General features: G+C 61.1%; 40 protein-coding genes, 1 tRNA gene, 1 pseudogene and 1 CRISPR repeat array. Of the genes and pseudogenes, 26 read left to right on the top strand and 16 right to left on the bottom strand.

Annotated features, from left to right (window positions below; all coding sequences use genetic code 11):
• On the bottom strand, positions 1 to 517 hold a 517-nt coding region (locus tag BTIS_RS09840), incomplete at its 3' end, for an IS1 family transposase (RefSeq protein WP_143248935.1).
• A 134-nt stretch (positions 518 to 651) separates the two neighbouring features.
• Positions 652 to 3,426: a CRISPR direct-repeat array (repeat unit 29 nt; unit sequence CGGATCATCCCCGCGTGTGCGGGGCAAAC).
• Between the two features lie 494 nt (positions 3,427 to 3,920).
• Here BTIS_RS09840 and BTIS_RS09835 point away from each other — a divergent pair.
• From BTIS_RS09835 to cas2e, 8 genes are all read left to right on the top strand, one after another.
• On the top strand, positions 3,921 to 7,115 hold the full coding sequence (locus tag BTIS_RS09835) for a CRISPR-associated helicase/endonuclease Cas3 (protein ID WP_094665004.1): 3,195 nt from the start codon (positions 3,921 to 3,923) through the stop codon (positions 7,113 to 7,115).
• Between the two features lie 37 nt (positions 7,116 to 7,152).
• Positions 7,153 to 8,847 carry a type I-E CRISPR-associated protein Cse1/CasA gene (casA, locus tag BTIS_RS09830; RefSeq protein ID WP_094665012.1) on the top strand — a complete coding sequence of 565 codons (1,695 nt, stop codon included), beginning with the start codon at positions 7,153 to 7,155 and terminating at the stop codon, positions 8,845 to 8,847.
• Between the two features lie 3 nt (positions 8,848 to 8,850).
• Entirely contained in the window at positions 8,851 to 9,549 is a 699-nt protein-coding gene (gene casB / locus BTIS_RS09825; protein WP_094665002.1) for a type I-E CRISPR-associated protein Cse2/CasB, read from the top strand.
• Positions 9,550 to 9,652: 103 nt separating this feature from the next.
• Complete coding sequence (gene cas7e / locus BTIS_RS09820) at positions 9,653 to 10,831, top strand: type I-E CRISPR-associated protein Cas7/Cse4/CasC (RefSeq protein WP_094665000.1); 1,179 nt, start codon at positions 9,653 to 9,655, stop codon at positions 10,829 to 10,831.
• A gap of 3 nt (positions 10,832 to 10,834) precedes the next feature.
• On the top strand, positions 10,835 to 11,665 hold the full coding sequence (cas5e, locus tag BTIS_RS09815) for a type I-E CRISPR-associated protein Cas5/CasD (RefSeq protein ID WP_094664998.1): 831 nt from the start codon (positions 10,835 to 10,837) through the stop codon (positions 11,663 to 11,665).
• Positions 11,662 to 12,330: a type I-E CRISPR-associated protein Cas6/Cse3/CasE gene (gene cas6e / locus BTIS_RS09810; protein WP_094664996.1), complete on the top strand. Its 669-nt coding sequence runs from the start codon at positions 11,662 to 11,664 to the stop codon at positions 12,328 to 12,330. Before cas5e ends, cas6e begins: the two co-directional genes overlap by 4 nt.
• A gap of 65 nt (positions 12,331 to 12,395) precedes the next feature.
• Positions 12,396 to 13,517, top strand: a complete 1,122-nt coding sequence (gene cas1e / locus BTIS_RS09805) for a type I-E CRISPR-associated endonuclease Cas1e (RefSeq protein WP_094664994.1) — start codon at positions 12,396 to 12,398, stop codon at positions 13,515 to 13,517.
• Positions 13,514 to 13,882 carry a type I-E CRISPR-associated endoribonuclease Cas2e gene (gene cas2e / locus BTIS_RS09800; RefSeq protein ID WP_094664992.1) on the top strand — a complete coding sequence of 123 codons (369 nt, stop codon included), beginning with the start codon at positions 13,514 to 13,516 and terminating at the stop codon, positions 13,880 to 13,882. Before cas1e ends, cas2e begins: the two co-directional genes overlap by 4 nt.
• A gap of 400 nt (positions 13,883 to 14,282) precedes the next feature.
• On the opposite strand, the gene BTIS_RS09795 is transcribed toward cas2e, so the two are convergent.
• Positions 14,283 to 14,648, bottom strand: a complete 366-nt coding sequence (locus BTIS_RS09795) for a hypothetical protein (RefSeq protein ID WP_143248934.1) — start codon at positions 14,646 to 14,648, stop codon at positions 14,283 to 14,285.
• A 292-nt stretch (positions 14,649 to 14,940) separates the two neighbouring features.
• Complete coding sequence (locus BTIS_RS09790; protein ID WP_094664988.1) at positions 14,941 to 15,780, bottom strand: IclR family transcriptional regulator; 840 nt, start codon at positions 15,778 to 15,780, stop codon at positions 14,941 to 14,943.
• A gap of 272 nt (positions 15,781 to 16,052) precedes the next feature.
• Between BTIS_RS09790 and BTIS_RS09785 the strand changes: the two genes are divergently transcribed.
• The 3 genes from BTIS_RS09785 to BTIS_RS09775 all read left to right on the top strand — a co-directional run bounded on the left by BTIS_RS09785 (position 16,053) and on the right by BTIS_RS09775 (position 21,688).
• Positions 16,053 to 17,366, top strand: coding sequence for an MFS transporter (locus tag BTIS_RS09785; RefSeq protein WP_094664986.1), 1,314 nt, complete (start codon positions 16,053 to 16,055; stop codon positions 17,364 to 17,366).
• Between the two features lie 141 nt (positions 17,367 to 17,507).
• Entirely contained in the window at positions 17,508 to 20,312 is a 2,805-nt protein-coding gene (locus BTIS_RS09780) for an alpha-L-rhamnosidase (protein ID WP_094664984.1), read from the top strand.
• Between the two features lie 119 nt (positions 20,313 to 20,431).
• On the top strand, positions 20,432 to 21,688 hold the full coding sequence (locus BTIS_RS09775; RefSeq protein WP_094664982.1) for a glycoside hydrolase family 1 protein: 1,257 nt from the start codon (positions 20,432 to 20,434) through the stop codon (positions 21,686 to 21,688).
• Positions 21,689 to 22,025: 337 nt separating this feature from the next.
• Here BTIS_RS09775 and BTIS_RS09770 read toward each other — a convergent pair whose 3' ends face one another.
• From BTIS_RS09770 to BTIS_RS09760, 3 genes are all read right to left on the bottom strand, one after another.
• The gene (locus tag BTIS_RS09770) at positions 22,026 to 22,880 is read right to left on the bottom strand and encodes a Fic family protein (RefSeq protein WP_094664980.1); all 855 of its coding nucleotides are present in this window, start codon (positions 22,878 to 22,880) and stop codon (positions 22,026 to 22,028) included.
• Between the two features lie 180 nt (positions 22,881 to 23,060).
• Positions 23,061 to 23,849 carry a VOC family protein gene (locus tag BTIS_RS09765; RefSeq protein WP_094664978.1) on the bottom strand — a complete coding sequence of 263 codons (789 nt, stop codon included), beginning with the start codon at positions 23,847 to 23,849 and terminating at the stop codon, positions 23,061 to 23,063.
• 69 nt (positions 23,850 to 23,918) lie between these two features.
• Positions 23,919 to 24,722 carry a pyrroline-5-carboxylate reductase family protein gene (locus tag BTIS_RS09760; protein ID WP_094664976.1) on the bottom strand — a complete coding sequence of 268 codons (804 nt, stop codon included), beginning with the start codon at positions 24,720 to 24,722 and terminating at the stop codon, positions 23,919 to 23,921.
• Positions 24,723 to 25,120: 398 nt separating this feature from the next.
• Here BTIS_RS09760 and BTIS_RS09755 point away from each other — a divergent pair, with 398 nt between their 5' ends.
• The 4 genes from BTIS_RS09755 to BTIS_RS09740 all read left to right on the top strand — a co-directional run bounded on the left by BTIS_RS09755 (position 25,121) and on the right by BTIS_RS09740 (position 31,316).
• Positions 25,121 to 26,164: a uroporphyrinogen decarboxylase family protein gene (locus BTIS_RS09755; protein WP_094664974.1), complete on the top strand. Its 1,044-nt coding sequence runs from the start codon at positions 25,121 to 25,123 to the stop codon at positions 26,162 to 26,164.
• Positions 26,165 to 26,283: 119 nt separating this feature from the next.
• The gene (locus BTIS_RS09750; RefSeq protein WP_094664972.1) at positions 26,284 to 27,462 is read left to right on the top strand and encodes an ABC transporter substrate-binding protein; all 1,179 of its coding nucleotides are present in this window, start codon (positions 26,284 to 26,286) and stop codon (positions 27,460 to 27,462) included.
• A 222-nt stretch (positions 27,463 to 27,684) separates the two neighbouring features.
• Positions 27,685 to 29,496, top strand: coding sequence for an ABC transporter permease (locus tag BTIS_RS09745; RefSeq protein WP_094664970.1), 1,812 nt, complete (start codon positions 27,685 to 27,687; stop codon positions 29,494 to 29,496).
• A gap of 86 nt (positions 29,497 to 29,582) precedes the next feature.
• On the top strand, positions 29,583 to 31,316 hold the full coding sequence (locus tag BTIS_RS09740) for an ATP-binding cassette domain-containing protein (RefSeq protein WP_211279452.1): 1,734 nt from the start codon (positions 29,583 to 29,585) through the stop codon (positions 31,314 to 31,316).
• Positions 31,317 to 31,534: 218 nt separating this feature from the next.
• Here BTIS_RS09740 and BTIS_RS09735 read toward each other — a convergent pair whose 3' ends face one another.
• Entirely contained in the window at positions 31,535 to 32,116 is a 582-nt protein-coding gene (locus tag BTIS_RS09735; protein WP_245819407.1) for a GNAT family N-acetyltransferase, read from the bottom strand.
• Between the two features lie 340 nt (positions 32,117 to 32,456).
• Between BTIS_RS09735 and BTIS_RS09730 the strand changes: the two are divergent.
• Positions 32,457 to 33,626: pseudogene (locus tag BTIS_RS09730) on the top strand (trans-sulfuration enzyme family protein); the annotation flags it as partial.
• Positions 33,627 to 33,927: 301 nt separating this feature from the next.
• Here BTIS_RS09730 and BTIS_RS09725 read toward each other — a convergent pair.
• The 3 genes from BTIS_RS09725 to murI form a co-directional block, all read right to left on the bottom strand.
• On the bottom strand, positions 33,928 to 35,307 hold the full coding sequence (locus tag BTIS_RS09725; protein WP_094664964.1) for an FAD-dependent oxidoreductase: 1,380 nt from the start codon (positions 35,305 to 35,307) through the stop codon (positions 33,928 to 33,930).
• Between the two features lie 115 nt (positions 35,308 to 35,422).
• Positions 35,423 to 36,265: a patatin-like phospholipase family protein gene (locus BTIS_RS09720; protein ID WP_094664962.1), complete on the bottom strand. Its 843-nt coding sequence runs from the start codon at positions 36,263 to 36,265 to the stop codon at positions 35,423 to 35,425.
• 137 nt (positions 36,266 to 36,402) lie between these two features.
• Entirely contained in the window at positions 36,403 to 37,179 is a 777-nt protein-coding gene (gene murI, locus BTIS_RS09715; RefSeq protein ID WP_094664960.1) for a glutamate racemase, read from the bottom strand.
• A 148-nt stretch (positions 37,180 to 37,327) separates the two neighbouring features.
• On the opposite strand from murI, the gene dapF reads away from it, so the two are divergent.
• A complete protein-coding gene (dapF, locus tag BTIS_RS09710) occupies positions 37,328 to 38,248 on the top strand; it encodes a diaminopimelate epimerase (RefSeq protein WP_094664958.1) in 921 nt (306 codons plus the stop codon).
• A 45-nt stretch (positions 38,249 to 38,293) separates the two neighbouring features.
• On the opposite strand, the gene BTIS_RS09705 is transcribed toward dapF, so the two are convergent.
• Positions 38,294 to 39,166 (bottom strand): PHP domain-containing protein, encoded by an 873-nt coding sequence (locus BTIS_RS09705; protein ID WP_094664956.1) that lies wholly within the window; start codon positions 39,164 to 39,166, stop codon positions 38,294 to 38,296.
• A gap of 101 nt (positions 39,167 to 39,267) precedes the next feature.
• Here BTIS_RS09705 and BTIS_RS09700 point away from each other — a divergent pair, with 101 nt between their 5' ends.
• On the top strand, positions 39,268 to 39,918 hold the full coding sequence (locus BTIS_RS09700) for a vitamin K epoxide reductase family protein (protein WP_094664954.1): 651 nt from the start codon (positions 39,268 to 39,270) through the stop codon (positions 39,916 to 39,918).
• Positions 39,919 to 40,035: 117 nt separating this feature from the next.
• On the opposite strand, the gene BTIS_RS09695 is transcribed toward BTIS_RS09700, so the two are convergent.
• Both BTIS_RS09695 and BTIS_RS09690 read right to left on the bottom strand, forming a co-directional pair.
• On the bottom strand, positions 40,036 to 40,263 hold the full coding sequence (locus tag BTIS_RS09695) for a DUF3107 domain-containing protein (RefSeq protein ID WP_094664952.1): 228 nt from the start codon (positions 40,261 to 40,263) through the stop codon (positions 40,036 to 40,038).
• A 52-nt stretch (positions 40,264 to 40,315) separates the two neighbouring features.
• Positions 40,316 to 41,872, bottom strand: a complete 1,557-nt coding sequence (locus BTIS_RS09690) for a phosphotransferase (protein WP_245819406.1) — start codon at positions 41,870 to 41,872, stop codon at positions 40,316 to 40,318.
• 53 nt (positions 41,873 to 41,925) lie between these two features.
• Between BTIS_RS09690 and BTIS_RS09685 the strand changes: the two genes are divergently transcribed.
• Complete coding sequence (locus tag BTIS_RS09685; RefSeq protein ID WP_094664948.1) at positions 41,926 to 43,431, top strand: ATP-dependent helicase; 1,506 nt, start codon at positions 41,926 to 41,928, stop codon at positions 43,429 to 43,431.
• 166 nt (positions 43,432 to 43,597) lie between these two features.
• Here the strand turns inward: BTIS_RS09685 and BTIS_RS09680 are convergent, their stop codons facing one another.
• Positions 43,598 to 45,106 (bottom strand): zinc-dependent metalloprotease, encoded by a 1,509-nt coding sequence (locus BTIS_RS09680; RefSeq protein WP_094664946.1) that lies wholly within the window; start codon positions 45,104 to 45,106, stop codon positions 43,598 to 43,600.
• 110 nt (positions 45,107 to 45,216) lie between these two features.
• On the opposite strand from BTIS_RS09680, the gene BTIS_RS09675 reads away from it, so the two are divergent.
• The 7 genes from BTIS_RS09675 to BTIS_RS09645 all read left to right on the top strand — a co-directional run bounded on the left by BTIS_RS09675 (position 45,217) and on the right by BTIS_RS09645 (position 51,577).
• A complete protein-coding gene (locus BTIS_RS09675; RefSeq protein WP_375137747.1) occupies positions 45,217 to 46,095 on the top strand; it encodes a YlbL family protein in 879 nt (292 codons plus the stop codon).
• 75 nt (positions 46,096 to 46,170) lie between these two features.
• Positions 46,171 to 46,590, top strand: a complete 420-nt coding sequence (locus BTIS_RS09670) for a DUF3052 domain-containing protein (protein WP_094664944.1) — start codon at positions 46,171 to 46,173, stop codon at positions 46,588 to 46,590.
• Between the two features lie 128 nt (positions 46,591 to 46,718).
• Positions 46,719 to 46,792, top strand: a tRNA-Val gene (locus BTIS_RS09665).
• Positions 46,793 to 46,944: 152 nt separating this feature from the next.
• Positions 46,945 to 48,654: a DivIVA domain-containing protein gene (locus BTIS_RS09660; RefSeq protein ID WP_094664942.1), complete on the top strand. Its 1,710-nt coding sequence runs from the start codon at positions 46,945 to 46,947 to the stop codon at positions 48,652 to 48,654.
• A gap of 27 nt (positions 48,655 to 48,681) precedes the next feature.
• A complete protein-coding gene (gene dxr, locus BTIS_RS09655) occupies positions 48,682 to 49,920 on the top strand; it encodes a 1-deoxy-D-xylulose-5-phosphate reductoisomerase (RefSeq protein ID WP_094664940.1) in 1,239 nt (412 codons plus the stop codon).
• 28 nt (positions 49,921 to 49,948) lie between these two features.
• On the top strand, positions 49,949 to 51,187 hold the full coding sequence (ispG, locus tag BTIS_RS09650) for a flavodoxin-dependent (E)-4-hydroxy-3-methylbut-2-enyl-diphosphate synthase (protein ID WP_169713086.1): 1,239 nt from the start codon (positions 49,949 to 49,951) through the stop codon (positions 51,185 to 51,187).
• A 159-nt stretch (positions 51,188 to 51,346) separates the two neighbouring features.
• Positions 51,347 to 51,577 (top strand): hypothetical protein, encoded by a 231-nt coding sequence (locus tag BTIS_RS09645; protein ID WP_094664938.1) that lies wholly within the window; start codon positions 51,347 to 51,349, stop codon positions 51,575 to 51,577.
• A gap of 13 nt (positions 51,578 to 51,590) precedes the next feature.
• Here BTIS_RS09645 and BTIS_RS09640 read toward each other — a convergent pair whose 3' ends face one another.
• Together BTIS_RS09640 and BTIS_RS09635 are read right to left on the bottom strand one after the other, a co-directional pair.
• Positions 51,591 to 51,977 carry a Panacea domain-containing protein gene (locus BTIS_RS09640; protein ID WP_143248933.1) on the bottom strand — a complete coding sequence of 129 codons (387 nt, stop codon included), beginning with the start codon at positions 51,975 to 51,977 and terminating at the stop codon, positions 51,591 to 51,593.
• Between the two features lie 67 nt (positions 51,978 to 52,044).
• A partial coding sequence (locus BTIS_RS09635) for an IS3 family transposase (protein WP_143248932.1) occupies positions 52,045 to 52,532 on the bottom strand: 488 nt, incomplete at its 5' end.

Raw genomic sequence — 52,532 nt, 5'->3', positions numbered from 1 at the left:
GCGTGCCGGGCCAGGTCTCACGGCAGGCGGTCTCCGCGCCGCGCAGCCCGTCGGTGACGAGCACGTCCGGCGCGGGCATGCGCGAGAACAGCGCCGTGTAGGCCGCCTTGGACTCATGCCCGCACCATTGGAAGTCAAGCGTCTCGCCGGTCTCGCCGTCGATGGCGATGATCAGGCACCAGCCGTGGTCCATGTACGTGCCGTCCGCCATCACCGTATGATGCCTGGCCGTCACGGACGGTATGCGCGGATGGATGTTCCAGCACCAGGCGGTGCGCTTGCGCAGGGCGCGCGAGTCACCGGACGGGTCGATCGCACACTGCGGCTGCCTGCCCAGCAGCCAGGTCAGGAATTCGTCCAGCATGCGCGCCCGCGCGGCCCGTTCCTGCGGCATCGTCGAGCTCAACGAACAGTCGGGACACTTCCACCGTTGGGTGCCCTTCGCGGTCCTGCCGTTCTTCTTCATCGCCCGACCGCAGATCGGGCACTTCTTCGCCTTGCTGGATTTCGTTCTCACGACATCCAGCCCACCACCCGACCCATGGCACAAGCCGGCTATTTTCCCGCCGTCGAAAATAACCAGCCGACACGCCTACTGCCACAAGGCCAGATGCCAGTTATAAGCACCACAAAAGTTCCTATAACCCTGAACGGATCATCCCCGCGTGTGCGGGGCAAACCAATGCGCCGCCGCCCAGCCCGCCGCCGTGGACGGATCATCCCCGCGTGTGCGGGGCAAACAGGAAAGCGAGGAAACCCGTATGGATGCGGAACGGATCATCCCCGCGTGTGCGGGGCAAACCACTTGTTGTCCGTTCTGGTGCTGCGGAATAGCGGATCATCCCCGCGTGTGCGGGGCAAACCTTTTGTACTCACCAAACTCCCCTTTTGTACTCGGATCATCCCCGCGTGTGCGGGGCAAACGTTGTTTTCACGGAAGACGAGGCCGTTGTCGCCGGATCATCCCCGCGTGTGCGGGGCAAACTCTACCGCATGCCGCTCAATCCCAGCCAGGACCGGATCATCCCCGCGTGTGCGGGGCAAACGGCTGACCGTCACGGTCAACGATGACGGCAGTCGGATCATCCCCGCGTGTGCGGGGCAAACCTGCACCCATGCGCGCGTACTCATAACCGCACCGGATCATCCCCGCGTGTGCGGGGCAAACTCGATGGCGATGGCCTTAATGAGTGTGCACATCGGATCATCCCCGCGTGTGCGGGGCAAACTCACCACGCGGCCGTACCTTGGCGCGGGCGACCGGATCATCCCCGCGTGTGCGGGGCAAACGCCAACGGCCACGGGGGCCTCGCCGCGTCCTACGGATCATCCCCGCGTGTGCGGGGCAAACGTCGGTCCGGGGTTCAAGCCCCCGCGGCCCCACGGATCATCCCCGCGTGTGCGGGGCAAACTCGGCCGCCGTCGTGATCTCATAACGCATGTTCGGATCATCCCCGCGTGTGCGGGGCAAACGACGGAAGGCGGCGAGATCGCGGCCGTATCCTCGGATCATCCCCGCGTGTGCGGGGCAAACTGGATTCATGCTCATTTGACGCCCGCCCACGCCGGATCATCCCCGCGTGTGCGGGGCAAACCCGGACAGGTCGAAGAATCGGCTACCGGTGTCCGGATCATCCCCGCGTGTGCGGGGCAAACGCACCGGCGGCACCATCACGCCCACACGAGGCGGGATCATCCCCGCGTGTGCGGGGCAAACCCCAGCCTTTATCAATATTTGTCATATGATGACGGATCATCCCCGCGTGTGCGGGGCAAACGTTTTTCAATGGTTGTTTTTCAATGGTTGTTTCGGATCATCCCCGCGTGTGCGGGGCAAACGGAGCCTCCCGAGCGGTAGCACCCCGCCGTCTCGGATCATCCCCGCGTGTGCGGGGCAAACCAACTCGCACAAGATGGTGCCCTCACGAACTCCGGATCATCCCCGCGTGTGCGGGGCAAACGTGAGTTCACGGGGCGTATAGTCCTGCTTGAGCGGATCATCCCCGCGTGTGCGGGGCAAACTAGGCCCTTGATGCCGTCCACGATGCCGCTGACGGATCATCCCCGCGTGTGCGGGGCAAACTTGAGTAGTTCGCGTGTGGTTTCGGCGACCATCGGATCATCCCCGCGTGTGCGGGGCAAACGTTTCCCCCGTCGAGCCCGGTGCCGCGGACCGCGGATCATCCCCGCGTGTGCGGGGCAAACATCCAACCCCTTTAGCGAGGCCAACCATTCAGCGGATCATCCCCGCGTGTGCGGGGCAAACAGGAGGCTGACCAGCGTGCCTTTGATTACGTCCGGATCATCCCCGCGTGTGCGGGGCAAACAGGCTTCTTGCTGACCCGCGTCTGGTGGCGCACGGATCATCCCCGCGTGTGCGGGGCAAACGGACGGCACGATCACGTACCTATCCGGGGGGAGGGATCATCCCCGCGTGTGCGGGGCAAACAGGTCGCCTGTGAGAACGCAGACAAATTCCATTAGGATCATCCCCGCGTGTGCGGGGCAAACGCGCTGAAGGACACCACGGGGTCGCCCGGCGCCGGATCATCCCCGCGTGTGCGGGGCAAACCTGCGGTGTCAGGTTCAACGTGTTGAGGTAGGCGGATCATCCCCGCGTGTGCGGGGCAAACTACTGTGCTAAATGGGTGACCCTTGACCGGGCCGGATCATCCCCGCGTGTGCGGGGCAAACACATGTTGAGATGCCATTGAGTAATGTAACTGCGGATCATCCCCGCGTGTGCGGGGCAAACTCCGCGTGGACGGTGGACGTCAACGGCGAATCCGGATCATCCCCGCGTGTGCGGGGCAAACCCGCGCCCGCGCTGGCCCGGCCTACGCTCGTACGGATCATCCCCGCGTGTGCGGGGCAAACGCACCGGGATCACCCTTGTCACCCTTCGGCCCCGGATCATCCCCGCGTGTGCGGGGCAAACTCGCCCTGCGGCCCCTGCTCACCCTGCGGGCCCGGATCATCCCCGCGTGTGCGGGGCAAACGTGCAATCCTCCACACCCACACGCCCCAATTCCGGATCATCCCCGCGTGTGCGGGGCAAACCAGTCCGTACCCATTTCACTGGGGCCTATGGTCGGATCATCCCCGCGTGTGCGGGGCAAACCTGGATCCGGTACTGTTGGCTTGGCCCGTGCGCGGATCATCCCCGCGTGTGCGGGGCAAACCCGGATCATCACCCCCGACAGCGGACAGGACTAGGATCATCCCCGCGTGTGCGGGGCAAACCGATATTCATCCTTTGCGCAGGTCGCGGGAATCGGATCATCCCCGCGTGTGCGGGGCAAACTCTGGTTATTGGGAGGAGGGTCAGAAGCCGATCGGATCATCCCCGCGTGTGCGGGGCAAACGTCGAGCGTCCACCCGTGGGCGATGAGATCGGCGGATCATCCCCGCGTGTGCGGGGCAAACAGTCTGATTTTACTAAGAAACGAAGACGAGCAGCATGCCAAAAAAATCGATTGGTGCACTTGACGTATTTGTTACGTCTGCCGTGATGGCTGATGTGTTTGCGTTCGTAGAAGTCGGGCTTTTGCGTTTAGGCACCGGAAACCAGTGCAGTTGTTTTTGTCGCGAGCGCGATTCGAATGGCCGCGTTTGGTACGAGATGTTGTTGCTGTGCAATGAAGGCCTCTTCCATTCTTTGCCATTCTGCTAGTCGATTGTTTGCCAATCTATCACGGAACCTGTGCGCCTGGACCTTGGCTGAGAGACGCCACAAGATGCGGTCGCATAAGTCGGGAGACTGCGAGGGCGTATAGGATGAATATGCCAAGCCTGTGATTCCCCGTGCACGGGGGTGTTCCGAGACATAGGTTTAATATGTCGTTTGCCCTGCAATTGCGGGGATGGTTGCAGACGCTTCTGGATGATGGTACTCTCCATAGTAATAGACATAGGTTAAAATGTCGCTCCAAAGGAGGAACGTTCACGTGTCCCAAGTGCATGCCTCCGAGAGCTTTCCTGAATCGTCCTTTTCACAGTCAGCCCCTTTGCGGTCTTTCCATTTCCCGTCTGGCATCCCCGCGCCGCTATCTGAACGAGCTCTCTCATTTTGGGCGAAAACCGTTTTCCGTGACACTACCGATGAGCGTTATCTGCAACTATGGCAGCACATGGAAGATACCGGCGAGATCGCACTGAAGGTCTGGGACGAGTTCGTCGCCGACGATGTCCGGCGATTGATTGCCATGGACGTCGGTGACGATCAATCAGCAAAACGTCTGTATCAGTTCGTTGCGGCAATCCATGATATCGGCAAGGCGTCTCCTGCGTTCGTAGTGAAATCAGACCGTGACTACTACGTGAAAATGGCGGGTTTCTCCATCAGACCTAACCTCAGTAAGGATAAGGACCGTCGTAAATACCGTCATGAACTGGTTGGCTATCAGGCCGTATTGAAATGGCTGGGATCTCAGGATTTCCCAATCGCTTCGGGAACGTTTGCCCATGGTCTTGCCGATATCGTCGCCGGTCATCATGGCACGTCATTGACAAAAGACAAGCAACGGTGGTTGAACTCTTGGAATGCCAAAGGTTTCGTCGGCGATAAATCTTGGTCAGACGTGCGTTCTGAATTCCTTGACTGGATTGCGGATACGCTCGACATTCGCTCTCTTCTACATTCCCTGAAAGATCATCCATTGCGTCGGCGGACGCTGATTCTGCTGACTGCGCTGGTGATCATCGCGGATTGGATCGCCAGCGATACGCGACTGTGCCCGCTGAACGAATCGGAGTCGGATCTGGAATTGTTTGATCCTCGTCGTCGTGCCGATCGCGCATGGCGCAGATTACAGCTGCCGGAACCATGGAAGGTGACCGGAATCGATCAGTCCGCAGATGGTCTGTTCGCCGAACAATTCGATATTCCGGGTGCGAAACTCCGTCCCGTGCAATATGAAGCAATACGTATGGCGCAGACCATGCCCGATCCCGGACTGATGATCGTTGAAGCAAACATGGGGGAGGGCAAGACGGAAGCCGCGCTGCTGGCCGCGGAGATTCTTGCTTCGCGATTTCACTGTGGTGGTGTCTACTACGCGTTGCCCACACAGGCGACGGTCAATGCCATGTTCACACGTATTCTTGATTGGATCGGTCATCTGCCTGCCGAAGACAGACGCATGATGGCTTCGCTGTTTCTGGCGCATGGTAAGCGTGAACTCAACGACGACTATGAGACGTTGCGTGAACAGTGGTTCGATGACGGGCATGGCCTTGACAAGGGTTTTGCCGATCGGCCATTCGACGGCATTGTATACGGTGAAGACGATTCTGGGCGCAACGACGAAGATGATCGCATGACATTGCAGGCCGTGGTGAACTCCTGGTTCACCGGCCCCAAACGTGGCAATCTATCGACGTTCGTGACAGGTACCATCGATCAGGTGCTCATGGCCGGATTGCAATGCAAACATGTCGTGTTACGGCATGCGGCGCTCGCCGGCAAGGTGGTGATTCTTGACGAGGTCCATTCAAACACGGCGTATATGAACGTATATATGGAGACCGTGCTGTCATGGTTGGGGGCGTATGGCACGCCGGTCATCATGCTCAGTGCGACGTTGCCGCAAACCAAACGTAGGGCGTTTCTGAAGGCGTATAGATCAGGGGCCGTTGCCGTGGACATGGTGGAGCCTAATCCAGAACGGCAATTGTCACATGATTCCTGCGAGAAGAACCCCGGTTGTCGGAATGATAATGGCGACAATACTGGCGAGAGCAATAACGCTGCCGACAACCCTGTGCTGTCCTCGTTGGATCTGCGGTATCCATTGATTTCAGTGGCCACAAAGAGCGCTATCGTTGATTCCTCTCCTGCTGCGTCGGGGCGTTCCACTGATATTTGCGTATCAATGCTGGACGATGACAATGACGTTCTGGCTACTCTGTTGCGTGAACGGCTACGAGATGGTGGATGTGCCGTCGTGATCCGTAATACGGTTTCCCGTGCCCAGGAGACCTATGACGTGTTGCGGGGAAAACTAGACATGGACGTGACATTGGCTCATTCCCGTTTTTTGGCGTTTGACCGCGCTCGTATCGATCGTGACCTGATTCATCGATACGGCAAGAACAGCGATTCCGGTCAGCGGTCTGGAGTCGTGGTGGCCACGCAGGTGGTGGAGCAATCGTTGGATGTTGATTTCGATATGATGGTCACGGACATTGCGCCCATCGACTTGATTTTGCAACGATCGGGACGTCTGCATCGTCATCGTCGTGGCGAAGGTGAATGCCAAAGGCCATTGCCATTGCGCAAGGCACGATTGTACGTATCGGGAGTGGTGCAACAGTCCGATCAGGATCCGCCACAGTTCGCCAGAGGACTGGAAAGCGTATACCACCGGTATCTGCTGATGCGTTCTCTTGCCGTTTTGAACATTCCCGAAGGCGGAGAAACGACGATTTCGGTACCGGATGATATTCCTCGGCTGGTGCAGAGCGTTTATGGGGATGTGCCCGTTTGCCCAGAATCATGGAGGGGCGGAGATGGCGGGGAAATCGTGGCATACGAGAGCTTGCAGGACACCATAGACGCGAGTGAATGTGAGGCTCATCGCAGCCGCATTTTCAAGCCTCAGGATCCCCGGGGAACGTTCACGCTTGATGACTGGCTGAAAACAGCCATGCCGGATCCGGATGCACCGGGCACGGTTCAGCAGCATCCGAGTTCCACCGGAGTTCGTGAGGGCGATGATTCGTTCGAGGCTATTGTGCTGCAGAGAGATGTCGATGGATACCTTCAGCTGCCATCATGGGGAGATTTTGATACGGGCCCATTGCCGTCTGGCATGGGCGTTCCGGACCGTAGGCAGGTACGAAACATCCTATCCTGCACCATTGCGCTTTCACGGTTCTCACTTGCTTACCAAAATCTTGATGCGGTCATCAACGCGCTGGAATGCAATACGCCACAGCAATGGTTCGACTATATGCAGCAGGACCGGAGTCTGGCAGGACAATTGCTGATCGTGCTGGACGGCGATGGAAAAGCGGAATATCCAATACAGGTTTCCGGAAAGGATGGTGAGACAATGAAAACGTTGCGCTTCCAATATTCAATGACGAAGGGATGGGTGACACGTGTCGAATAGTGAGCTTGCCGCTGACAATGAAGCATCGTTCAACCTGATGGATCGTGCATGGATTCCCGTCACGATGTCTGATGGTTCCTATGCTGAGTTGTCCATTGTCGATACGCTTACGCGTGCCGATGAGATCCGCAGTATCGATGGCGATATTCCATTGCAGCGGTTCACTCTGAGTCGTTTTCTGACCGGTGCGTTGTATGGCGTGTATGGCAATGATCTCAGTCCTGCAAACTGGCGTCGGCTGCTGGACGGCGGCTCCGGAAAACCTGAAACCGTTCGCCGGATCCGTGAATACTGTGACCGTTATCATGATCGGTTCGATATATTCGACAAGGTAGCGCCGTTCTATCAAGTCGCGGGACTGCATACCGCCAAACACGAAGTGTCCGGTCTGGAGCGACTTGTTCTGGACGTGCCCAGCGGCGAACCGTTTTTCACCACGCGCATCGGTGAAGGGTTGAAGGCCATGAGCGCCGCAGAGGCATCTCGCTGGCTGGTAACCGTGCAGGCATATGACGCGTCCGGCATCAAGTCGGGGGCAGCGGGTGATCCTCGTGTCAAGGGAGGCAAGGGCTATCCCATCGGTGTGGCGTGGACCGGCCATCTTGGCGGATACCTGGTCGAGGGAAGAACTTTGTGGCAGACGCTGATGCTGAATTTTGTAAGTCAGCAGGTGTTCGGACTCGGTGAAGCTGCCGCAGAGTGGGTGGATGACAGACCGGTCTGGGAACGTGAACCATATACCGCGAAGGCGGCGGATGGTTTCGACCAGCCGCAGGACAGAACCGGCGACACGCGGTGCTTCCACGGCCCGGCAACACTGCTGACCTGGCAATCCCGTCGTATGTTGCTCGCACACGAGGGGCAGAAGGTCACCGGTGTGCTGATGTGCAACGGGGACCGTCTCAAACCGCAGAACGCCCAGTGGTTCGAGATGATGAGCGGCTGGCGTCGCAGCGAAACCCAGGAGAAGGCGTTGAAACGACCGCTGGTGTACATGCCGCGTAAACATGATCCGGCTCGGGCCCTGTGGCGAGGTCTGCCGACGCTCACCATTGGCGAGGACGACGATACCGGTGCTGTGCCGTCATTCATCCGTCCCTACACATTGCAATGGTTGACCGAGGCACTGGGAGACGAGCATCTGCCCGTCCGACTTCATGCCTTCGGTGTCGAATACGGCAATCAGGAGGCCGTGGTCGATTCCGTGGTCGACGATTTCCTCGATCTGAACCTTACCGTGCTGACTACGCAGGATCCCCAGATGGGACAGATGCTGCGTAGCGCGGTGAATCTCACTGATCAGGGTATTGGCGCACTGCGTAATCTGGCAGTCAATATCGCCCGATCTGAAGGCATGCCGGTCGAAGCCCCACGACAGAGGGCATCCGAATTGGGATACGCCACGTTCGACTCGGTATTCCGACGATGGGTCGTCACACTCGACGTCGATGACGATCTGACAATCAAACATGATGAATGGTGTGCCATCGCCCGACGGACACTGATCCGTCTCGGCAATCAACTCGCCGCGCAAGCGTCCCCTCGGGCGATCGTCGGACGTGACGTCACCATACGGACCAGTGCCGGCGACATCAAAACCAGCCATTATTCCGTCGCGCTCGCCGAAGTATGGTATCGCAGCAAACTCAACACGATCTTCCCCACGTCGGAGGATGTCGATTCAGACAATACCGCGGACGAAGCACCGGAACAGACTCGGAAGGAGATGTGATCCATGGAACGAAATCATCCCGGACCACAAAACGGAGAAAAACCACGGTACATACGACTCACACCGTTTGGGAAATGGGTCAGTCGGACGGTTCGGATACTGGCCGAAGGCAGTCAAAGCAACCGTGACAATACCAGTCATGTCCGGCAGAACGGATATCTGGGGAACGAGGCCTACGCTACGGCCGCCGTAGCAAAACTCCGCCACGCCGTCGGCCATGACGTGGGTGCAGACCCCGAGGTCTTTGCGTGGACGATGCCTCCGATAGACGATGTCGACATCGCTGGCAATCTGGCACCATACCAGAACGGGCCATCGCCGCGTGAACAGGCTGCACATGCCGCCGTCACCCTGTTCGCGGTGCACCAACAGTCAAACCATGAAACGTCGGCGCATACGGACGAGAACGTTTCGCTTGGTCGCGCCGTTGGTCGTATGGCCTACGGAAACCTCAACGAGTCCGGCATCCGTAGCATGTTCGACCGACTGCAGACGGCCGGCAGTTGGAAGGAGCTGGTCCGGCACTCACGCGGGCTGATCACTCTGCTCAAACGGGAACGCATCGCGATCAACTATGGCCTGCTGGCTCAAGATCTGCTGGCCCTACGAGGAACCAGAAATCAGGCGAATGTGGTCCGCACTCGTTGGGGACGCGACTTCCAAAGCGCCTACCATTATCAGGAAACCAACAACGCATCATGATGCCATGAGACAGTTGCTGAACACCGCATAGCTGCCACACCTATTCTTCTAACGCTCAACCACAGTCAGTTACCACCACCAACCCTCTTCGGAAAGGACAATCATGTCGACAAACCGCACCATCATCGAAATCCACGCTTTGGAAACCACCGCCGCAGGAAATCTGAACCGTGATGACACCGGCAGTCCCAAGACCGTGGAATACGGTGGTGTCACCCGTGCCCGCGTCTCCAGTCAGGCATGGAAGCGCCCCACTCGTGAAACGTTCAAGGACCTGCTCGACCCCAAAGATCTTGGCGTCCGCACCAAGCGAGTCGTGGAAGTACTGCACGACCGCATCCTTGCACGCCTCCCTGATTTGGATGACGCACTCGCCATCAAGCTTGCGGAAACCGTACTGAAAGATGGTGCCGGCATCAAACTCGCCAAGCCCCGTGCCAAGAAAAACGCGGAAGATGACGGCAATGAGGCACTACTGCAGTCCCAGTACCTGCTGTTCATGGGTAATCGCCAGTATGATCGCCTGACCGACATCGTCGTCGAGGCATTGGAACAGGATGACCCAGCTAAATTCATCAAATCGACGAAGAAAACCATCAAGCAGATCGTTGCCGACGACCGGGCCATCGACGTGGCGTTGTTCGGCCGCATGGTCGCGGACGACACTGATCTCAACGTGGATGCGGCCGCTCAGGTGGCGCATGCCATCAGTGTGCAGGCCGTTGACTCGGAATCGGATTTCTTCACTGCCGTGGACGATGCCAAGCAGAACAGCGACGAGGAAGGCGATGCCGGTGCCGCCATGATGGGCCAGATCGAATTCAACGCAGCCACCTTCTATCGATATGCGAACGTGGATGCCAACCGGCTCAATGACACGCTAGGCGACGCCAATGCCACGGCCAAGGCCGTTGCTGCATTCGTTCAGGCCTTCCTGACCAGCATGCCTCAAGGCAAGATCAACACGTTTGCACACGGCACTCTCCCCGAACTGGCGATAGTGAACGTGCGTGACACCCAAGCGGTGAACCTCGTCGGTGCATTCGAACGTCCAGTAGAACCGGATTATGTGCAGAACGCTACCAAGGCCCTGGTCCGACGCGAACAGGAATTTGACGACGTCTACGGCATTACCCCAGTCAAGACTTGGGTTGTACGTATCGGTGACGATACGGTAGCCGCTGACGCGCTCGCCGAACGTACGTCCATGCGAGAGATGCTGGACGGCATCACGACGACCGTCAGTGAACGACTGTCCGACCCGGTGCAGGATCAGGAGTAGCACATGTCGGTATTGTTGATGCGCCTGGCCGCCCCCATGCAGTCATGGGGGGCCAACAGCCGGTTCACTCGTCGCGAGACCGAAGCGATGCCGACCAAAAGCGGCGTCATCGGTATGATCGCGGCTGCATTGGGCATAGGACGTGACGAACCACTCACTCGATTTCAGGGACTGCGGTTCGGAGTACGAGCCGATCAGCCGGGAACACTGTTACGCGACTACCAAACCGCCAAAAACGAGCGTGGCGTGATGATGCCGCTATCCAACCGCTATTATCTGCAGGACGCCGTGTTCCTCGTCGGACTGGAAAGTGACGACAAGGAACGGCTCGAAGAATATCGGCAAGCGTTGCGCTCGCCATACTATCCGATATTTCTCGGACGACGATCCTGCCCGCCGGACGGGCCCATCCGGACCTGGATGTCGGAGGAATCATTGGAGGTCGCGTTGCGACATGCGCCATGGAGAGCCGCCGAGTGGTATCAGCGCAAGGCGCTCCGGGATGAGTCATTGTTCCCGGAACGGTGTTTTGCACGGATCATGATCGAACCAAATTCCGAGGAACAGTTGGACTGGACGTTTGTGGATACGTTGGCCGATGAGCCGGTGAGTTTCGATCCCAGACGTCGGGAATGGCGTCAGCGGAGGATCATCAGTCTGCCGGATGATGCGCAACCGGAACCCACCGTGGATTGTCCGGTATCTCCCGATACGCCAGTTGTCGACTCTACTGATAGTCCTGAAAACGGAAACGACGTGGCGTATCCCCAATCATTGTTCGATGGTGATGCGATCTTCGATGCGATCGCTGATCCGGAAGGCGAGGAACTATGACCCAGTTCACACGAATCGTCATCGATCCTCGTCACCGTCACGCGCGGTGGGCAATGATGTCGCTGGAACGTTTGCACGCCATCGTTGCTAGATCGGTTGATTCCAGTCATGATGGTAGTCAGCGTGTGCTATGGCGACTTGACGTGGGCAGGAACGGGCGTCCAAACCGTCTCTATATCGTGTCCACGGTCACTCCCGATGCGCAGGTGCTCTTCGAGGAACTTGGAGCCGGGCCGAATAGTGTGGCGACATGCGCGTATGAGCCATTTCTGGACCGTCTCGCCATAGGTCAGGAATGGGGTTTTCGCCTCAAGGCCAACCCCACGCGGTCCAAAGCGTCGGGCAGTCTGGCTGTGCGCGGTAAGCGCGAAGGATTGACGCGCGTGGAGGACCAGTTGGAATGGCTGCATCGCAAGGCGAAGGAATCGGGATTCCATATGCCCATCAATCGGCTTGGCATGCCGGAGGTTATGGTTCGGGATTCCAGACTGGTGGATTTCAGACGTCAGGGTGCGACGATCACACTCGCATCTGTGGTCTACGACGGCGTGCTCGCGGTTGACGACCCTGAATTGTTGCGTCATGCACTCACCGGCGGTATCGGCCGGGCCAAGGGCTACGGTTTCGGACTGCTCAGTCTGGTGCCGTTGCCCAAACGGCAATGACCGAACGGTGAAACGGTAGAGCAGGTCATAGTAATAATCCCGGAATTCGGGAAGGCAGGTGTCTGATGGGTCGCAGGATTCCTGGTGTCAAACCGCCTCCGTTGACTTCTCTGGTTCGTGTACAGGACCGACTGACGTTCCTGTACGCGGAACATTGCGTGGTCAATCGTGCGGACAACGCCGTAACGATCACCGATGCTCGAGGCACAGTCCATGTGCCGGCCGCTGCATTGAGTGTACTGATGCTGGGGCCGGGCAGCAACATAACCTATGCGGCTATCTGCCTGTTGGCCGAATCACGCTCGACCTGCATTTGGGTGGGGGAGCGGGGCGTGCGCTACTACTGTCATGGCGCATCTCTCGCCCGATCAACCAGACTGCTTGAAGCTCAAGCCAAACTGGTATCCTCCGAACGCACTCGGGTAAAGGTCGCGCGACGCATGTATGCGATGCGATTCCCCAACGAGACGACCGACGGTTTGACCATGCAGCAACTGCTTGGCAAGGAAGGCACCCGTGTCCGGCGTGCGTACGAGCGTGAATCGCAACGAACCGGGGTTCCTTGGTCAGGTAGATCATACAAAGTGTCTGATTTCGATGACGCGGACGAGGTGAATCGTGCATTGTCTGCGGTGAATACCGCCTTGTATGGGGTGGTGCATGCCGTCATCGTCGCGTTGGGGTGCTCACCAGGATTGGGATTTATCCATGCGCGCAACGAGCGCAGTTTCGTCTACGATATTGCCGACCTGTACAAAGCGGACATCACGATTCCGCTGGCTTTTGATTTGGTGGCCGCACAGGTTGCCGATGTTTCCGTCGCCGCTCGGCGCGGCATGCGCGACCGCATGAAGGATGGACGATTTCTGCGACGATGCGTGGAAGACATCCGGTCGTTGCTGTTGTCAGCCGACGAACTGGACGAGGAGTCGCTGGATGTGCAGGACATCACCACACAGGTATGGGCAGGCGCATCGGGATATCGTGATGCAGGACGGAATCACTCTCCTGAGATGCCACTTGGGGACGGAGCTGATCACTCGAACGGGGTTATGACGGGATATGTAGATAACGATATGGAATTCGTAGCTGGCATCGACACAGTCGTAGATCAGGCGGACGTGTCAATTCGCAACGAATATCTGGGTGTCATGGACGAATCCGCATTTCCGGAAGGCCGGCCATGATCGTGATCGTACTGACGGTTTCGCCTCCGAGGCTGCGCGGGCATTTGACACGATGGCTGTTCGAGATCTCTCCCGGCGTGTACGTCGGCAAGGTTTCCGCGCGTGTGCGGGAACTGCTGTGGGAGCAGGTTCTGGAGAACATCGGCCAGGGACGTGCCGTGATGGTGTATCCGGCGGACAATGAGCAGGGGATGGAGTTCCGTACGCGCGGTCAGGAATGGGATCCGGTAGATTTTGATGGTCTTCAGCTGATCATGCGTCCCAACACCAGTCAGCAGCAACGAAGCAACAGTGCCAAAAAGAGTATGAATATGTCGAGAACCGGTTGGAGCACTGCAGCCCGTCGTCGTCGCTTTGGCCGGTAATCCGGGTCGGCAGTACCCAGAGGGGTGCGGACTCGATGGACTCTGATCCGGGTATTTCCGGACAACGGTTTGGGTATACCCGGACACGGTTGACTCGGGTTTGGGTATTCCCGGACGATAAGTCTGGGTCGAACCGGTATAAATAACTGAATCTGGGTATTTCCGTATCACGAAGACCCTGTGTTGGGTGTGTTCATGATACGGAAATACCCAGAGCCGATTGTTGGAGTCCGGAAATACCCAGGATCACCTTCTGTCCGTCGTCAATCAGGGCGAATTCTCCTGCTTGCGGTTCGAAATTGACGCTCATTCACCCCAGTCGAATACCTTCGTCACCGTGAATGGGCGGCGTTGATTGCGTTGTTTTGCCGGGCGATCGATGCGTGTTCGTACTCGTCGATTAGGGAACGCGCTCTATGGATTCGAGTAGTCCGTGCCCGAATGGGGATGGATAGTATCTGACGCGCACGACTGTGCCTTCGGGCGTCTTGTTTAGTTCGACCGCCAGCGGGTGCACGTCGTTCCACTCGACCTTCAGCGGGCCGACGCGGGATCCTTCGACGGGCTTGTCGTCCCGGTCTTCGTCGTGGGTGCGTTCCACGGGGGCGACCGTCTCGCGGGGGCCTCGGATCAGGCGTATTGCGTCGTAGGCGGCGAGCAGTCCGACGATCAACAGCGGCAGGGGAGCCGCCCATTCCGGCAGTGCGGCCAGTAGGAGCGCAAACACGATCAGTTCTATGGCCAGACGGATCATGATCCTTTTCATCCTTGAAACCCCTTCCGATCGTGTCCCGGTTCCATCATCGCATCCCACCGTTACATGACGCGACATGTCGGTTGGTCGCGCCGCATGTTATCGCCAACTTCTGCTGCACGGCCGGGCGGATTCCCGACGGGGGTTTCGCATCGATGCGGTGTCCGGGTTCATGCAGTCCTCCCTACCTCATTGTCAGGAAACGTTGCCTGTGTTCGTTTCCACGGTAGGCGGAATGATATAGGGCATGGCAACGGGGTTTCCGCTCAGTGGAAGTCCGGTCGTTGGGGGGCTCGGTATTGGCTCATTGTGCCGGTGCGTTGGCTTCCTCCCATGGTGGTAATGATCGTTGCGCCGGTGGTGCGGCCAGACGTCGGGATATGGCCACGGCAGTGCTTTTCACAAGATCGATGACCCGTTCCGGAAGTTTGAAATCGGCCGACGCGACGATGCCGACGGCGGCGATGACGGTTCCCATGCGGTCGGTTATCGGTGCGGCCACGGAGTGCACGGGGGCTCCTTCGGGTTGGAATATGGCGAACCGCTGTTTGCGGATCGTGGTGAGTTCCCGGTGGATGTCAGTGATGCTTGGACGTGGCGTGTCGAAGGTGGGCCAGATGAAATCATCGTTGTCCACCACTTCGGAGATCAGTTTCGGGGAGTCGAAGGCCAGCAGCAGGCGTCCGACCGCCGTGGGGATCGGCGGCATGGAGTCGCCGATGTGATAGTAGATGGGTAGTTTCTGCCGTCCATCGCGTCGGTCGATGATGGCGACCGTCGGGCCGTCGAGCACGGCGAGTTGTACATGCATGCCCGTCGCCCGATTCAGGTCGTCGAGACAGGGTGATGCGCTCTCGCGGATCGACAGCAGCGGTCTGGCCAGTTGCGCCAGTTCCATGAGATGCATGCCGATGGAGTATGTGCCGTCGCGCATGCGCTCCACGACGTCGTGCCGGGCGAGATCGTTGAGTATGCGACTGGTCGTGCTGATCGGCAGTCCTGAACGTGACGCCAGTTGTGTGAGATTCAGCTTCGGGGTTTCTGAGGTGAAGCAGTCGAGGATCGCGAATACGCGGTCGACCACTCCGGATCTTCCCCCGCTGGTATTGCTGTTCGACGACTGTGCCATCCTGTTCTCGACCATAGCTTTTCAGTATAGGCAGCCGTCCGATCATGGCCGGAGGATGTTTCCATTGAGCGGCAAAACCGTGATTTTTTCCATCCAGTGGAAACCTGTACCGAATTGGCTTGCGATATCGGACACAATCGAAGCACAGCGATCGCACATGATTCGTGGTTCCGCAACGACTGCGGAGGCACGAGCGCCGGCGACGACCGTACGCATTTCCAATCGTATCCTGGTTCGGTGCCGGCAGTCAGAGGGAACAATGATGTCCACAATTAAGGAGACGCATCATGGCTGAGTCATCGACCGTCAGCGAAAACGCGGTCATCCATCAGGCGCAGGAGGAGGATTACCGTCGTGTGGTCGCCGAATACGGCGATCCGAAGCGCACCATCGCATTGGTGCTCATCGCCGCCGTGGGCATGTACATCATGTGCATGTCGCTCGGTACCGCGCTGTCGTTGCGCATCGCCGCTCTCGCCAGCGGTCCAAACGCGCTCGACGACGCCACACGCAACACCATCTACAGTTCGATCACCGCGACCGGCGCGTTGTTGAACATCGTCGCCCAGCCGTTCATCGGCGCGCTGTCGGACCGTACGACCAGCCGGTGGGGACGCCGCAAGCCCTGGATCGCGGGATGTCTGATCGTCTCCGCCATCATGATGGCTGGCGTGGGCCTGTTCTCGAACGCCATCGGTATCGGCATCTGCTACTGTCTGGGCCTGATGATGATGCAATGCGGCTTCTCGATCTACTCGGTCATCCCCGCGGAAGGCGTCCCTGACAAGTACCGTGCCCGCGTGATGGGCTTCATGGGCATGTTCGGCGCGCTTGCCACGTCGTTCGGCTCCTACCTCGCCGGTGCGCTCGTCCGCTGGCCCGTGGCGCTTATGGCAACGCCGGTCCTGCTCGGTCTCATCACGTCGATTCCGCTGCTCATCCTGTACAAGGATCCGAGGAAGACCAAGGCCGAAGTGCCCGAGGGCAAGGCCAGCGACGTGTTCCGCGGACTGTTTTCCGGCTTCAAGACCCGCGACTACATGCTCGTGTGGATCACCCGTGTGCTGTCCGGTTTCACGATCGCCGCGATGTTCAGCTACTTCACCTACTACCTCATCGACAAGCTCGACACCCCGCTGACCTCCGTGGGTGCTGCTGCCGGCACGCTGACGCTCATGTCCGCGCCGGTGAGTGTCATCTTCTTCACCGTCTCGGGATGGGTCTCCGACAAGATCGGCCGGCGCAAGCCGCTGGTCGTCGTCGCCGGCATCTGCATGGCCGCCGCGCTGGTACTGGCCGGCACGTCACACGGATTCGTCCAGTTCGCCATCGCATGGGAGCTGTTCGCGATCGGTCAGGCCATGTACCTCACCGTCGATCTGGCGCTGTGCGTGGCCGTGCTGCCGAACAAAAAGGACACCGGCAAGGACATGTCCATGTTCTCCGTGGCATTGTCCATCGGCCAGGCCGCGGCCCCCGCGTTCGCACCGTTCTTCATCAACATGGGAGCCGGCCAGAACTACCTGCTCTACTGGTGCGTGGCCGCGGTGCTCGCACTGGTCGCCGCCGGCATGATGCCCCTCGTCAAGGGTGTCAAGTAGCCGCATGACGACTCCCCGTCGGATATCCGGTTCCTCCGGCGGGGAGTCGTTAACCGAATATGGAACCGGACACCAGAGCATGATCTGCACGCTGATTTCAGGAACGGCGTACGGGATCGGATAGTCATGGAAGGACCCAATATGAAGGTTGTGGACGTACGTTTCGGACACCGTCGTCCTGCCGATCGTGTCATCGGCTTCGACGATCCTCGTCCGGCATTGTCGTGGCGTATAGAGGACATGGCGGATGAATGGCGTCAGGCCGCCGCGCGGATCGAGGTGACCATGGGCGGGACTCCGACTGTGCATGACGTCGCCGTCGCCGACGGGATGTTCCTTCCCTGGCCGGCCGCGCCGCTTTCCTCATACGATTCGGCCACGGTCCGTGTCAGCGTCGCTGGCGCGGACGGCGTATGGTCGGACTGGTCGACGCCGACCACCGTGGAATGCGGACTGCTCGATAAGACGAACTGGAACGCCCGGCCGATCACCCCGGAACCGTTCGTTGGACGTGAGGATCCGGCACCGGTGCTGACCAGACGATTCACCGTGGGGGAGGAGGCGGCGAATGCCCGACTGGCGATCACCGCCGGAGGCATCTTCATCGCCTACCTCGATGGGCGACGCATCGGACATGACGAACTGACACCGGGGTGGACGGAATACGGCAAGCGCATCCTCTCGCTCACCTACGACGTGACCGATATGCTGACGCCGGGCGACCACGAGCTCGCCGTCATCCTCGGCAACGGCTGGTGGCGTGGCAACCTCACCTGGGCCATGCGCACCAACGTGTACGGGGAGGATCTGTGGCTGCTTGCCGACCTGCGCTGGACGGATAACACCGGCGACCAATCCATTGGCACCGGCGACTCATGGTCGTGGCGGGCATCCAATATTCTCGCCAACGACCTGTATCAGGGGCAGGCCGCGGACACGCGAATGCCGCTGCTTGGAACCATCGGCGACGATCCGGAAATCCATGCAGTCCGTACCATCGCCATGCCGGACGCAGCCATCGTGCCGATGCCCATGCCTCCGGCCAGGGTGGTCGACGAACTGGCCGCACGAGACATCATCACCACCCCGTCCGGCAGAACCGTCATCGACTTCGGGCAGAACGCGACCGGATGGGTACGCCTGACCGTACGTGGCGGCCGGGCCGGCGACACCGTCACCCTGCGCCACGCCGAGGTCATGGAGCACGGCGAACTTGGCGTGCGTCCCCTGCGCAACGCGAAGGCCACCGACACGTTCATTCTCAACGGCGTGGCGGAACAGCAGCTGGAGCCGATGCTCACCCAACACGGGTTCCGCTACGTCGAGGTCGACGGTGTGCCCGGCCTGCGTCCCGAGGACATCGCATTGCGTGTGGTGTCCGCCGACATGGATCGGCTCGCATGGTTCGACTGCTCCGACGAACAGGTCAACCGGCTGTTCCTCAACGCGGTGTGGAGCACGATCGACAACTTCATCACGATTCCCACCGACTGCCCGCAGCGCGACGAACGACTCGGCTGGACCGGTGACATCGCCGTATACGCCCCGACCGCTGTCAGACTTCTGGACTCCGCGGCGTTCCTCGCGTCCTGGATGGTCGACGTGGACTCCGATCGCGGCAGTGACGGTGGCATCCCCGTCGTCGTGCCCCAGGTGCTCGACGGACCGCAGCTGACCTGCGGCTGGGGCGACGCCGCCGTACTCGTCCCGTGGGCGATCTATGAGGCCACCGGGGACACGGGCGTGCTCGCCGACAACCTCGCCATGATGGATGCGTTCGTGGACGGCGTGGACCGGCTCACCGGCGGTACGCACATCTGGGCTGGAGGCTTCCAGTTCGGCGACTGGCTCGATCCCACCGCCCCGCCGGACAACCCAGGGGGTTCGAAGGCCGACTCGGACGTGGTCGCCACCGCGTACTTCGCCCACTCCACTCGGCTCGTCGCTCGCGCGCACGCCGCGTTGAACGACGCCGAGGGCGCCGCACGCTACGAGGAACTCGCCGACAAGATCGCGCAGGCGTTCCGCGATGAATACGTGACCGTGGGCGGTCGCGTGCTCTCCGACTGCGCCAGTGTGTACGCCATGGCGATCGCATGGGATCTGCTCGAACCCGGACGCCAGTTCGACGGTGCGGCGAACCGATTCGCCGATATCGTACGTACCACCGGCTTCCGCGTATCCACCGGCTTCCTCGGCACTCCGCTCGTCTGCCCGGCACTGGCCAAGGCCGGACACATGGACCTGGCCATGCGACTGCTGCTCGAGCGCGGCTTCCCCAGCTGGCTGTACCCGGTGACGATGGGTGCCACCACGGTCTGGGAGCGCTGGGACTCGATGCTGCCCAACGGCGACATCAACCCCGGCGAGATGACCTCGTTCAACCACTACGCGCTCGGCGCCATCGCAGGCTGGCTCCTTTCCGGTGTCGCTGGCCTGTCGATCAAGGAACCCGGCTACCGCAGGATCGGCTTCACACCGAACACGACTGGCGCGCTGAGCCACGCCCACGCCAGGCAGACGACCCCGTACGGCGTCATCGATGCCGCGTGGAGAATCAACAACGGACGACTGACCGCATCGCTGACCGTGCCCGTCGGCGTCACCGCCGACGTGACCCTGCCCGACGGCAACGTCCACACGGTTGGTCACGGCAACCACACGTGGGTCGTTGACGTTGACGTCCCGGAACGTCGTATCGCTACGATCCGCGATCTGATCGACGACACTGCGTTGTTCAGCGAACTGCGCGACGTGCTGCACGAGTGCGGCAACCCGATGTATTCGGGAGACAACGCCGACGTCGTATTTGCCGGAAACGCCAAGGCGTATCTCGACGATCCGATCAGTGAACTGCCTACCGTGGCATCCTCACGCGGCTACTGCCCGATGCCTGAGCTCATCGTCACCGCGGTCAATGTGTTCATGACCCGGCACGGTCTGTAGGGCCCATACGATCAGGCGGCCTGCCACGCGGTCGGCCGCCTCATGCGATCATCGGCACGACCCGCAAACGACACGTAACGACACATAACGACACTTCCACAATGACAAAGGAGACCATCATGACCACCACCAGCACCGCACAGTTTCCCAACCGATTCCTCTGGGGAACATCCACCGCAGGACACCAGATCGACGGCAGCGACGAGCACGCGGACACCACGTTCCTCGAACACGTGACCCCGAGCGTGTTCAAGGAACCGGCAGGACTCGCCGACAACAGCTGGAACATGTGGGAGACCGACCTCGACCTGATCCGAGACCACGGGCTCAACGCCTACCGGTTCTCCGTGGAATGGTCCCGCATCGAACCCGAACAAGGCATGGTGGACGACACCGCGCTCGACCACTACGACCGACAGGTCGACGCATGCCTCGAACGCGGCATCACCCCGGCGCTCACCCTCAGCCACTTCACCGCCCCCGACTGGTTCGCCAGGCAGGGTAGCTGGTTCAATCCGCAGGCCGCCGACTGGTTCGCCGACGAATGCACCAGGGTCATGGAACGACTCGGCGATCGTGCGGCATTCGCCGTGACCTTCAACGAACCCAACCTGCCCCACATCCTCGCCATGGGAGGACTGCCGCCGGAAGCCATCGAACTGCAGCGCACCTGTCTGGAAGCCGCGACCGCGAAGGCCGGAGTACCGAAATACCGTGCCGGCAACGTGGCGGTTCCCGAGGAATTCGACGAACTGGAAGACGGATTCAAGCGCGCCCACCGCGCCGCCGTCGCCGCGATCCGCGCCGTCGCCCCGTCCGTGCCGGTCGGACTGTCCCTGTCCGTGATGGACGACACCTACGTGACCGAACGCGGCAAGGAACTCTGCCAGCAGAGGCGGGACGCATGCTACGGCACATGGGTCGACGCCGTGCAGGGTGATGACTTCATCGGCGTGCAGAACTACGAACAGCTGGTATTCGGCGACGATGGCATCCTGCCGCCTCCCGAAGGCGAACCCGTCAACGGCATGGGAACCGCGATCCGCCCCGAATCCCTGGCTCACGCGGTGCTGTATGTGCACGAGCTGACCGGCCTGCCGGTCGTGGTCACCGAACACGGTATCTCCACCGATGACGACGCGCTGCGTTGCACGTTCCTCAAGGAATCCCTCAGCCCGCTCATCCATCTGGTCCGTGACGGCGTTCCCGTCAAGGGATACTTCCACTGGACCCTGATGGACAACTTCGAATGGGTCTCCGCCTACGACTCGCGACTCGGCCTGTGCTCCGTGGACCGCGAATCCGGCACCTTCAAGCGAACCCCCAAGCCCAGTTTCTCCGTCTACCAGCGCCTCATCGAAACCACCGTGCTGTGACGGCGAGAAGGTAGCGAGTATGAGCGGGTGTCTGCCTGATCTTTGGGAGATTGGGCAGACACCCGCCCTTTGTTTGTTATTGTCTGGGTGTTTCCGGACACGAGTCTGGGTATTTCCGGACACGGCGGACACGGGTTTGGGTGTTTCCGGACTCGATGGACTCTGATCTGGGTGTTTCCGGACATGGGTCTGGGTATTCCCGGATGATAAGTCTGGGTCGAACCGGTATAGATAACCGGCTCTGGGTATTTCCGTATCACGAAGACCCTGCATTGAGGCTGTTCATGATACGGAAATACCCAGAGCCGATTGTTGGAGTCCGGAAATACCCATAGCGCTAGGAGCGCGTCCCGCGACGAAGTTCTTCTTCGTCCCAACGGTCCTTGACATAGGGATTTCGAACCGACGAGGTGACACTACTCCGATCCCATTGATCGTTGTAGGTGTAGGAGATGCGTTCTGGCGCGAGCTGCCTGACGAGCTGTTGGTAATGATCACGCTCGGAGAGCAGTAGGTCAACGAGATACCCGGGTTCGTCGGGGAAGCTCGTCAATGCGCGCGTATACAGGTTGTGATGCTGGTCAAGGATCAATGCAGGGATCGTATCGAGTCTGAGCAGCTCCTTGAACATAACGAGTCGACCGATACGCCCGTTGCCATCGGAGAACGGATGGGTGGATTCGAACATCCAATGCGCTCTGGCAATGGCATACGGGTCATCCATGAGACTCGCATACAAGTGGAAGACGTGTTCCATGGCGGCGGGCACGTCCTCAGGTAACGCGGTATGGATGCCAACAAGTTGACTGATGACATTGGGAAGGATCTTATAGCCGCCAACGTTCCTGTCGGGGTCGAGTTCCTGACGTGTACCGCGTTTGAGCATGGCATGCATCGTGCAAATCATGTCCCGGTTCACGGGTTCGTCAACGTGGTCAAGCATCCAGTCGAATACACGAAAGTGGTTAGTCGTCTCGATGACATCGTCCGCCTTGATCTCATTGTTCGCGTCAGATGGCAGCAATGCACCCGTATCGAAAAGTTGCGCGGTCTGTTCGGGTGAGAGCGTGGACCCTTCCATGTGATTCGAGTTGTATGAGAACAGGATCTGCGTGGTGGCGTAGAGGCCCCCGTCAACACGTTGTTCGCGTTCACGCTGTAGCCAAGTGACGAGCCTGACAGGTTCCGGCATACGACTTTCCTCCTTTGCATGCACATTCTATCCATGCGCCATAGCCATCAGTCTCGATGGGCATAGTTCCCGTAGTCACCGTCGTCCAACGACCGCAGTCCAGTTGACGACGGGGTGTTCATGATACGGAAATACCCAGATCCTGTTTTGGAGTACGGGAAAACCGGAATAATCCGCCGATCACGCCTCCACGCTGCGGTAGCGGGCCTGACCGATGGTGATGTCGAAGGACTTGCCGGCCGGTGCCGTGTACTGCAGTTCGGTGATGCCGTTGCGCTCGCCGGCCACGAAGCGCCAGTCGCGTCCGCCGCCGACGGCGAGATCGAAGTACTTGCGTCCTTCATCGTCAACGCCGATTGTACGTTCCAGATCGAACAGGTCCGCCCAGTGCGCGGAAATCGTTGCCGGATCGGGCACTTCGAAGATCGCACGACGGGTGTTCACCTCGCCGATCGCGTGACGATGCAGCAGACCGCTCTGCTCGTAGCGTTCCAGCTGCGTGGCCTCGTCCGCATTCCAGTCGATCACGAACGGGTAGCGCAGTCCGTGATCGTCACCCTGCAGCCAGAGCAGCTGCCAGCGGATCTCCTCGCCGTTGGCCGTGGTGCGGTTGCCCGGCACGATCTCGCCGAGTTCCACGCCCTTGGACCGCAGCCGTTCAGCGGCCGCCTCGATGCCGTGCACATGCAACGCGGGACGGTAGAAGCCCTCGAACTCGGGCAGGAGCTCGCCCGCCTCGTGGAAGATCTGACCGCGTGTCAGCGTTTCCGCCAACGCCTCGCTACGGCTGTACAGCGTCAGAAACTCGAGGTAGTTGTCGTTGAAGTAGGCGAGCGAGTTCTCGGTGCCGTGCCCCACGTGCTTGCCGCCGTAGCTGGCGGTCAGTCCCTGTTCGGCGAACGCCTGCTCGGCCTGCTTGAGGTCGTTGACGAATTCGACCGTATGATCCCATGTGAATTGCTGTGCCATGATCGTTTACCCCTTTCCTTTCGGATTCCCCTCCGATTCCTTTCGCCGCTTATCCGCGACGATCCTCCGCTACTTCGAGTTCGATCCCAGCGCGGTGGTGCGTTCCACCGCCGCGAGCACGGCCGACTGGATGGCCGCCGCGAACCCGGTCTTGTTGAGCGTGTACGCCTGCGTGATGCCCACGCCGCCAGGGGAGTTGTTGATGTTGAGCAGCACCTGCGGCAATACGTCCTTCTGCTTGAGGAATTCGGTGCCGCCGATCAGCGTGTCGAGTGCGATGGCCTTGGCGATGTCGCGCGGCAGTCCGGCGAGTACGCCGGCGTCCACGTAGGCGTCGATGAAGTGGTACACGATGTTCGGCGGATAGAAGCCGGTGATGATGTCGATCAGACGCTCCTCCACGTACAGCACCTTGCCGAACGTGGTGAGGAACGCGTCCACGTCATCCTTGTTGGCCCCCTCACCCAGTGCGGCTCCGCTGTAGCCGTAGTCGACGGTGGTCAGCGTGTTCGGAATGATACGTACCACACGCCAGTCCGCGCCCAGCACGGCCTGCAGCTTGGCGATGGTATATCCGGCCACGATCGATACGACGACGGTTTTCGCCGGATCGAATCGTTCGGAAATCGACTTGGCCACGCCGGCCACATCGTCCTGCGGGCGCACGGCGATTACCACGATGTCCGCATCCACACGACTGGTTGGCGTGGCGGTTTCGGTGCCGTACGTTCTGGCCAGATAATCACTGCGTTCGGAAGAGATCTCCTCCACGTAGATGTGATCCACCGGGTAGGCGTCGGCCTTGCGGCGCACCGCCTCGATGATCGCGGTGGGCATGTTGCCGCCGCCGATGAAGTACAGTTTGGCTGCCAAAATCGGTCCCCTTACGCTTGCGGATGCCACACCCCGATAGTTTCAACGGTGATATCGAAGATCGACCGGATGCGGCAGTTCGAACATGTTGTGTCATTCCCTTCATACCCGAATGCGCGTCGATCCGACAGCATTTTCTGCGATCTGCCATATAAGCGTTTTCGATAGGGTCTGCAAAACCTATGGAAAACGTTCGCATCGATGAATGGCTATAAGAAAAGCCTGTAATCAACACGCCTTTCACGGCTTGCGCTGAAACATCAAGTGCGCTTTTCTTAAAACCATCCAATCGACCGGGAGCTGCAGACCTCGGATCGGAACGGATATTCTCTCGTTTCCAACACTCATGCCGTGGGCGGTTCGTCACGGCATGCCATCCCAAGAGAAGGACAACCATCATGACCGATCGTCGCGCAGTCTTCCATGACATCGTCAAGGGCACCGCAACCGTACCGTATCTGACCGCCGCCTGGCAGCATCTCGTCGGCCACGAGTACGGTGCCGAGGAGTTCGCCGCAGCCTACGTGGACTTCGTCAAGACCTGGGATTGGGACTGGGTGAAGATCAATCCTCGTGCCGTCTACTATTCCGAAGCGTGGGGCTCCACGTACGATCGGGACCGCTACGACGGGTTCGTCCTGCCGAAGAAGCTCACCAACGGCATCGACGTTCCGGACGACATCGACAAGGTGACCCGACTGGACGTGCATGAAAGCGCTCCGTTCGCTGAGCACATCAAGGGTGCGACGCTGATCCGCGAACAGCTGCAGGATCGTGCCGTGCTGCAGACCGTGTTCTCGCCGCTGTCCGCCCTGCTGCAGATCGCCGACCTACCGCTCTACCCGGGCGATGAGTACGCCACGCCGAACACCACGGTCAAGGAGCTGATCCTCGACCAGCCCGAACGCGCCAAGAAGGCCCTGAACAACATCGCCCTGACACTCGCCGACTACGCGACCGCGCTCGTCACACCGGCCGATCAGGGAGGCGCCGGCGTGGACGGCGTGTTCTACGCGGTCACCGGCACCGTGAGCGAAGGCTACTTCAGCAAGGCACAGTACGAGGAGTTCTCCAAGCCGTACGACCGGATCGTGATCGACGCCATCCGCAAGGCCAATCCCGACGCGGCCATCCTGCTGCACACCTGCCGCGCCGAATCCCACCCCGACTGGTTCGACGATCTCGGTGTGGACCTGATCCACTGGGATCAGTATCTGCCCGGCAACCCGAAGATCGACGCCGACCTCAAGGCCGTGCCAGTTGGCGGCGCCAACGTGCTGCTGTTCAACGTGGACGGCGATCCCGAGGCCGTGGAACGTGAGCTTGACGAAACCATCGCACTGCGCGACGGCAAGCCGTTCCTGCTCGCCCCCAGCTGCACGGTGTTCACGCCGGCGGGGGAGGATGCGCTCAAGACGCTCGCGGCCCATCGTGCCGTCTGAGTCTGTCGTGCCATTTGAGTGCGCTACACCGTCTGACCCGATCGGCCATCCGCCGCGCTCATCCAAAACTCGTCACTCGTCAACATCATTCGTCAACACTGTTCAGGAGAGGAAGAATCATGAACATCTGGAAGAAAACACTGCGCAACGCGGCCGTGGCCGCCACCGTGGCCGCCACCCTGCTGGGCGTTTCCGCCTGCGGTCTGGGTGGCGACGCCGCATCGTCCTCGTCGTCCACCGACTCCGACACTGTCAACATCGGCGTGATCTATCCGAAGACCGGACAGTACGCCGAATACGGCAAGCTGTTCCAGCAGGGCTTTGATTTGGCCGTCGAGAAGGTGAACAAGGACGGTGGCATCAAGGGCAAGAAGCTCGGCCTGAAGTACTACGACACCCAGTCCGATGCCAAGCAGGACGCCGCCGTGGCACCCAAGCTCGTGTCCGACAAGTCCATCATCGCCGTGGTCGGCGACTACACGTCCCCGGCCTCGTCCGCCGCCAGCCCGATCTTCCAGCAGGCCGGACTGGTCCACTACGGATTCAACAACTCCGCACCCACGTTCACCAACACCGGCGATCACGTGTGGACGCCGCAGATCGGCCAGGACATCTACCAGAAGGCGAACGCCGACATCGTGGCGAAGACGGCCAAGAAGATCTCCGTGGTCTACATCGAGAACGACTGGGGCAAGCAGGCCTACCAGTACTTCAAGGAGGAGGCCGAGAAGAACGGCACCGAGATCGCCTACGAATCCTCCTACCTGCCCGACTCCACTGATCTGTCCCCGATCCTGATCCCCGCGCGTGACGCCAACCCCGACGCCGTGGTCAACATCGGCTACGGTCCCGACGGTGCCCTGGTGGTCAACACCCTGCGCGACAAGCTCGGCTACACCGGTCCGTTCTTCGGCGGACAGGAGACCTCCGAGTTCCTCGACAACGCCGGCAAGAACGCCGAAGGCACCATCATCACCGGCAGCTTCTCCGCCACCGGCACCAAGGATGAGAAGGCCCAGCAGTTCGTCAAGGACTTCAACGCCAAGTACGGCAACAACCCGGGCAACTTCGAAGTCACCGCCTACCAGGCGATCATCGATCTCGCCTACGCGGCCAACAAGACCGAACCCACCCGCGAAGGCATCCAGAAGGCCCTGCAGACCGTGACCGACTTCCCGCTCTATCAGGGCAACGGCGGCACGTTCAAGTTCAACACGCAGACCCGTCGCGCCGACAACATCGATCCGATCCTGCTGATCGTCAAGGATGGCAAGTTCGTCCAGTACGACGGCGAGTGACCGAGTAGTCGAATAGTCGGGTAGCTGTGTAGTCGGGTATCCGGGTAGTCGAATAGTCAAGTGACCGTCTGCCCGACGCTCAACATCCATAACCACATGACGTGGCGGCTCCCCTCAGCCGGATATCCGGATCGGGAGCCGCCACGTTCCATCCCATTCCTCCTCACGCACAATACGCACAATCCCGTCACTCCAACCATCCCCTACGAGGATTGAAATCACATGTTTGATACCATATTCGCCGGCCTGATCCACGGCAGCGCGTACGCGCTCGTGGCGGTCGGCATGTCGCTGATCTTCGGCGTCACCAACGTCGCCAACTTCGCCCAGGGCTCCATCGTGGCGGTCGGCATGATGACCGCATGGTGGCTCGGCACCTCCCTCGGCTGGGGGATCGTTCCCACCGCCATCGCGGTGATCGTGGTCACCGGCCTGCTCGGCCTGATCATGAACGCGCTGGTCATCACCCCGCTTGAAGGTCGCAAGCCCATCGCCGCGCTGCTCGCCACCATCGGCGTCGGCCAGATCCTCGACAACGGCCTGCAGATCATCTTCGGCACACAGACCCGACGCTTCCCCGAACTGCTGCCCACCTACAATCTGCAACTCGCCGGCGTGCGATTCGGCACGTCGGACGTGGTCATGATCATCTTCGCCATCCTGTCCATGCTCGGTCTGTGGGCGTTTCTCAAATACGGCAAGGCAGGTCAGGCCATCCGCGCCACCTCGCAGGATCCGCAGGCCGCCAGCCAGATGGGCATCCCCGTCAAGGCCATCCGCAACCTCTCCTTCGTCATCGGTGCCGTGCTCGCCGGCGTCTCCGGCATCTTCGTCGGCCTGTTCAACACCAACATCAACCCGATGAACGGCGGCACGATCGGCATGACCGCCTTCGTGGCGGCCACCATCGGCGGTCTCGGCTCCATCCCCGGTGCCGTGGTCGGCGGTCTGGCCCTTGGTCTCATCGAATCCGTGGGCATCTCGTTCCTCGGCGACGGTGCACACGATCTCATCACCTTCGGCGCGTTGCTCATCATCCTCATCATCCGTCCGCAGGGACTGCTCGGCGGCGACGATGTGAAATCCGAACCGCTGACCGGCACGTTCCTCGGCGGTGGCCGACCCATCACCCTACCGTGGTGGGGCAATCTCGGCCTCGCCATCCTCGCGCTCGCCACGCCGTTCTTCTTCTCCGACTACCTGTCGGGCGTCGGCACGCAGATCGCCATCTACTCGATCGCCGCCGTGGGTCTGACGCTGATCTCCGGATCCGCAGGCCAGACCATTCTCGGCATGGCCGGGCCGTTCGCCGTGGGCGCGTACGCGTCGGCCATTCTCTCCACCCGTCTCGACTGGCCGTTCCTCGCCGCGTTCCTGGTCGCCGGGGTGATCGCCGCCATCGCCGCAAGCATCCTTACCTTCCCCGTGTGGAAGCTGTCCGGCCATTACGTGGCCATCGCCACCATCGGCGTGGGTGCGGTCATGGTCGCCATCATCCGCATCTGGGAGCCGCTGACCAAGGGCTCGCTCGGCATTCAGGGCATTCCGTTCCCCAAGATATTCGGGCAGTCCCTGTACACGCAGCAGATGCAATACCTGCTTGACGTGATCGTGCTGCTGCTGACCCTCGTCATCGTCAGTCGCATCCGTTCCTCGCACCTCGGCCGCGTATTCGAGGCCGTAGGCTCCGATCAGGAGGCATCCGAGGCGCTGAGCATCCGCACCGGTGCCTACAAGGCGCTCGCTTACGCGTTGGCCGCATTCTTCGCCGGACTCGCCGGATCGCTACTCGCCCACCAGTACACGTACATCGATCCGACCATCTTCAACTCGAACATGTCGATCCTGATCCTGACGATCATCGTGCTCGGCGGCATGAACTCGCCGCTCGGTGCCGTACTCGGCTCGATCGTGCTCATCGGCGGTCCAGAACTGCTGCGTGTGGCGTCCGACGCCCGCGTGCTGCTCTACGGTGTGCTGCTGGTCGTCATCATTCTGTTCCGTCCGCAGGGACTTTTCGCGCGCAAGGTTTGAGAGGCTAGATCATGACTTCGGTACACGATTCCGCAATTGACTCCGTTTCCGTCGTCCCGGACGGGCATGACGTTCCCGATGTGGTGATGAGCCCCGAGGAGCATCGCCGCAAGGTGCTCGAGGCTCCCGTGGTGCTGCGCGTGCGCGAGCTTGACAAGTCGTTCCGCGGCCTGCACGCCGTGAACAAGGTGTCGTTCGACCTGCACAAGGGCGAGGTGATCTCGATCATCGGCCCGAACGGATCGGGCAAGTCCACCACGATCAATCTGATCTCCGGATTCATCACACCCGACTCGGGCATCATCGACATCGATGACGATCCCGTGGCCGGGCTGCCCGCCACCGAGGTGTCCGAACGCGGCTTGTCGCGCACGTTCCAGAACGGTCGAGTGTTCGGCGGACTGACGGTGGATGAGAACATCAACCTTGGCTACCACAAGAAACTGCAGGCGCAGCGTCCGTTCAAGAACCTGCAGAAGTATCCGATCGTCCGCTGGATCCCGTTGCTTGCGGAGACCGGCGTGGCCCTGATTCACGGGCCGAAAACCGTCCGCGAGATCAAGGAGGTCGACGTGCGCGTCGGCCGCGAGATCGATCGGTTCCGCGAGCGCCTCGGTGATCGTCGCAACGATCTGACCTACACGCTGTCGTATGCGAACCGTCGTCGTACGGAGATCGCCCGCGCGCATATCTCCGAGCCGAAACTGCTGCTGCTGGATGAGCCTACGGCCGGCATGAACCAGTCGGAGACCGCGGAGGTGCTTGAGCAGCTGCAGCATCTCAAGGCGCAGGGTCATACGATTCTGCTGGTGGAGCACAAGATCGATCTGGTGACCGCACTGTCCGACCGTGTGCTGGCCATGGATGGCGGACGGATCATCGCGCAGGGTTCCCCTGATGAGGTACGTACCAATCCGCAGGTGGTCGAGGCGTATCTGGGCAAGCGCAAGGAGACGAATCAGACGCGCAGCCATGGTCAGGTGAACGTGCTCGCCATGCAGAACGCCATCGAACATGACGGCGTCGCCACAGTGAACGAACCGGAATCGTCTGGCGGTGCGGAATCGTCCGCGGCTGCCGATCCGTTTTCCGGCACGGAGACGCTGCTGTCGTTGGACAACATCAACGTGTTCTACGGGCAGGTGCATGCGTTGCAGGATGTGTCGATCACCATTCCCAAGGGTGCGATCGTCTCCCTGCTGGGTGGCAATGCGTCCGGCAAGTCCACCACCATGAAGACGATTCTTGGCATCAATCATCCGAAGAGCGGCACGATTCATTACGAGGGCGCTGACATCACGCATGAATCCACTCGTCGTCGTGTGGCGTCGGGCATCGCGTCCGTGCCGGAGGCGCGTCGCGTGTTCCCGCAGATGACCGTGCAGGAGAATCTGCTGTCCGGCGCGTACACGCGTACCGACAAGGCGGGTATCGCTGAGGATCTGGATTCCATGTACGAGCGGTTCCCGCGTCTGAAGGAGCGTCGCGGTCAGCAGGCGGGTACGATGTCCGGCGGCGAGCAGCAGATGCTGGCGTTCGCCCGCGCGCTGATGAGTCGACCGAAGATCATCTGCATGGATGAGCCGACCATGGGTCTGTCGCCCAAATTGGTGGAGGATGTGCTTGAGCAGATCGCGCGGTTGCGTGACGAGCTCGACTTGTCCGTGCTGATGGTTGAGCAGCAGGCCGAACTGGCGCTCACGATTGCCGATTACGGGTACGTGTTGCAGAATGGTCGTATTCGACTGCATGGCAAGGCGTCCGATCTGCTCGGTAATCCGCAGGTGCAGGAGGCCTATCTCGGCGGAGCCAAGAGCTAGGGGATCAGCGGATTCTGCGGACGGTCAGGCGGTCCGAATGCGGTGATCCGGACCGGATACGGTCCTGCAGTCCGACCGGATTCGGTTCTGATGGTGGTCCAAACGTAACAGTGCGAACGATGGTATCGTGTTCGCGCCGCCGCGTTTGGACCACTGTTGGTATGTGGCATTGCGATGTATTGCGATCGTTTGCGGAATCGGATTCGTTGGCCGGGCATTCAGAACGTCAGACGCATCTGATGCCACGGAACGCCGCCATGCGTGGACGAGGACAGCCCCTCATCCACGAAACCCAGACGCGCATAGAACGCGATCTTCCCGGTCTTGCACGTCAGCACCATCCCGCGACGTCCCTGGGCACGAGCCTCGTCGGCGGCGTGACGGATCACACGGGATGCGCAGCCACGACGTCGATACGCGGGGATCGTGTTCACACCGAAGATCATCTGCCATGCGCCATGATCGTCATGCAACGACGCATCCGCGTACATGCCGTCGGCAAGATCGGGTGTATCGGTCGTCATGCCGTTCACAAAACTCACCAGTCGGCCGTCCGCGGAATCCGCGCCGATATTCCCGTCGACGGTACCGTTACGGTCAAACAACAGCCAGAAATGATCGGGATATACCGCAAGACGATCGCGGAGATCCTCACGGGTGGCAGCCTCCGCGGGTGGAAAGCATTCCGCCTCCACGCCGGCCAGCGCATCCAGGTCGGCCATCGTCGCGTGCCGGATGATCATACCGTCGTCGCGTTTCACATCGTTGTTGTGCACAGCGTCGTTGTTCACGTCATTCATGTCATCCGAACCTACGCCGCTCCGCCGACTCACGCCCCCCACCGTTCGCGGCGCCCAATCGCACGCTTCATCATCCGCCTCCATTGGCGTGTTCGATACACGACGACATCCCCATCAGTTTTTTCTATACCCCGCTATCAAGCCCCCAACGCGCATGGCAGCACGACCACCCGTGCAACGGCATATAAATTTTCCCGAATATGACACGGTTGAAAGCCGCGCGCACATGCGCTTATGTAGAAATCACAACACTTTCCCGCACACCAGCGGACACGACGAAACGAACGACACCAGCACGGTGCCAACCGATCAGGCACCGCACCGACGAAGGGAGCGAACAATGGCACGATTCAGGACCCAGCTCGTACACGGAGTCACCGTCGACGACAACAACACCGGTGCGGTCAACCCGCCGATCTACAACTCGTCCACCTACACGTTCTCCTCCGTGGAGGACACTCCGCGCTGGGACTACGCGCGATCCGGCAACCCCACCCGTGAATTCCTCGAACGGCAGATCGCCCAGCTCGAACATGGCTGTCAAGGCTTCGCATTCTCCTCCGGACTGGCCGCCATCCACGCGGCGCTCGCCATCTTCAAGCCCGGCGATCACATCATCGTCGGCGACAATATCTACGGCGGCACCTACTCGCTCGTCAACGAACACTTCAACCGCTGGGGCCTGAAATTCCACCCGGTCGACACCACCGATCTCAACGCCGTGACCGCCGTGTTCGACCAGATCGAAGCCGCCGGCGACCACGTCGAGGCGATCTATTTCGAAACGCTCACCAACCCGCTGCTCAAGGTCAACGACACCGCCGCGCTCGCCGAACTGGCACAGCGTCACGGCGCGCTCTCCATCGTGGACAACACGTTCCTCACCCCGTACCTGCAGCGTCCGCTCGATCTCGGCGTGGACATCGTGCTGCATTCGGCCACCAAGTACCTCGCCGGCCACTCCGATGTGAACGCCGGACTTGCCGTTGCACGCACCCGCGACGTCGCCGAGCGCCTCTACTACTCGCTCAACCGCATCGGCGGCATCCTCGCCCCCACGGAATGCGATTCGGTGCGTCGCGGCATCCAGACGCTGGCGCTGCGCATGGACCGTCAGCAGGAGAACACGCTGGCCATCGCCCGATTCCTGCAGAACCACCCGGCCGTCGCCACCGTGCACTACCCGGGACTGGCCGACTCGCCGTACTACCATCTGGCGGTGCGCGAGCTCCACGGCTGCGGTGGCGTGCTCTCGTTCGAGGTGAAGAAGGGCGTGAATCCGGCCGACGTGCTCAACAACCTGCACGTGTTCCGACTGGCCGTCAGCCTGGGCGCGGTGGAAAGCCTCGCGGAGTTCCCCGCACGCATGACCCACTTCGAAGTGCCGCGCGAAGAGCGTCTCAAGCTCGGCATCAGCGATGAGCTGATCCGTCTGGCCGTGGGCATCGAGGACGAATACGACCTCGTGGAGGATCTGCGTCAGGCGCTGGATCTCGCCGAGCGCAACGCCGTGCGCACCACGGAACGCAACCGCATCGCCGTGGACGCCGACTCGTTCCAGAAGGCGTTCGGACAGGACGGTCTGGAATCCGATGGCGTGCCGTCGGCGGCACGAAACGAGTCGGCTGCAACGGATGCCAACGTGTCGGCGGCGCAGTACTGATTCAACCAGTACGTGATACGCGCGATACACGCAATGCGAAGGGACACAAAGGGGGTGGCATCGATACTAACCGATGCCACCCCCTTCGTATTACTGGTATTACGTCACGCTGCTGTCAGCTCGCGTTGCTGTCAGCCATGCCTCACGCTCACGACTCGGCCACGGCCTGCATGGCCACCGCGGCGATGTAGTTGACGGGCTGGCTGAAGTTCGGCTGGAACAGCAGATCCACATTGGCCAGCTGATCGATCGTGAACCCGGCCTGAATGGCGATCGACACTGCGTTGGCTGCCTGCGCCACATCCGCCTGGCGGGACAGGAACTGCGCGCCCTTGATCACACGCGTTTCCGGATCCCACGTCAGCGTGCACGTCACCGGCGTGGTGGTGAGCATGAAGTCGGGGCGGAAGTCCTGCGTCAGCGTGGTGGACCGCGTGGTCACGCCACGCGCCTCGGCACCGCCCTGCGTCAGGCCGGTGGCGGCCATCGACAGATCGTACAGCTGCACCGCGCTCGTGGCCTGCGTGCCCATGTACTTCTGCGTCGGCTCCACAATGTTCGCGCCCACCAGCAGCGCCTGACGCACCGCGTTCGTGGCCAGCGGAATGTAATCGTACGTGCCGGTCGGATTGTAGAACACCGTGGCGGAGTCACCGGCCGCGAACACATCCTGCGACGGCTCTGATTCGCCGCTGATCGTCGCTCGCATGTACTCGTCGGTGGTGATCGCGCCATTCGGCAGCATGTCCAGCTGTCCGTCAAACAGGTTGGTGCGCGGCAGGAACCCGGCACCCATGATCGCGCAGTCCACCGTGAACTCGCCTTCACTGGTCATCACGGTCACGCCATTGCCGTCCGCGCCAAGACGGAACTCGGTGACCATATGACCCAGCGCGAGCGTCACGCCATGATCGGTGAACGCCTGCTCCACCACATCGCTGATCGGCTTGTCGAAGTTCTTCGCGAGCACACGATCCAGTCCGTCGATCAGCACCGTCTTCACGCCGATCTCACTGAACTGCTCGGCCAGCTCCGCGCCGATGTATCCGGCACCGATCACGGCCACGGACTTCGCGTTGCGTGCCATCTCCTTGATCGCCAGACCATGGCCCCAGTTCTTGCACAGCTTCACGCGGCCATCCTCCAGACCTTCGGCAAGGCCCGGGATCGGCGGAATGACCGGCTTGGATCCGGTGGTGACGACCAGCTTGTCGAACGCGAGCGTGGTCTGCTCGTCGGTTTCGAGATCCTTCGCCAGCAGCGTGCGGCCCTTCACATCCACATTGAGCACGTCGTGGCGCATGTGCATGCGCGCACCGAGCTTGCCCAGCGCCTCGGGGGAGGAGTAGAACATGCGCTGGGGGTCGGAGACGTGATCGCCCACCCACAGCGCGATGCCGCAGGACAGGAACGACAGCGTGTCGTTGCGTTCGTAGACGTGCACAGTCCAGTCGGGATGCGCCTGCAGGATCGACTGCGCGGCGAAGGTTCCGGCATGGGTGCAACCGACGATGGCTACCGTGGTCATGGCAAAACTCCTATGTTTTGTTGTGTGTGTACCAGAGACCACTATACGGGGGAATCGGGGATGCGCCGCGCGTGAAACGCCGTCGTTATGTTGCGTGCCTGCGTGCGCGCGTGCCCTATTCGGCCAGGAACTCGGCCACCACGGCGGCGTCCGCGTAGCCCTGACGGTACATGCGGTTGAGTCCCTCGTAGCTCTTGTGCAGCGTCGACAGGCCGAACAGATCGGTCGGTGCCAGGATCAGTACACGACCCTCGGCCTCGTAACGCTTGGCCAGCGCCACCTCCTCGTTGTACAGCGCATACCGGTTGAGCAGCCGTTCGGCCGACGCCGGGTAGGTGCGCTTGAGAATGGCGGCCGGTCCCTTGTCCTTGCGTTGTTCGCGCAGCACGTCCTTGGGACGGGTGAGCACCACCACCAGCTTGTCGCAACCGTCGTCGAACGCTTTCTGCACCGGAATGGGATCGGCTATGCCGCCGTCGAAGTAGGCCACGTCATCCACCACATACGGTTCGCACGCCACCGGTACCGCGCTCGACGCCTTGCAGATGTCATAGTCGTCCTGACGGAAACGGCTCTTGGGGAAGTAATGCGGTTCACCCGTCTCCGCCTCGCACGCCACCACCTGAAAATCCATCGGATTGTCGTGCGCGGTCTGATAGTCGAACGGATCCTCGCCGCCATGATTCGACAACGTGCCATACACGTAGTCGAGATCCACGAAATTGCGATCCTTCATGAAGTTGTACGTGCTGGCGTATTCGCGGCGGAACGCGTAGGTCGTGTAGAAGCGGTAGCAGCGGTTCTTCTGCTTGGAGAGCAGACAGGACAGATTCGCACTGCCCGCGGATACGCCGATCGCGGCGTCGAGATGAACGTCGTCCTCCAGCAGACGATCGACCACGCCAGCGCCGTAGATCGCTCGGAATCCGCCCCCGACATCGATGATTCCCGTTTTCATATGTGCCTCCCCATGGCTACGCCAGGACCTTTGTATTACGAGTTCCTTTTCGTTAAGAGTTCATTGTAGGCGCGAAGGGCGTCCTTATGGTTGCCGATACGCGATGGTCGCCGATACGCGCCGGTATGATCATCGGGTCATTCGCCAAGCAGCGAATGCGACAGCGTCATGACCCGCGGATCATGATCGGAGTTCGAGATCGCTACCGTACCCGTGTGCGATTCCTCGGCCAGTGCGCCCAACGATTCGAGAATGACCTCGAGATGGTTCACCGTGCCCGCATTGCCGTCGATGATGGCGGTGTCGTCCGGCAGCAGCTCGCGGAAGTAGTCGCGATAGAACACGAAGTGGGTGCAGCCGAGCACCACGCTGTCGATGCCGGCGAGATCGTAGCGGTCGAAGTAGCCGTGCAACGTGTCCATCACCAGATCGTGGTCGGACAGCTGTCCGGATTCCACGATACGCACCAGATCGGGGCACGGCTGCTTGAAGATCTCATGATCGTCGTTGAACCGGCGGACCAGCCGTTCGAACTTGCGCTCCCTGAGCGTCAGCGGCGTCGCCGCCACGATAATGTGCTGCCGGACGCCATGACCGCGGTCGCAGGCCACCTTGAGGGCCGGTTCCATGCCGATGATCGGAATCGAATACCGTGTGCGCAGATCATTGACCGCCGCCGACGTGGCCGTATTGCACGCCACCACGATGGCCTTGACCCCCTGATCGATGAACCGATCGCAGATGTCGAAGCAGAATCCCTTGATCTGCTCCGGTTCGCGGATGCCGTATGGCGCATGCGCACTGTCCCCGAAATACAGGACGGATTCGTTCGGCAGGTCCTGTCTGATCTGACGGACCACGGACAGTCCGCCAAGTCCGGAATCAAACACTCCGATGGGTGCGTTCGACGTCATGCTCCAACTCCTTTTCCGCTTCGCATGGTTCCGTTCCGCATATTCGTCGTGTGCGTCAGGCCGTGGTACGGATATTCATGCCACAGCCACACCATAGCGTAGTCCTCCGCGGTCGATTCGTCTGTTCGCTGACATACGCTAGGTGTCCATGAGCATTCCACAGATTGTTTACAAAGGACACGGCACCGGCAATGATTTCGTGATGTATGCCGATCCGGATGGCGAGTACGAGCCGACGGAGGATGAGATCCGGTTCCTGGATGATCGTCATTTCGGTGTGGGCGGCGACGGTCTGCTGCGTCTGACCCACCCCCGATACGTCTCCGATCTGAGTGCGGAGCAGGTGGCCGATCTTGAGGCAGCGGGCGCCGAATGGTTCATGGACTATCGCAACGCGGACGGTTCGCTGGCCGAGATGTGTGGCAACGGCACGCGCGCCACGGCCCTGTTCGCCCAGCGACTGGGCTACATGGATGCCCCCGGCGGCGAGCCGTTGCGGCTGGGAACGCGTGCCGGCGTGAAGGTGCTCACCTCGCTCGGCGAAGTCCCCGGATTGGGCCGCAACGTGTTCCGCATCGACATGGGCGCGTGGAAGGCGGGTGAGTCCCGTGCCTTCGTGGTGACGATTCCCGATCATGAGGGTGCCGCCCGGGGCACGTTCGTCGATATGGGCAATCCGCATGTGGTCGCCGTGCTTGAGGATCGGTCCGGTCGCGGTCTTGCCGATGATGCGACCCTGCCCGCCGTGGAGGATCTGGACCTCGCCCGTAAGCCCGTGGTCGATCCCGTTCTCGCCTCCGACCAGAATGCTGAATTCGTGCGCGTGGACGCCATCGACGAGGAATCGGGGACGGGCCGTGCCTTCATGCGCGTCAACGAACGCGGCGTGGGCGAGACGCTGTCCTGCGGTACGGGTCTGTGCGCCACGGCCGTGACGTTGCGTCAGCTCACCGGCATCGGCGATTGGACCATCACCGTGCGTGGCGGCACTTTGCGCGTGGCCGTGGATGATGCGCATGTGGAGCTCACCGGCGATGCCGCGATCGTGGGCAAGGTGGAACTGCTGTAATCACGACCGGCTGCGGCGGCTCGTTCGACGCAACCGGTCGTATGATCAGTCGATCAGGCCGATCGCACCGCGTTCCACGATCTGCGCCACCACGTCGTCGCTGGTGACGTTCTCGCCCACGATGTTCGGCTTGCCCGAGGCTCCGTGCCAATCCGATCCGCCGGTGGTGAGCAGATGCAGGTCGGAAGCCAGACCCAGCAGACGCTGCTGTTGTTCGGGGGAGTTGTCGCGGTGGAACACTTCAAGTCCGTCAAGACCGACCGCCGCGAGATCGGCGATGTTCTGATCGGACAGGATGCGCTTGTTGCGCGATGTGGCCGCCGGATGGGCGATGACGCTCACGCCGCCGGCGTGCTTCACCGCTTCCACCACGCTCTTCGCGCTAGGCGAAACGATCGGCACGTAATACGGTCCGTTTTTGTTGATCGTCTTCGCGAACGCTTCGGAACGATTGGCGAAGAAGCCCATCGCCACCATGGCGTCGGCGATGTGCGGGCGTCCAATGGTGGTATGCTCGCCCTCCTTGACCTGGTTGACGACGTCGTCCCAGGTGATCGGGAAATCAGCGGACAGGTTCTCCACCATTTTCTTCATGCGGCGGATGCGGTTCGTCCGTGTCGTTTCAAACAGATCGCGTAGCACCTCATCGTCGGGGGAGTAGAGGAATCCAAGCATGTGTACGCAAATGCCGTCCATGTCGGCGGTGATTTCGGTGCCGCGCATGAGCGGAACGCCATGCTTGCGGCTGGCGGTGACGGCCTCATCCCATCCGGCCCAGGTATCGTGGTCGGCGATGCCCACGCCATGGAGACCTCGGCGCTTCGCCTCCAGGATCAGGGCTTCCGGGGTTTCCGTGCCGTCGGAGTATACGGTATGGCAGTGCAGGTCCCAACCGGGAGCGGATTCGTTAGCAGTCATATGACTATCGTAAGCTGAGTGCGGCATATACGTGTGCCGTATCGTCGGCAAAGGCATATGCGTGTCGTTTGTGATGGCAAAATACAAGGGGAACCATCGACATGGGTGAGAACGAATATCTTGGCGCGCCTCAGGGACGTCGCCATACGGCCGGATGGACGTATCTGATCATGCTGCTGGCATCCGCGGTGGCGCTCGTCGTTTCGTTCGTGTTGTCGGCGGAGACGTTGCAGCTCGCTCGTGACCCGGGAACCAAGCTCGATTGCGATCTCAACGCGGTGGTCTCCTGCTCCACCGTGGCGCAGAGCTGGCAGGCGGAGATCATCAAATTCAACGGATTGAGTTATCCGAATGCGTTCTTCGGCATCGCCGCCGAGGCGGTGTTCATCACCGTAGCCGTGATCGGTCTGGCACGCGTGATCGTACCGCGCTGGTTCGCCGTGTGCACGTGGCTGGGAGGTCTGGCCGCGTTGGCATATGCGTACTGGCTGTTCACGCAGTCCGTGTTCGTGATCCACGCGCTGTGCCCGTGGTGCCTGATACTCATGTTCTCCACCACGATCCAGTTCATGGCCCTGACGCATGCGAGCGTGGTGGTGCAGGATCTGCCGAGGCTGGATGGACGATTCGGATCGTTGCGTCGTGGCCTCGATACGTACTATCGTCTCAACGCCGATCTCATGGTCGACGTGGTGTGGGTGCTGGCTTTGGTCGCGATCATCGTGGTCAAGGAAGGACCCGCACTGTTCTGACGGTGGTAATGGTTCGGCTCGTGCTCCGATTTCTTGGATGGGAGCGGAGCGGAGAACGAGAAAACGGCTCCCTCGTGATGAGGAGAGCCGTTTTCCGTATGTGGCCGAGTTGCCCTGCTAGTTCAGAGCGCCGAAACCAACCGGATGAGAGGTTTCGGATCCGACGATGGCGTATCCGATGGCGCTGCCGGGGACGACGATGCGACGGCCCTTGGTGTCGGTCAGATCGACCACGGTGCCGTCTGCCACGGCCTTGCTGATCGCGTCGCTGACTTCGTCGGCCGACTTGTCGGTGGCGAAATTGACCGCGCGGGCCACGTTGCGGATGCCGATTTCAACGTCCATGTGATTCCTCCTTGGAATTGTGGATATGCGAACGTTTCGCTACTAGGGGATTCTAGCGAGCAGACTGCTGTTCTCCGGTCGAGCCGTCCGCATCTTCGCTCTGGGCGTCAGTCGAGGAGTCATCGTCAGACGCCGCGTTCACGCTGTCCTTGTCGATGAGCGAGACGTATCCTGCCGGGCGTTCCTGTTCCTTGTTGGACTTGGTATCGGTGGTCTGCCCGGTGGTCTCCTGTGAATCCGTTTCCGTTGCGGCACGATTGGTGTCCACAAGGTTGCCGTCATCGTCGAAGTCCTCGGGCCTGAGCTTGGGCAACGCCATGGTCTCCTCGTCATTGGACTGCGTGTTCGGCGGCTCCACGGGAATGGTGTTCGACTCCACGCGCTGTGGCGATGTGTGCGGCTGGAATCGAGCGCCGGCGGATTCGTTCGTCGCCGCATGTTCGTCGTCACGCCGCCAGCGGTCCGAGACCGGGGAAATAGCGGCGGGGGCGGGAGACATCTCGTCGGGGATCGTCTGATGAGGCTTGGTGGATTCGCTGACGCGACGGTCGTCATCACGATTGGTTCGACCGTCGTTGCGGCTGTCGCCATCATCAAGCAATGTGCCCACCGTAATCGTCGACGGATTGCGTCCATTCCGACCCTTGGATGCGTTCGCCTTGGAGGTGCGTACGGAAAGTTGGTGTGCAAGCCGCTCCACATGGGCCTTGAATTCGAGGATCCTGTCGTTGTCGGCGCGGTCGAGGGCGCGGATGAATTCGCCCACCTGCTCCATCTGCAGCCAGAGACTGGCCCGAAGCATGATCAGATCATCCAGACGGGAGCCGATCAGACGCGCGTAGGCGGACAGTACGTTGTTGCGGCGCTTGGAATCGAGCTTGTCGAAGATCCAGGCCAGATCACGGGCGGGATCGTTGACCTGCATGTCGCTCCAGCGGTAGATCGCGTTCAGTCCGGTGCTGGAGAAGATCATGTCGCCGTCGTCGAACCCACCGTGGACCGGGCAGGTACGGAAGGACCACAGGCCTTCGGTGGATACGATGCGCTCCCAGCTCGACGTGATCTCGTCCGGCACGTGACCGGCCTCCTTGAGCCGGGCGATCCACGCCACCAGCTGCTGACGGATCTGCGCGGCGGAATACACGGGATAGCCTTCCTTTTCAAGAAAGGCGGGGCGAAGACGGTGGATGGCGCCAATGGCGGTACCCACCGATACGCACTGGCTTTCGGTCAGCTGGCTAAGCGGCGTGGCGGCACCATCGTTGTGCATGGTGATCAGTACGGCGGTGGATCCTGTGGGGCCACGATCGTTCTCGCCGGGCTGGAACGCGACGGTGCGTTCCAGTGCGAAGCCGAGCCCCGCCGGCTCCTTGGCGCGGATCAACGCCGATGATGCCTTGGCGCGGGAGGTCAGCAGTTGTTTGCCGGTGTCGCTGCTGGACACGCTGACGTCGAATTCACGGCCTGCGGTATCGGTTACCACGGCGACGTCGATATCGTCCGGACCGGAGAGCAGGTACTGCTCGGATTCGCGCGTGCTGGCCACGGCGAATTCGGGCATGGCTGCGGACGCCAGAGCCGCCAAGGTAAATACTGAACGTTTACTCACGTCTTCCACTCTAATGCACGATGGCGTTCAATTCGGTCAGGAAACCTGACAGAATGGGACGTGTGAACACGAATGGCGAGAAAATCCTCGAAGGGCTTGATGAGGCCCAACTGGCCGCGGCGACGAGCATCGAAGGGCCCGTGCGCATCATCGCGGGTGCGGGCGCCGGCAAGACACGCACCATCACCCGACGCATCGCCTACGCATGCGCGACGGACCAATGGGATCCGATGCGTACGCTCGCCGTCACGTTCTCCGTCAAAGCGGCCACCGAAATGCGCTCCCGACTTGCCGCGCTCGGCGTGCCCATGGTGAAGGCCGCCACGTTTCACTCGGCCGCACTTCATCAGCTCAGGCGCGTCTGGCCCGATCTGAGCGACGCATACTTCCCGTCGATCGTCACGGATCCCAGACAGCTGGCCACGATCGCGCTGACACGGGTGAGCGGACAGGCCGAACCCGACGCCGCCACGGTTCGCGCCCTGCTCGCCGAAATCAACTGGACCAAGGTGTCGCTGATCGCGCCGCAGGATTATGCGCGCGTGTGCGCCGCCACGCATCGGCAGCCGCCGGCCGGGCTCGAACCGGATGCCATGGCCGACGTGATCGAGGCCTACGAGCGGGAGAAGACCGGTCGCAATCAGATGGATTTCAACGACATCCTGCTCATGACCTGTCATGTTCTCGAACGGTTCGACCCGGAGGCGTCCTCGATTCGCTCACGGATCCGTTGGATCACCGTGGACGAGTATCAAGACGTATCCCCGTTGCAGCATCGTCTGCTGAATCTGTGGATGCGCGGGCGTGATTCGCTGTGCGTGGTGGGCGATCCCGCACAGACCATCTATTCGTTCGCCGGAGCCACCAGTCACTATCTGCTGCATTTCGCACAGGAGTGGCGCAGACCATGCACCGACGTCCGGTTGGATACCGATTACCGGTCCACGCCGCAGATCGTCAATTATGCGAATCGCGTGCTGTCCGCCTCTCCGCAGGCCCGCGACTATCTGGTGCTTCATTCCGGCCGTGACACCGGCCGACGCATGATGGTCACCGCGTATGACAATGACGAGAAAGAGGCGACCAGCGTCGCCCGACGGATCGCCGCGCTGATCGACAGGGGAGTGAGTCCCAATGATGTGGCCGTGCTCATGCGCATCAACGCGCAGGGGCCGCTGATCCGTACCGCGCTCGGCAAGCTCGGCATTCATTCGCGCATCCGTGCCGAGTATGCGCAGACCGAGGCCACGCTGATCGATTCGTCATCCGCCGCCGCGCAGGCAGCCGCCGATGATCTGACGGCGCGTCGGGCCGGTCAGGTGAGCATATCCACGATCCACGCATCCAAGGGCCTGGAATGGAAGCACGTGTTCATCATCGGATGCTCTGAAGGACTGATGCCGTTTGGCTCGCCGTCCGCCGGCGCGCTGCTTGAGGAGGAGCGCCGACTGTTCTATGTGGCGGTGACCCGCGGCGAGGACACCGTCGACGTGTCCTTCGCCTACGGCAAGGAGGCCGCCAGCGGACAGCGGCGTACGCCAAGCCGGTTCCTACGATAGTCTTCCCGAGTTTTCCCGCGATAGGAGGGAAGGCGAATATGACGATGGGCTGGTGTTCCGCGACAATGGCGGAACACCAGCCCATTCTGGTGAGATGATATCCGGTGATATTAATCGTCGTTTTCGAATGCCAATGCCGGAATACGGTCACGACCGCCTGTGTTGACTACTTGTCGTTGTCGGACGGATCGTCATTGGCGCTGGGGGCGTTGTCGTCAGGATCGCCGTCGTCTTTGCCGCTGTCCTCGTCAAGCAGCTTGCTCAGCTCGGCATCCCAATCGATCTTCGTATCGGAACCGCCCGCGGTCGCGCCGGCATCATCGGAACCATCGCCGGACTCGGCAGCGTCCGTTGCGGGCTTGTCGACGAGCGCGGGAAGCAAGTCGGGGTGACTCCACTTGCCATCGCGTCCCTCGGAACCTTCGGCGAACGTGATCGACTCCCAGACATCGGCCGCTTCGCGCAGACGCTTGGGACGCAGCTTGAGTCCCAGCAGCGATTCGAAGGTCAGCTCGGCGGGTCCGCCCACCGCGCGCTCGCGGCGCATCATCTCGCGCAGCTGTTCGATATGCGGGATGTGCGCCATGCCGGCGCGCCATACCACGCAATCCACCCAGCCATCCACCAAAGCGAGCAGGCGTTCCAATCCGGCCAAGGCCTCCTGCTGTTCCGGGGTGTCGGACAGGCCGACCTTGGTCAGGTTCACCGCTCCGGCGATCGACTCGGGATTCATCGTCTCCGCCTCACGCAGCTGTTCCTCCATGGCATCCAGATCGATGGAGATGCCGCGCGCGTACTTGCCGATCAGCGCCTCGAAGCGCGGCATGAGCCAGTGCACGGAGGCGAACAGACGGGCATGGGCCACCTCATGCAGCGCGAGGAAGCTCATCACCTCGTTGCGGTCGATCTCCAGCTCCTTGGCATACGCCGTGATGTTCTCGGGAATCAGCGCCCCGGCGGGATTCTTCAGCAAGGCGATGCCCTGATCGAAGCTGCCATGCACTTCGGTGGACAGGTTGCCGGCGGCACCGCCCAGCTGCATGGCGAACGACGTGTTGCCCAGCAGCTTCATCAGCGTGGACGGGTCCTTGAGATCATCGGGGATCGGAATCGGCACCGGACCGGCGAACATGCCGGAGATCTCGCCGTTCAGCGCACCGCCCAGTCGTTCGGTGAGTACGGCGGCGAGCGCGTCGTTCATGGATTCCGCAACCGGGGCGGCGAACGACGCCCATGACGGCAGTGTCTTCTCCACCCATTCGCTTCGGGTGAGCACGTCGGGCTGCCCCTTGACCGGGTCGAATTCGATCACGGAGTCCAGCCACAGGTTCGCCTCGCTGAGTGCGCGGCGGGCTGCGGCGCCGTCCTCGGCGCTGACCATGGTCTGCGATCCGGCGTCGCGGGTCTTGTTCAGGGCGATGGATTGGGCGAGCTTGACGTTGATGGGTCCCTCCTCCATCGTGCGGTGCACGTCCCCCACGGAGTTGAGACCACCGGCGGTGAGCGCCTCGGCCAGGGAGCGTACCTCGGACGGCTTGGGCAGGCCTTCCACGCCCTGACTCATGATCTGCTCACGAATCGAATCCGGCAGTGACGAGAACTGCTTCCATGCCATCTCTCCCTGAATCGGGCCGAAGGCCTCGATAAGCCACTGATGCAATTCGTTGTCTTCCATACCTTCACCATCATTCGCATGGCGCGTGATGTGCGCCGGGGCCATTATCGTCAAGACAGCCCGGGTACCCTAGGCATTCGGGAAGTCTTTTCATCCATAGTATTGGAGGTATGCCGAACATGCACTTCAGACACGGCAAGTTCACGCTAAGCACCATGGTGAAGCGTGCTGCGTCGTATGTTGGCCTCGAATGGCGTGGACTGCGGTATCACCTGGGGCTGGTCGGTGCCCTGCTGTGCATCGTCATGCTGTGCATGCCCAGCGCGTTCGTGACCGAAGGTCCCGGCCCCACGCGTGATGTGCTTGGCACGGTCACGGTGGAGAACGGCAAGGCCGAGCAGATGATCGTGGTTTCGGGTGCCAAGACGTATAAGGACTCGGGAAAGCTGCTGCTGACCACGGTCAACAGCTACGGCGTGAACTCCCCGGCCGTCAATGCGCAGGTGTTGGTCGCATGGTTCAATCCCCAGGCCGGAGTATTGCCCCGTGAGGCGGTGATCCCGCCGGGACAGAGCGTCAAGGAGTACACGGACAACGCGAAGCAGGAGATGACCGGCGCGCAGGATTCGGCCTCGTCGCAGGCGCTCGCGTTCCTGTCGTCTCAAGGAATGGACACCTCAAATGTGAAGGTTTCCATGAACGTCGACGAGATCGGTGGCCCTTCGGCGGGACTCATGTACACGCTCGGCGCGATCGACAAACTGACGGAGGCGGACGAGACAGGTGGGGCGACGATCGCCGGCACGGGCACCATTGACGACAAGGGCAAGGTCGGTCCCATCGGCGGCATCCGACTGAAGATGATCGGCGCCAAACGCGACGGTGCCACGTGGTTCCTCGCCCCGAAGGACAACTGCGATGAGGTGGTCGGCCACGTGCCCGACGGCATTCGCGACGTACGTGTCGACACGCTTGCGGATGCGTACGAGGCGCTGGTGAAGATCGGTCAGGGCAAGGGGGATACCCTTCCGCATTGCACGGTCGGATGATCATGGTCGACAACCCCGTTCGTGTCGCGCCGATTCGTTACCGCATTGTTCGTCGTATGTTGCTATGCTGTTCTCGTGGTTGAAACTACTAGGCAAGAGGCTGACGTATTTGGGTTCCATTCCGGCGATATCGTCCAGGAGTGGCTATGGGATGACGACGTTGACGACTCCGTGCGTGAAAGCATCGAATCCGTCACCGGCGAGGATTTGGTCGACGAGGATTATGATTCCCCTGTCGACGGTGTGATCCTGTGGTGGCGTGACGGCGATGACGAGGATGCGCTGTCCGATACGATCATGGATGCAGTGGATGTGCTGAACGAGGGTGGCCCCTTCTGGGTGCTCACTCCGAAGCCTGGCCGTGAGGGAGCCGCTGCCGCCACCACCATTGAGAACGCCGCAAAGACTTCCGGCATGAACGCCGCCACTCCGCAGACGCTGAATTCCGATTGGAACGCCGTTCGTCTGCGTGCCTTCGGCAAGGGACGGCAGTAGTCCGCAATACCATGTAACACGTGGAAAACATCCCCGTCGGACATGCGAGCGTGGACAATGTTCGGTTTTGTCCGGCGGGATGGTATTCTTTTAAGGCATGCCGCGCCGAAGTGCGTGGATGCCTGATCGGGTGATTAGCTCAGTTGGTTAGAGCGCCACCTTTACACGGTGGATGTCGGGGGTTCGAGTCCCTCATCACCCACGATTGAACCGTTGAGAATTCAACGGTTCTTTGTGTTTCCGGGCGTTTTTTTCTACGGTTTTGCCGGCAACGCCCGTCGCAATTGACCGCGCAGTCACGTAAGGTGGCTTATAGTCAAACCGGATGATCATGCGGCCAAGGAGGTCGATACTATGGCACGGAAGCCCGCGGCAGAGCGCAATAGCGCGACGATCGCTCGCGCAGGCAAGCGTAAGTGGGGCTATGACGTCGGGCAGGTGGATGCATTTCTGGAACGCGCCCACACCCTGTATGAGGACGACGAGCCGAAGATGAGCCAGGAAGACATCCAGAACGTGTCGTTCGCCTTGGAAAAGGACGGCTATGTGATCTCCCAGGTCGACGCGGCGCTCAACCGTCTGGAAAAGGCCGTGGTCGACAAGCAGACCCAATGGGATGTGACCCACTTCGGTCGCGTGGCATGGAGGGCCGCCACGGAACAGCTGGCACACAGCCTCTACGGTCGTGCCGACCGTCCGGAAAAGGACCGATTCGAGCCCGGCGCATCCCGTCATCCCTCCTACGATCGCAAGCAGGTCGATCGACTGGTCAATCAGGTGATCGGCAAGATCAGGCGTGAACTCGGGGAATCCGAGGAACACGAAAGCGACGCCGTGCGCAAGCTCGATGCCGAACTGACGTCCACCCGCGTGTCCAACATCATCTTCACCCAGCGCATCGGCAAGCGTGGATATAGCGAACGTCAGGTCGACGCCTATCTGAATCGTGCGATTCAGGTGCTGGCGAGGCTCGAATCATTCTCCCGTCTGGAAGGCGCGCTGTTCCAATCGAGTGGTGCATCGCTGCCGGCTTCCCAGCCCGTTGCAACCGAACCCGTTGCAACCCCAGCACAGCCTGCGCCAGCATTCCCGGTGTCTTCGGCACCTGTGGCTCCTGTGGCCCCGGCGACCCCGTCCGGACCGGAACCGCTTACCGTGGCCGCATCCGCCGCAGCTCCGATCATCACCCCGGCGACTCCGGCACCTGTTGCCGCGACCCCCGTGGCACCCGTTGTGGACGAGGCGCGCGAGGAACAGCAGCGCAAGCGCGACGATTCGTTCACCAACCTGCGTGAGGCGGAAACCGAGATCTTCAGCGGTCTGGCCGACACCGCACCCGCGGCGGACACGCCCGCCGCAGCGGTTGCCGGATCCCTCAACGGACTGATGAATTCCGCGGTGGAAAATGCTGCAGTGGGAAGCCAGACGCCGGTACAGGCCCCCACATCGACGCCGTTGTTCCCCACGAACGCGCAGTACGCAACCGCGTCGGTCAACGAAACGCCGACCACTGCGATTCCGCGTTCGGTCGAACCGGCCGCATCACAATTCACTTTCGACGGAACGGCATCCACGCCGCCGTTCTTCCACGCGCAGACGCAGCCCCAGCCGGTTTCGGCATCGGAACAGTACGCCGCCCCGGCCCCCGTAACGGCTGCACCGGTCCAGCCCGTGCAATCCGCACCCGCCGCATACACCGCGCCGGCATATCCGACATATGATGCCACACCCGTATCGGAAGAGTCCGGCGCGGCCCATCACGGACGGCATACCAGCTATCTGCCCATCGAATCCGGCGTCGTCGGAACCTCGCCCGTCGAATCGACATTCACGCCGCATACGCCTTCGGTGTCGACTCCGGCCGCGGCAACGGCATCGACACAGACCCCGGCGGCGGCATCGAGCCCTGCGTCCACCGGAACGTCCGCCGATTCAACGAACGCCGCATCCGCACCCGACGACTACTTCTCCACCCTGCTCGACACAAGCTCGATCCCGGCGGTGGACTTCCATATTCCGAACCTGACCTTCCCCTCGCCGGACGACGACAAGGAAACGCGATAGGACGTGTCTGACAGGAGTGCACAGATCATGACACCAACAACCGATTTCCCCGATCCGACCCTGCCGAACGAGAACGACGATTGGCATCGCACCGTCGCCATCCTCGGCTCCACAGGTTCCATCGGCACCCAAGGACTCGACGTCATCGCACGGCATCCCGAACGATTCGACGTCGTGGCGCTTGCCGCCGGCGGTGCCCATGTGGAGCTGCTGGCCCGTCAGGCCGTGCAGTTCCACGTCCGTCACGTGGCCGTGCACGACGAATCCGCACTGCCCGCCCTTCGCGAGGCGCTCGCCCGAGAAGGGGCAAGCGGGGTCGAAACGACTGCGGGACATCAGGCGGTCATCGATATCGCCGGCATCGGCGCGGACGTGGTGCTCAACGGCATCACCGGATCGATCGGTCTTGAACCGTCCATCGCCGCACTGCAGGCCGGATCGCAGCTCGCCCTCGCGAACAAGGAATCCGTGGTTGCCGGCGGCCATCTGCTGTTCGACGCGCAGATCCGTGCCAAGCAGATCAATCCCGTCGACTCTGAGCACTCCGCCATCTGGCAGTCGTTGCGCTCGGGCACGCACGGCGAGGTGGAACGACTCGTCGTCACCGCATCCGGCGGTCCGTTCCGCGGCAAGCACCGCAGCGAACTGACCGACGTCACTCCGGAACAGGCATTGCATCACCCCACGTGGAACATGGGACCGGTCGTCACCATCAACTCCTCCACGCTGATGAACAAGGGACTTGAGGTTATCGAGGCGAGCCGACTGTTCGATGTGCCACCGGACCGCATCAGTGTGACCGTGCACCCGCAGTCCATCGTGCACTCCATGGTGGAGTTCCGCGACGGCGCCACGATCAGCCAGGCGTCGCCGCCCGACATGCGTCTGCCCATCGCGCTCGGCCTGTCCGCGCCGTACCGTCTGGGCGATATCGCCAAACCGTGTGACTGGACGCAGGCCGCCCAGTGGACGTTCGAGCCGCTGGACGACGAGACCTTCCCCGCGGTGAGCCTGGCCCGGCATTGCCTGTCCGCGTCGGAGAAGCACACGGCCGTTCTCAACGCGGCCAACGAGCAGGCCGTTCACGCGTTCCTCAACCATCGACTGCCCTACCTCGGCATCGTCGACACCGTTCGCGAGGTGCTCGACGAGATGGACGCCGAATTGAGGAGTGCACCCCTGTTCGAGTCCGTGGAGGAAATGAGCCGACTCGAGGAAACCGCCCGCCGACTGGCCGATCATCTGATAGACAACAACCGTGACTGACGTGACTGAAACGAATACGACCGTAACCGTGAACGAACAGAACACCACGACCGCGGACGGTGCCAAGCCGTTCCGCAAGACGGGGGAGCCGTCCATCGCCGAATCCCCCCTGCACCCGAGGCGCAAGTCCCGTCGCATCATGGTGGGCCCCGTGCCCGTTGGCGGCGGCGCGCCCATCAGCGTGCAGTCGATGACGAACACCGTGACTGCGAACGTGAACGACACGCTCCGTCAGATTGGCGAGCTCGCCCAGGCTGGCTGCGACATCGTCCGTGTGGCAGTGCCGAGCCAGGACGACGCCGACGCACTGCCGTCGATCGTCGCCAAGTCGCCGATCCCCGTGATCGCCGACATCCACTTCCAGTCGAAGTACGTGTTCCAGGCCATCGACGCCGGTTGTGCGGCGGTACGCGTGAACCCGGGTAACATCCGCAAGTTCGATCAGGTGGGTCCCGACATCTGCAAGGCGGCCACCGACGCCGGCATCAGCCTGCGCATCGGCGTGAACGCTGGCTCGCTCGACAAGCAGCTGTACGCCAAGTACGGTGGCCCCACCCCCGAGGCTCTGGTCGCGTCCGCGCTCAAGGAGGCGCGACTGTTCGAGGACGTCGGATTCCACGACTTCAAGATCTCCGTGAAGCACCACGACGTGATCACCATGGTGCAGACCTACCGTCTGCTCGCATCCAAGGGCGACTGGCCGCTGCACCTCGGCGTCACCGAGGCGGGCCCGGCATGGCAGGGCACCATCAAGTCGTGTCTCGCGTTCGGCGCACTGCTGGCGGAAGGCATTGGCGACACCATCCGCGTGTCCCTGTCCGCCCCGCCCGTGGAAGAGGTCAAGGTCGGATGCAAGCTGCTCGAATACATGGGTCTGCGCGCACGTCACTTCGACATCATCTCCTGCCCGAGCTGCGGCCGCGCGCAGGTGGACGTGATCCAGCTGGCCAACGCCGTCACCGACGGACTCAAGGGCATCACCGCCCCGATCCGCGTGGCCGTGATGGGCTGCATCGTCAACGGTCCGGGCGAGGCTCGCGAAGCCGATCTCGGCGTGGCGTCCGGCAACGGCAAGGGACAGATCTTCATCAAGGGTAAGGTCATCGAGACCGTGCCCGAGGATCGCATCGTCGACACCCTGCTCGACAAGGCCCACGAGATCGCCGAACGGATGAAGGACCAGGCCGAATCCGAAGGTCGTACGCTCGACGGCACCGAACCCGTCGTCGTGCCCATCACCTCCGACGGCAAGCACCACAACGCCTGACGGTCGATCGCCGCGGACGATTACTGACTGCGGACGGTGGCAACTATAAAAATGCCGTTTCCGTACGATACGTTGCGTGTCCGAGGCCGGACAATACGCCATACCGGCCGTCATACCGGGTACCGTTGAATTATCCGGTGAGTTGGCGGAAGGAACGGCATGGACGATATGACCGATATGGCGTTGACGTTTGATGACATCAAGCAGGGCGTTGCCATTGCCGGTATCATGCCGGATCAATCGGTTACGGTGGTGGCCGCCATGCCCCTAGGAGACGATGCCATCAACTTGTTCTACACCACGGCCGATGGCGGTACCGGCAGCGAGATCATCGATTCCGCTGCAACCACATGCTCGTTCAACGAGCAATGGTACAGATACTGGGATTGAGGACGAGAATTGATCAGTAAATATCAGAGATGACGGGATTATTCCGGTAATACTCCGCTATGGAGCTTTTGCTGATTATGGTGCTACTTGGAGCAGTACCGGACAGTCCGTTACGGGCGTCCTTCCACGGCGATTCCCTGTGGGTTCGAGCGCTGAGCTGATTGCCAGTCAGGTTCGACAGTGATTGACAAACGGAGTCCACGATGGCACGTTCGCTGTCGTTCAATACGCCAATATCGCCGTTCAGCTCACCATCGCGTATCAGAAACTTCCCCCGGTGTTGCGCATACAGGGGGCTGCATACGGGCCCGCCACGCCATGCCTGAAAGTCCTCGTCAAAAAGAGGACGACCATGGCGGGACAATGATTCCGCTTGTGAATAGAATGCCAGTTTTTGCAATTGGGGGTGGTGACGTTTTGTTGGACTTCGTTGTCTGAATGGTCGTTCAGAACGATATCACATGTGTTCAGGCGACGAGCCCGAGCTGGATGCGCTTGTCCATGATGCTCATCCCGTATTCGAGTTTGATGCGCTTGTCCCGGTACCAGACCATGTACTCGTCCAGCATCGCAATGAACTCGTCGATCGTGACGCCCTGGAAGCTCCTCTTGTGGAAGAACTCCTGCTTGAGCCGGCCGAAGAACCCCTCGGCGGCGGCGTTGTCCGGGCTGCAGCCCCTCGCGCTCATCGACCTCGTCAATCCATGATCCGTGCAGATGCGAATCCATTCGGGCCACCGGTAGTGGCATCCCCGGTCGGAGTGGATGACGGGCGTCTGACCGGGTTTGAGCGTGGCGCACGCGTCCTCGAGCATCCCATTGGCCAGCGCGGCGTTGGGGCTGGTGCCGATCGTCCACGCGACCGGCATGCCGTCGTAGCAGTCGATCACCGGCGACAGGTACACCTTGCCCGCGGGGATCGAGAACTCGGTGATGTCGGTGACCCACAGCTCAT

This window comes from Bifidobacterium tissieri, assembly GCF_002259645.1.
GTDB lineage: Bacteria > Actinomycetota > Actinomycetes > Actinomycetales > Bifidobacteriaceae > Galliscardovia > Galliscardovia tissieri.
This window is presented reverse-complemented; position numbering and strand designations above follow the sequence as displayed.

What these genes read in the sequence shown, in the direction of transcription:
- BTIS_RS09695 (WP_094664952.1), bottom strand. Translation starts at nt 40,263, where the DNA reads ATGGACGTTGAAATCGGCATCCGCAACGTGGCCCGCGCGGTCAATTTC.
- BTIS_RS09790 (WP_094664988.1), bottom strand. Translation starts at nt 15,780, where the DNA reads ATGGTCGAGAACAGGATGGCACAGTCGTCGAACAGCAATACCAGCGGG.
- cas1e (WP_094664994.1), top strand. Translation starts at nt 12,396, where the DNA reads ATGGGTCGCAGGATTCCTGGTGTCAAACCGCCTCCGTTGACTTCTCTG.
- BTIS_RS09835 (WP_094665004.1), top strand. Translation starts at nt 3,921, where the DNA reads ATGTCGCTCCAAAGGAGGAACGTTCACGTGTCCCAAGTGCATGCCTCC.
- BTIS_RS09680 (WP_094664946.1), bottom strand. Translation starts at nt 45,106, where the DNA reads ATGGAAGACAACGAATTGCATCAGTGGCTTATCGAGGCCTTCGGCCCG.
- BTIS_RS09775 (WP_094664982.1), top strand. Translation starts at nt 20,432, where the DNA reads ATGACCACCACCAGCACCGCACAGTTTCCCAACCGATTCCTCTGGGGA.
- casA (WP_094665012.1), top strand. Translation starts at nt 7,153, where the DNA reads ATGGATCGTGCATGGATTCCCGTCACGATGTCTGATGGTTCCTATGCT.
- murI (WP_094664960.1), bottom strand. Translation starts at nt 37,179, where the DNA reads ATGACGTCGAACGCACCCATCGGAGTGTTTGATTCCGGACTTGGCGGA.
- BTIS_RS09685 (WP_094664948.1), top strand. Translation starts at nt 41,926, where the DNA reads ATGGGACGTGTGAACACGAATGGCGAGAAAATCCTCGAAGGGCTTGAT.
- BTIS_RS09720 (WP_094664962.1), bottom strand. Translation starts at nt 36,265, where the DNA reads ATGAAAACGGGAATCATCGATGTCGGGGGCGGATTCCGAGCGATCTAC.
- cas5e (WP_094664998.1), top strand. Translation starts at nt 10,835, where the DNA reads ATGTCGGTATTGTTGATGCGCCTGGCCGCCCCCATGCAGTCATGGGGG.
- BTIS_RS09660 (WP_094664942.1), top strand. Translation starts at nt 46,945, where the DNA reads ATGGCACGGAAGCCCGCGGCAGAGCGCAATAGCGCGACGATCGCTCGC.
- BTIS_RS09770 (WP_094664980.1), bottom strand. Translation starts at nt 22,880, where the DNA reads ATGCCGGAACCTGTCAGGCTCGTCACTTGGCTACAGCGTGAACGCGAA.
- BTIS_RS09725 (WP_094664964.1), bottom strand. Translation starts at nt 35,307, where the DNA reads ATGACCACGGTAGCCATCGTCGGTTGCACCCATGCCGGAACCTTCGCC.
- BTIS_RS09795 (WP_143248934.1), bottom strand. Translation starts at nt 14,648, where the DNA reads ATGAAAAGGATCATGATCCGTCTGGCCATAGAACTGATCGTGTTTGCG.
- cas6e (WP_094664996.1), top strand. Translation starts at nt 11,662, where the DNA reads ATGACCCAGTTCACACGAATCGTCATCGATCCTCGTCACCGTCACGCG.
- BTIS_RS09705 (WP_094664956.1), bottom strand. Translation starts at nt 39,166, where the DNA reads ATGACTGCTAACGAATCCGCTCCCGGTTGGGACCTGCACTGCCATACC.
- BTIS_RS09745 (WP_094664970.1), top strand. Translation starts at nt 27,685, where the DNA reads ATGTTTGATACCATATTCGCCGGCCTGATCCACGGCAGCGCGTACGCG.
- BTIS_RS09735 (WP_245819407.1), bottom strand. Translation starts at nt 32,116, where the DNA reads ATGAATGACGTGAACAACGACGCTGTGCACAACAACGATGTGAAACGC.
- BTIS_RS09750 (WP_094664972.1), top strand. Translation starts at nt 26,284, where the DNA reads ATGAACATCTGGAAGAAAACACTGCGCAACGCGGCCGTGGCCGCCACC.
- dapF (WP_094664958.1), top strand. Translation starts at nt 37,328, where the DNA reads ATGAGCATTCCACAGATTGTTTACAAAGGACACGGCACCGGCAATGAT.
- BTIS_RS09675 (WP_375137747.1), top strand. Translation starts at nt 45,217, where the DNA reads ATGCCGAACATGCACTTCAGACACGGCAAGTTCACGCTAAGCACCATG.
- casB (WP_094665002.1), top strand. Translation starts at nt 8,851, where the DNA reads ATGGAACGAAATCATCCCGGACCACAAAACGGAGAAAAACCACGGTAC.
- BTIS_RS09765 (WP_094664978.1), bottom strand. Translation starts at nt 23,849, where the DNA reads ATGGCACAGCAATTCACATGGGATCATACGGTCGAATTCGTCAACGAC.
- cas2e (WP_094664992.1), top strand. Translation starts at nt 13,514, where the DNA reads ATGATCGTGATCGTACTGACGGTTTCGCCTCCGAGGCTGCGCGGGCAT.
- cas7e (WP_094665000.1), top strand. Translation starts at nt 9,653, where the DNA reads ATGTCGACAAACCGCACCATCATCGAAATCCACGCTTTGGAAACCACC.
- BTIS_RS09780 (WP_094664984.1), top strand. Translation starts at nt 17,508, where the DNA reads ATGAAGGTTGTGGACGTACGTTTCGGACACCGTCGTCCTGCCGATCGT.
- BTIS_RS09785 (WP_094664986.1), top strand. Translation starts at nt 16,053, where the DNA reads ATGGCTGAGTCATCGACCGTCAGCGAAAACGCGGTCATCCATCAGGCG.
- BTIS_RS09740 (WP_211279452.1), top strand. Translation starts at nt 29,583, where the DNA reads ATGAGCCCCGAGGAGCATCGCCGCAAGGTGCTCGAGGCTCCCGTGGTG.
- BTIS_RS09700 (WP_094664954.1), top strand. Translation starts at nt 39,268, where the DNA reads ATGGGTGAGAACGAATATCTTGGCGCGCCTCAGGGACGTCGCCATACG.
- BTIS_RS09755 (WP_094664974.1), top strand. Translation starts at nt 25,121, where the DNA reads ATGACCGATCGTCGCGCAGTCTTCCATGACATCGTCAAGGGCACCGCA.
- dxr (WP_094664940.1), top strand. Translation starts at nt 48,682, where the DNA reads ATGACACCAACAACCGATTTCCCCGATCCGACCCTGCCGAACGAGAAC.
- BTIS_RS09645 (WP_094664938.1), top strand. Translation starts at nt 51,347, where the DNA reads ATGGACGATATGACCGATATGGCGTTGACGTTTGATGACATCAAGCAG.